The following is a 56846-nucleotide window of genomic DNA, read 5'->3' on the forward strand; positions in this document are numbered from 1 at the left end:
CCACACAACGCGCACGCAGCTAATTCGAATTGTTACCGCAGGGTCATCAACAGCCGTTGCAAGGCGGGCTCGAAGAGGGCGGAAGCAGACATTCCACTGGAGTCGCCTGCGGGTCTTATGCGCCGCTTAGTCCGGAAGTATCACGATAAGCAGGGCAGGCGCAGTGCACCGGTCCGCCGCCGAGCGATGTGTCGGCCATCACGCCGACAGTGACGTCAACTACCCGTAATCCGGGGTACTCGCAGCGAATAGCCAGGAATGACGTCCGGCGTTTTACGAATACCTGCGGAGAACGCTAGGGTGCCTCAGATGTTCCACGCTGCCTCGTCCCCCGCACGCGCAGCGAGGTCCCGGATCGTCTCCCCGAGCTCCTGGTGGGAGGGTCTGTGACGAACTCGCTGCGACCGAACGGCGACCGCAGGGCGCCACTTCCCCCGGCACATTCGCCGGCCGACGGAGTGCCGAGCCCCCGCTCGCCGCAGAGCACGCAGAAGAAGCAGAACGGCAAGCAACGCGACGCGTTCTTCGACAACGCCAAGTACCTTGCGATCGTGCTGGTGGCCATGGGCCACGCCTGGGAGCCGCTCAAGGGCGACAGCCGGATACTCGAGGCCGCCTACCAGGTCGTCTACGCGTTCCACATGCCGGCGTTCATCCTCATCTCCGGCTACTTCTCCCGCAGTTTCGACATGCGGCCCGACCGGCTGAAGCGCCTGATCACCGGCGTGGCCGTGCCGTACATCATCTTCGAGACGGCCTATCCGCTCTTCAAGCGGGTCATCGACAACGACCCGCATCAGGAGATCAGCCTCCTCGACCCCTGGTACCTGACCTGGTTCCTGGTCGCGCTGTTCGTCTGGCGGCTGACCACCCCCATCTGGAACCTGGTGCGCTGGCCGCTGCCGCTCGCGCTGGGTCTCGCCATGCTGGCGACCGTCACCCCGGAGATCGGTGACGACCTCGACCTGCAGCGCGTCCTGCAGTTCCTGCCGTTCTTCGTGCTGGGTCTGGTCATGAAGCCCGAGCACTTCCAGATGGTGCGCACGCGTTCGGTGCGTATCGCGTCGGTGCCCGTGTTCGCCGCCGCCCTGGCCTTCAGCTGGTGGGCGGTGCCGCGCATGAACACCGCGTGGTTCTACCACCGTGACGCCGCACAGGAGCTGGGCGCCCCGTGGTGGACCGGCCCGGTCATGGTGCTCGCGATGTTCGGCTGTTCCCTGGTGCTGACGGCCTGCTTCTTCGCCTGGGTGCCGCGCCGCCACATGTGGTTCACCGCCCTCGGCGCCGGCACGCTCTACGGCTACCTGCTGCACGGCTTCCTGGTGAAGGCCGGCGACTACCAGGGCTGGTTCGAGGCCTCCTGGCTGCACCGGCCGACCGGTGAGATCCTCGTGACCGTCCTCGCGGCCGCGGTCGTGACGGTGCTGTGCACCAAGCCGGTGCAGCGTGTCTTCCGGTTCGCGATGGAGCCGAAGATGGACTGGGCCTTCAAGCGGGACGCGGCCGAGCAGGCCCGCGAACGCCAGAGCGCCGAACGGCGCGAGCGGGAGCGCGAGCGCGAGAAGGTCAACGCCTGACCCGAACGGCGTTCATCCGACGAGACCGAGAAGTGCGCGCATCCGCGCGTACTTCTCGGTCAGTCGTTCACGGGTCGCCGCGTCCAGCACTCCGAGTCGCACCGGGTCCGCGTTGTGCGCCAGGTCCGCCTCCTTCACCAGCAGCGCGCCGGGCGTGGCGAGGATCCGCGCGGCGTACCCCTCCGGCGGCTCCCCCGCCCTCTTGGTGACCGCGAGGACGATGTCCTTCGTACGGCTGCTCAGAGCGGCCTGGCGCAGCCACTGTGCGGAGAGGGCGTCGTCCTCGACGGCGTCGTGCAGCCAGGCCGCCGCGATCTGCTCCTCGTCGCCACCCCGTGCCCGGACGCCCTCCGCCACGGCCTGGAGGTGTTCCGCGTAGGGCCGTCCCGCTTTGTCGGTCTGGCCGGTGTGCGCGGCGCGGGCGGTGGCCTCGACCTGGGCCAGGGTCATACGGGTTGTCTCGCTCACCGCTTCAGTGTCTCAGCGGTTCGCGGCGGCCGTCGGGCCCTCGCGGCAGATCAGCAGCAGCGCCCGGTCGTCGTTGACGTCCTTGGCCACGGCCTCGATGAGATGCCAGGCGGCGCCGTGGAAGCCGCCGGCCACATAGCGGTCGGCCTCCCCGGTGAGGCGGTCGATGCCCTCGACGATGTCGCGGTCGGCGGTTTCCACCAGACCGTCCGTGAACAGCATCAGCACGTCCCCGGGCCGCAGTGAGCCCTTCACCGGGTCGAACTGGGCACCGTCGTAGACCCCGAGGAGCGGGCCCTCGGCGGCCTTCTCCTCCCAGCGGCCGGTGCCGGCGCTGAGCTGGAGGCCCGGCGGGTGGCCCGCGGAGTAGAGCTCGTAGTCGCCGGAATCCAGGTCGAGGACCAGGTGGATGGAGGTGGCGAAGCCCTCGTCCCAGTCCTGGCGGAGCAGGTAGCCGTTCGCGGCGGGGAGGAAGGCGTGCGGCGGGAGGGAGCCGAGCAGGCCGCCGAACGCGCCGGACAGCAGCAGGGCGCGGGAGCCCGCGTCCATGCCCTTGCCGGAGACGTCGGTGAGGACGACCTCCAGCGTGCGGCCGCCGTTGGTGCGCGCCGCCACCACGAAGTCGCCCGAGAAGGACTGGCCGCCCGCCGGGCGCAGCGCCATCTCCCGGTGCCAGCCGTCCGGCAGGTCGGGCAGCTTGCTCTGCACCCGGATGCGTTCGCGCAGGTCGAAGAGCATGGTGCCGCCGCGCCGCCAGGGAACACCGACCCGGCTGCGGAACTGGGCCAGCAGCAGCCCGAAGAAGCCGCAGGCCGCGACCACGAGCACGACGCCCGGGGTGACCCTCGACGGGCCCTCCGTGTACGGGCCGAGCTGCACCGACTCCACGATCAGTGCCGTGGCCGCCGCCGCGTACAGGCCGAGCAGGCTGGCGGGCCGCAGAAGCAGCCCGCCCACGACGACGGGCAGCACCAGCGCGGCCGGTGAGAACCACACCGAGTTCGCCAGGGTGGCCGACGCGATCAGCGGGACGGTCAGGACCAGACCGGCCAGGGCGATCCAGTCCGAGCCGTTGCCGCGGAAGTAGTCCACTGCGGCCCGGCGCACGCCGACACGGACCCGGTGCCACTGCTTCTTCAACCGGGCCGTGAACGTCTCGGCTTCCGCGCGCCGCTCTCGTCCTGATGCCATTAGTTCGGGACCCTATCCATCGGACCAGCCCCTTGGCACGGGAGGTCCCACTTGTCCCCCGTCCGAGGGCCGACATCACAGTGAACTTCACCGTGCCCCGCCCCGCCGCCGCCCGGCAGAAATTGCCTCGCCCGCCCCGCATCGCCCTGGTAGGCAGGATTCATGACAACTGACGCGAACGGCCTTTCGCCCGGTCTGCGGGTTCTGCGGCAGGACGAGTGGGACAAGTGGTACGACACCCTGCTCCGGGGCTTCGGAGGGGTGCCGGAGGCCGCCGAGGAGCGGGAGTTGTGGCGCTCGCTGACCGAGTACGACCGTTCCCTGGGCATCTGGGACGGGGACGAGTGCGTGGGAACGGCCGGGGCGTTCAGCTTCCGGCTGACCGTGCCCGGCGGCGCGTCACTGCCGGTCGCGGGCGTCACGATGGTCAGCGTGGCCGCCACGCATCGCCGGCGCGGCCTGCTGACGTCGATGATGCGGCGGCAGCTGGACGATGTGCGGGCGTGGGGTGAGCCGTTGGCCGTGCTCACCGCGTCCGAGCCGGCGATCTACGGGCGGTTCGGATACGGCAACGCGACCCTGTCGTTGACCGCCGAGATCGACACGACCCGGGTGCGGCTGTCGGTGCCGGACGGTACGGATGACGTACGGGTGCGGTACGCGGTGCCGGCCGATGTGCTCGACGTGTGCGAGGCGTTGTACGCCAGGCTGGTTCCGGCGCGGCCCGGGATGCTGGCCCGGCGGCCCGGCTGGGAGCGGCTGGGGGTCCTCGATCCGGAGAGCCTGCGGGACGGGGCGTCGCCCCTGCAGTGCGTGCTCGCCGAGCGGGACGGGGAGACGGTCGGCTACGCACGGTTCCGCGTCAAGCCGGAGTGGGAACTCGCCGGGTTCAAGGGCACGGTGATCGTGACGGACTTGGCGGCGCTGGACCCTGCGGCGGACGCGGCGCTGTGGCGTTTTCTGCTCGGGATCGACCTGACCTCGAAGGTGACCATGCGAGCGCGTCCGGTGGACGACGCATGGCAGTACCTGGTGTCCGACCAGCGACGCTGTCACCCGTGGTTCCGGGACTCGCTGTACGTGCGGCCGGTGGAGGTGGGCGCCGCGCTGGAGGCGCGGACGTATCAGAGCCCGGTGGATGTGGTGTTCGAGGTGGAGGACGCGTTCTGCCCCTGGAACGCCGGGCGTTGGCGGCTGACCGGCGACCCGAAGGGAGCGTCCTGCGAGCGTACGACGGATGCGGCGGATGTCGCGCTGTCCGTAAGGGAGTTGGGAGCGGCGTACCTCGGGGGTGTGTCGCTGGCCTCGCTGGCGGCGGCGGGTCGGGTACGGGAGATCCGGCGGGGGGCGCTGGCGGAGGCGTCGCTCGGGTTCGGGACGACCGTGCCGCCGTGGCTGCCGCACGGGTTCTAGCGAACGCCCGCCTGTTTCAAGGACGTTGGCAGGCCGGGCACCAGAAGAGGTTGCGGGCGGCGAGGTCGGCGGTGCGGATCTCGCCGCCGCAGATGTGGCAGGGCAGGTTGGCCCTGCGGTAGACGTACACCTCGCCGCCGTGGTCGTCCACGCGCGGGGGGCGGCCCATCGCCTCCGGGGTGTGTTCCGGGCGGACGGTGTCGATGCGGTTGTTGCGGACGCCCTCGTGCATCAGGGCGACGAGGTCGGTCCATATCGCGTGCCACTCGGTGGGGGTGATGTCCTTGCCGGCGCGGTACGGGTCGATGCGGTGCCGGAAGAGGACCTCCGCACGGTAGACGTTTCCGACGCCGGCGATGACCTTCTGGTCCATGAGGAGGGCCGCGATCGTCGTACGGCTGCGGGTGATGCGGCGGTAGGCGGTGTCCGGGTCGGCGTCGTCGCGGAGGGGGTCGGGGCCCAGGCGGTCGTGTATCGCCTGCTTCTCCGGGGGCGTGATGAGGGCGCAGGTGGTGGGGCCCCGGAGGTCCACGTAGGTGGTGTCGTTCGCCACGCGAAGGCGGACGGTGTCGGTGGGGGGCGGTTCGGGGGCCGGGCCGAAGGTGACCTTGCCGAACAGGCCGAGGTGGATGTGGATCCAGTCGGTGTCGCGGAAGCCGAGGAAGAGGTGCTTGCCGTGGGCTTCCGTGTGGGTGAGTTCGGTGCCGGTGAGGAGGGTGGCGGCGGGGGCGAACTTGCCCTGGGGGCTGGTGGTGCGGGGTTTCGTGCCGAGGAAGGCGGCGGCGTAGTCCTGGGCGAGGCGGTGGATGGTGTGGCCTTCCGGCACGGGTGCTCCTTGTGATCGTCGCCCTTGCCCGTCGGGGCGACGCGGTTGCTCACGAGGCCGAGGCCGCGGGGCTCCGCCCCGGACCCCGGGTTCTGCCCACCCGCCGCCCGACACGGTTGCCCACGAGGCCGCGGCCACGGGGCTCCGCCCCGGATCCCGGCGGGGGCTGTGTCCCCTGCGCCCCTCCGGGACTTCGCCCCTGGGCCCCTTCAGGGGATCGCCCCAGCCTCTCCGGGCTTTGCCTCGGCTCCCCGTCTGAGGCACGGGGCCGGTGCGTTACTGCTGCGGGTGGTGCGGCGGGATCGGGGGCAGGTCGCCGGTCGTTTCGTAGGCCGACAGCATGTCGATCCGGCGGGTGTGACGTTCGTCACCGGAGAACGGGGTGCCGAGGAAGGTCTCCACGAACTTCGTCGCCTCGTCCTGCGAGTGCATGCGCGCGCCCACCGCGACGACGTTGGCGTTGTTGTGCTGGCGGCCCAGGGACGCCGTCTCCTCGCTCCAGGCGAGGGCCGCACGCACGCCCTTGACCTTGTTCGCGGCGATCTGCTCGCCGTTGCCCGAGCCGCCGATGACGACGCCGAGGGCGTCGTGGTCCGCGGCCGTGCGCTCCGCTGCGCGGAGGCAGAAGGGCGGGTAGTCGTCCTGGGCGTCGTAGATGTGCGGGCCGCAGTCCACGGGGTCGTGACCCGCCGCCTTCAGCCACTCGACGAGGTGGTTCTTGAGTTCGTAGCCCGCATGGTCCGAGCCGAGGTACACGCGCATGGGACGAGTGTGACACGGGCGTTTCGGGGAAGGCGCGCGGGGTGGCGCTCACAGAAACATGAGGCGAATGTGAGCCCCGTTACGGAACCTCAGGAAAACCTCAAGTAACAATCTGGATTCAAAGGTTCTCCTCATCGTTCGCCTCCGATTCACTGGACCGGCTCGTACACCGCTCGTACGGGCCCCTCGTGCAACGCCATGCCGCGAAACACCCCCTTCGTGCGGTTCGTGCGTTCGTACGGAAGTACAGCTCCCCGGCGCAAAGGAAATCCGTTCCATGACCTCGCAGCCGACTCTGAACAAGACCGGAAACGACCCCCAAGGGCCCGGAGAACCCGGAGCCGAGGGCTCCGGGCTGCAGGCCGGACTCAAGAACCGGCATCTTTCGATGATCGCCATCGGCGGTGTCATCGGCGCCGGCCTCTTCGTGGGGTCCAGCTCCGGTATCGCCACCGCCGGGCCCGGCATCCTGCTGTCGTACGCCCTCGTCGGCACGCTCGTGGTGCTGGTGATGCGGATGCTCGGTGAGATGTCGGCCGCCAACCCCACCTCGGGTTCCTTCTCCGCGCACGCCGACCGGGCCCTCGGGTCCTGGGCCGGTTTCTCCATCGGCTGGCTGTACTGGTTCTTCTGGGTCGTCGTGCTGGCGGTCGAGGCGACCGCCGGTGCGGTGATCCTGGAGGGCTGGATACCGGCCGTGCCCCAGTGGGGCTGGGCCCTGATCGTGATGGTGGTGCTGACCGCCACCAACCTGGTCTCCGTCAGCTCCTACGGCGAGTTCGAGTTCTGGTTCGCGGGCATCAAGGTCGTCGCCATCGCCGCGTTCATCGTCATCGGCGGACTGGCCGTGTTCGGGCTGCTGCCCGGCGTGGACAGTGAGCAGGCCGGCGTGAGCAACCTGACCGCGCACGGCGGCTTCCTGCCCAACGGGGCCGGCGCCATCCTCACCGGTGTACTCCTCGTCGTCTTCTCCTTCATGGGCAGCGAGATCGCCACCCTGGCCGCCGGTGAGTCCGAGAACCCGCGGCAGGCCGTCACCAAGGCCACCAACAGCATCATCTGGCGTGTCGCCGTCTTCTACCTCGGCTCGATCGCCGTGGTCGTGTGCCTGCTGCCGTGGGACAGCAAGTCCATCACCAAGGACGGCTCCTACGTCGCCGCGCTGGACTCCCTCGGCATCGCGCACGCCGGACAGATCATGAACTTCATCGTGCTGACCTCGGTGCTGTCCTGCCTCAACTCCGGCCTCTACACGGCCTCCCGCATGGCCTTCTCCCTCGGCCAGCGCGGTGACGCGCCGAAGGCCTTCGCCCGCACGACCTCCAACGGCGTGCCGCGCACGGCGATCCTCGCGTCGGTCGCCTTCGGCTTCGTGGCCGTGTTCTTCAACTACAAGTTCCCGGACTCCGTCTTCCTCTTCCTCGTGAACTCCAGCGGCGCGGTCGCCCTGTTCGTGTGGCTGGTGATCTGCTTCTCCCAGCTGCGCATGCGGAAGATCATCAAGGCCGAGGCGCCCGAGAAGCTCGTGGTGAAGATGTGGCTGTACCCGTATCTGACCTGGGCGACTGCCGCGCTGATCGTGTTCATCCTCGGCTACATGCTCACCGACACCGAGCACGACGGGCGTAAGACCGTCCTGCTGTCGCTGCTCGTCGCGGCGGTGGTGCTCGTCATCGCCTTCGCGAAGAAGGGGCTGCGCGGGGAGCGCACGGCCGCCGACGCCCCGCAGGTCCCGGGCGAGGAGCGGGACGAGGTGTCGGCCGGCTGATCCTGCGGCCGCTCGCCGTTCGTCGTGAACGGGGGCCTGTGGTGCGTGCTGCCGTGCGCGCCGCAGGCCCCTTCTCGTTCGCCCGCGCTTGCCCGAAGCTGCCTACAGCACCGTGAAACTGTCCCTGACCTTCTCGTAGGTGGCGAGTGCCTCCCGCTCGATCCCGGCCTGGTACCACGTGTTGACCTGGTACGACTTGCCGGTCACGTTGAAGCCGAGCAGGCGGGCGTGCCAGTGGACGCCCTTCAGCGTGAACGTGTACTCCCAGACCACCGCCGGGTGGCCGCGGAACGTCGTCTCCTCCAGGCGGATCTTGCGGTAGTCCTGGCCCTGGTGGGCGTTGCGCTCCGAGGTCTGCCAGGTCTCCAGCAGGTCGCCGCGGGCGAGGGAGGACCTGCCCACCAGCTCCTGGGAGCCGTCCGGGGAGGTGTAGTGCACCTCCGCGCCCGTCTTCACGTCCCGCCGCCAGCCGTCGGGCGTCGCCCAGGCGAACCCACCCGCCTCCCGGTGCGTGCCGGGCGGGAGGGTCCGCGGCCTGGTCGTGCCCTCGACGGTGGGTGAGGGGGTGGTGGCTCCGGTGGTGGCTCCGGCGGCGTCCCCCGTGGTGGCGCCGGTCGCGTCCCCGGTGGTGGCCGGAGCGGACGCCGAGGAACCCGCGCGGGGAGTCCCGTCGCTGTCGCCGGGTGAGCCGGACGACGTCGCCAGCAGGATCGCCGCGACGGTGCCGGCGGTGGCGAGGGTGGCCGCCGCGGCGGTGAGCGCCGTACGGCGACGGCGACGGGCGTGCGGGCGGGGAGTGGCCGGGACAGCCGGCCCGGGCAGTTCACCCGGCGGCAGCGGCAGGGGTGTGGGGCGGGGGCGGCACTCGGTCTCCGCCTGTGCGCGGGTGAGGGAGACAGGGGTCTGAGAACTCGCGGACGTCTTCGTGGGCGCGGTGTGTGGGCGGTGGTGCGGCTCCTGGGCGGGGGCGGGGCTGCCGGGGCCCTCGGGCGCGGGGCGGGCGGGAGTGGGTGATTCGGGAGCGGATGGGGATAGGTGGGCGGGGGTGGGTGATTCGGGAGCGGATGGGGATAGGTGGGCGGGAGTGGGTGATTCGGGAGCGGATGGGGAGAGATGGGCAGGAGGGGATGATTCATGAGCGGGTGGGGGGAAGTGGGCGAGGGTGGATGATTCGGTACGTGTCGGGGCCGGGAACGCCACCGGCTCCAGTGCGATCTGCAGGGCCTCCAGGTCCGGGCGGGCCGACGGGTCCTTGGCCAGCAGGGAGGTCAGGATGTCCCGCAACGGGCCCGACCCGGCGGGGAGTTCCGGCTCCTCGTACAGGACCGCGTGCAGGGTCGCCAGTGTGGTGCCGCGGGAGAACGGGGAGCGGCCGCCCAGCGCCGCGCAGAGGGTCGCGCCGAGGGACCAGATGTCGGACGGTGGGCCCTGGGGGCGGCCGGAGATGCGCTCGGGGGCCATGTAGTCGGGTGAGCCGACCAGCATGCCGACCATGGTGAGCGCCTTGGCGTCCTGGATCGCCGCGATGCCGAAGTCCGTGAGGACGACGCGCCGTCCGGGGCCGGAACCGTTGGCGTCGCCGCGTCCGGATCCGGCCACGCCGCCCGCGTGCTCCACGAGTACGTTTCCGGGCTTGATGTCGCGGTGCAGTACGCCTCGTTCGTGCACCTGCCGCAGCGCCGCGACCAGACCGAGTCCGATGCGGGCCGTCTCGCCGGGGCTCAGCGGGCCCGTCTCCGCGAGGATCCGTTCGAGGGAGCGGCCCGCCACCAACTCCATGACGATCCAGAGGCGTTCGCCCTCATCGACCACGTCGTAGACCCGTACGACGTTGGGGTGGTCGATCCGGGCCGTCGCCCTGGCTTCGCGCAGGGTGCGTTCACGGCGGGTCCTGCTGTCCTCCGCGTCGAGTCCGTCGATCCGCATTTCCTTGACGGCGACCTGCCGGTCGAGTATTTCGTCGGCGGCTTGCCACACCCGCCCCATTCCCCCCTGGCCGATACTCTCGACCAACCGATAGCGTCCCGTCACCAATACCCCTGGAACACCGCCGCTGTTCGCATTCCCCGGCAATTCGCTGCACCCCCTCCACGACGCCGTGACCGACTCCAGTGAAACACAACGGTCACACTTCGTGCCGTACCAGGATAGTGCGGGGAAATCTTGTGGTACCTCTTTCAGTGCTGCGAATTCAGGCGCAGCCCAGGGGGACGCAAGGGGGACGAACATGAGTTCTCGTCGTACGGCAGCGGTCGCCGGATCGCTGGTCATGGCATCTTTCTCGGCGGTGATGATCCTTTCCGGCACGGCCGGCGCGGAAGACGAAGGACCCGCAAGCGGCAAGGGGGGAAAGGCGGTTGACGCGGCACCGGCAGGGGTGAAGCTCAGCACGACACTGCCCGGGAAGATCTCGGTCGAAAACGATTCCGAAAAGACGTCGATTACCGCCACGGTGAAGAACGAGGGGAGCAAGGACAGCGGGAAGATCAGGCTGCTGGTCGTCGGTTTCGACGGGCTTGTCGTCAAGGGTGTCGAGGGGTGTTCGGCGATACCCGAGAAGGGACTTCCGGAGGGTTCGAACAGCGGATTCGCCTGCCCGATCGACAATCTCGCGGCCGGTAAGTCGAAGTCGTACGCCGTCGACGCGACGTTCGACCTCGGCAAGACCGGGAAGATCTGTCTGCCCGTGCAGACGACCGACGGGAAGAAGACGTTCTGGCAGCAGGGCCCGGTGCCGTTCGGCACGAGCAACCCGTCGCCGGACGCCCCCGCCACGCCCCTGCTGCTCGGCACCGACAACGAACCGGCGGGCCCGGGCGGCAAGGAACTGCCCAAGACCGGTCCGGCCCGTGATCTGCTGCCGCTGGGCACGGCCGGTGCGTCGCTGCTCGCGGCGGGCGTGGCCGGAATGTGGTGGTCGCAACGGCGGCGGCCGGAGGCCCAGGAGGGCTGAACCGGCCGCCTGTCGCGTCAGCGCATACGCCGAGAGGCCCGCCGGGGGCAACGTGCCCCCGGCGGGCCTCTCGGCAACGCCTACGGTGTCAGCGCTTGTTCGCGAACTTCCAGGCCGTCGGCAGGGCGCCCATGGCCAGCGCCGCCTTCAGCGCGTCACCGATGAGGAACGGCGTGAGGCCGGCCGCGATCGCGGCGGTGGCGGACATTCCGGTGGCGAGGGCCAGGTAGGGCACGCCGATGGCGTAGATGATGGCTTCGCCCACCAGCATCGTGCCGGCCGTGCGCAGCACCGAGCGGTCGGCGCCGCGGCGGGCCAGGGCGCCGACGACGGTGGAGGCGAGGATCATGCCGAGGATGTAGCCGAAGGAGGGGGCGACTCCGGAGGAGGCGCCGGCGAACCACGGCACACCGGCGATGCCGGCCAGGGCGTACAGCGCGAGCGCGAGGAAGCCGCGGCCGGCGCCGAGGGACGTGCCGACGAGCAGCGCGGCGAAGGTCTGGCCGGTCACCGGCACCGGGGAGCCCGGCACGGGCACGGAGATCTGGGCGGCGAGGCCGGTGAGCGCGGCGCCGCCGAGCACGAGGGCCGCGTCCCGGACTCGGGAGGCTGGGAGCAGGTCGGCGAGGACCTGTCCGGCGCGGGCGGGCGTGGCGGCAGCGGTGCTCATGGGGACTCCGCGGAGGTGAGGGCCGGTGGGACACGGTGACGCTATCCCAGCGTCCTCGCCCTGATCACCGTCAGCCGTCCACAAAGGCGTGGACCGGCGGTTGGTCGACTCCGAACAAAGGGTGCCGGTTACACCGAGGTCGGGGTGATGCCGGTCACGGTGATGAGATGGTGCGCGCCACGAGAGCCGGGCTGGGGGCGTCTGTAGGTTCCCCCCAAAGGAAGCCCTCGAAGAGGTGGGGCTGAAGGGCCGCGAGCGGGCCTGGCCGGGCCAGCTGTCCGGTGGCGAGGCCCAGCGCGCCGCCCTGGCCCGGTCACTGGTGCGCAAGCCGGAACTGCTCCTGGCCGACGAGCTGTTCGGGGCGCTGGACGCGCTCACCGGGATCCGGATGCACGGTCTGCTCAGGGAGCTGTGGGAGCGCCACCGGCCCTCGGTGCTGCTGGTCACCCACGACGTGGACGAGGCGATCGTGCTCGCCGACCGGGTGCTCGACCTGGACAAGGGCCGGATCGGCCTCGACCTCACGCTGTTGACGGCCCTGGCGACGGCCACCGAGCGCATCGGTCTGATCGCCACGGCCTCCACGTCGTACAACTCGCCGTGCAACCTGGCCCGCAAGTTCGCCACGCTGGACCATCTCAGCGGCGGCCGGGCGGGCTGGAACATCGTCACGACCGCCGGTGCCGAGGCCGTCCGGAACTTCGGTCTGGACGCCGAGCCGGCACACGCCGAGCGGTATGCGCGGGCCGCCGAGTTCCTCGACGTGGCGCTGAAGCCAGCGGGCTGTTCATCGGCGGTTTCGCCCAGCGGATCGTGGGCCTGCCGGCGGACGAGTCGCGCAAGATCCTCGACCTGCTCCAGGCGTACGTCACCCGGCCGGAGAACATCCTGCGCCACCACTGGTCGCCGAACCAGCTCGTCCTGTTCGACAACCGCATCACCCAGCACTACGCCGTCGACAACTACGACGGCCGGCCCCGGCACCTGCACCGGGTGACCGTCGCCGGGGACGTCCCCGTGGGCATCGAGGGCAAGGAGGGCCACTCCGTCGAGGGCGACGCCTCGCACTACACACCGGTCGCCGCGTAGCCACGCAGAGCGACGCGACCGTCCGCATGGTGGGATGCCTCGTCGTTGCGGCGGGGAGGCATCCGAGACTGGCGGCGTTTTTGCCCTCGTACGCCGATCACGCATAGGACGTGCCGCGCCCATGCCCAGCACCACCACGGGGACGCCGCCGAGCGCGGACGACGTCTCCCTCTCCCATGGCCTGAAGCAGCGCCACCTGTCGATGATCGCCCTCGGCGGGGTGATCGGGGCCGGTCTGTTCGTCGGTTCCGGTGCCGGTATCGCCGCGGCCGGTCCGTCGATCGTGGTCGCCTACGCCCTCTCCGGTGCCCTCGTGATGCTGGTGATGAGGATGCTCGGCGAGATGTCGGCCGCGTATCCGTCGTCGGGGTCGTTCTCGGCGCACGCCGAGCGGGCGATCGGGCCCTGGGCGGGATTCACGGCCGGCTGGTCCTTCTGGGTGCTGCTCTGCACGGCCGTCGGCCTGGAGGGCATCGGCGCCGCGAAGATCGTCAGCGGCTGGCTGCCGGGCACGCCGGAGTGGGCGTGGGTGGCGCTGTTCATGGTCGTCTTCTGCGGCACGAACCTGGCCGCCGTGAAGAACTTCGGCGAGTTCGAGTTCTGGTTCGCGGCGCTGAAGGTCGGTGCGATCACCCTGTTCCTGGTGCTCGGCGTCCTGGCGATCGCGGGCGTCCTGCCCGGCACGGACTCGCCGGGCGCGAGCCACCTCACGGACTTCCTGCCGAACGGCGGTGAGGGCCTGGTCATCGGCCTGCTGGCCTCGGTCTTCGCCTACGGCGGCCTGGAGACGGTCACCATCGCGGCCGCCGAGTCGGAGAACCCCGTCAAGGGCGTCGCGAGCGCGGTGCGCACGGCGATGTGGCGCATCGCGCTGTTCTACATCGGCTCGATGGCCGTCATCGTCACGCTCGTCCCCTGGGACTCCAAGGCGGTCGTCGAGAAGGGCCCGTACGTCGCCGCCCTCGACGAGCTCGGCATCCCGGGCGCCGGCCAGCTGATGAACGTGGTCGTCCTGGTGGCCCTGCTGTCCGCCATGAACGCCAACATCTACGGCGCCTCCCGCATCGCCTACTCGCTGGTGGAGCGCGGGCAGGGCCCGAAGGGGCTGGGCCGGGTCTCGGGCGGGGTGCCGCGCATCGCGGTCCTGGCGTCCTCCGTCTTCGGGTTCCTGTGCGTGCTGCTGAGCTACTGGCGTCCGAACGACGTCTTCGCCTGGCTGCTGAACATGATCGGCGCGGTGATCCTGGTCGTCTGGATCTTCATCGCCGTCTCGCAGCTGCGCCTGCGCCGCCGCCTGGAGCGCGAGGCACCCGAGAAGCTGGCCGTGCGCATGTGGGCGTTCCCGTGGCTGACCTGGATCGCCCTGGCCGGCATGGCCGCGGTCTTCGTCCTGATGGCCCGGGAGCCGGACACGCGGGTGCAGCTGTACTCGACGGGCGGGATGATCCTCGTCCTGGCGGCCATCGGATTCGCGTGGCAGAAGGCCCGCGCCAAGCAGTAGGAAGTCCACCGCCGAAGGCCCCCGCGACACACGCGGGGGCCTTTCGCATGCCCGGACCACCCACCAGCGCCCTCCTGCTGCTAGCGTGCAGTTGCAAGTTTATTGCAATAAGAGGTCCGGAGGGGATCCCGCCCATGCCCGTCTACACGTTGCCCGAACTGCCCTACGACTACTCCGCGCTCGCCCCCGTGATCAGCCCCGAGATCATCGAGCTGCATCACGACAAGCACCACGCCGCCTATGTGAAGGGCGCCAACGACACGCTGGAGCAGCTTGCCGAGGCGCGGGACAAGGAGACGTGGGGGTCGGTCAACGGGCTGGAGAAGAACCTGGCCTTCCACCTCTCCGGGCACATCCTGCACAGCATCTACTGGCAGAACATGACCGGTCCGAAGGACGGCGGCGGTGAGCCGCTGGCGCAGGACGGGGTGGGTGAGCTCGCGGACGCGATCACCGAGTCCTTCGGGTCGTTCGCGAAGTTCAAGGCCCAGTTGTCCAAGGCATCGGCCACCACGCAGGGGTCCGGCTGGGGCGTGCTCGCCTACGAGCCGCTGAGCGGGCGGCTGATCGTGGAGCAGGTCTACGACCACCAGGGCAACGTCGGCCAGGGCGCCACCCCGATCCTCGTCTTCGACGCCTGGGAGCACGCCTTCTACCTGCAGTACCGCAATCAGAAGGTCGACTTCATCGAGGCGATGTGGCAGGTCGTCAACTGGCAGGACGTGGCACGCCGTTACGAGGCCGCCAAGTCCCGGACGGATGTGCTGCTGCTGGCCCCCTGAGGCCGTGAGGCGTCCTGCCTCGTGATCGTCTTCTCACCCTTCACGCACGGCAGGCGGAAAGAAGGAAACCCCCGCGAGGACGTGACTCGCGGGGGTTTCCCATGGGCGCGCTACGGCTTGCGGCCCAGGCCGCCGTGCTGGCCGATCGGGTCCGTGGGGGCGCCCGGCTCGGGGTGCCACAGCGGCACCGAGACCACGCCCGGTTCCACCAGCTCCAGGCCCTCGAAGAACGCCTCGATCTGCTCGACCGGCCGTAGGAAGTACGGGACCGCGCCCGTCTCGTTGTAGGCGTCCTGGGCCCGCTCGTAGGCCGGATCCGTGCCGCGGGAGCCCTCGTTGAGGGAGAGGTGGCTGCCCGGGGGCAGCCCGGCCAGGAGGCGGCGGACCAGGTCGCGGGCCTGGTCGTAGTCGGCCACGTGGCCCAGGATGCCGCTGAGGATCAGGGCGGTGGGGCGGGTGAGGTCGAGGGTCTTGCCGGCGGCCGCGAGGATCTCCTCGGGCTCGAAGAGGCTGATGGGCTCGTAGGCCGTCGCTCCCTCGGGGGTGGAGGTGAGCAGGGCGCGGGCGTGCGCGAGGACCAGCGGGTCGTTGTCCACGTAGACGATCCGCGCGTCCGGGGCGAGCCGCTGGGCGACCTCGTGGGTGTTGTCGACGGTCGGCAGGCCGGTGCCGACGTCGAGGAACTGCCGTACGCCGGCCTCCTGGACGAGGTACCGGATGCTGCGTCCCAGGAAGGCGCGGCTGCTGCGGGCGATGGTGACGATGCCGGGGAAGACGGCGGTGTACGCGTCACCGGCCGCCTCGTCCACCGGGTAGTTGTCCTTGCCGCCCAGCCAGTAGTTCCAGATCCGGGCCGAGTGCGGCACCGATGTGTCGATCTGCGTCATGTGCCCATAGTGCTACGGCACATGAGCCTCGCACGGCACATTGAGTGAGAGGAGTGCGGCGGAACCGTCGGGGTTCATGCGCAGTTCGCTGATCGCCGCGTTCCGCAGCCGCGGGAGCACTCTGCGGTACTCGCTCACCGGGATCGACAGCAGGGTGCACAGCACCAGCCGCAGCAGGGTGTTGTGGGCGACGACCAGGACGCGTTCGCCGGGGTGGGCTGCGGCGATGTCCCGCAGGGCCCGCACGCCACGGGCCGCCGCGGCCAGCGGGTCCTCGGCGCCGGGGAAGGAGTGCTCCACCGGGTCGGCCCGGTAGGCCGCGGCCCACTCGGGGTCCTCGGCCTCGAACTCGGCGAGCGTGCGGCCTTCGAGGACTCCGAAGTCGCATTCGCGCAGGTGGGGTTCGCTCTGAGGGGTGAGGCCGAGGGCGCGGCAGGCGGGCTCGGCGGTGGCGACGGCCCGGGACAGCGGGGACGTCCAGATCGCGTCGACGGGGTGGGCGGCGGCCCAGCGGCCGAGCGCGTCGGCCTGGGTGCGGCCGGTGTCGGTGAGGTCGATGTCGCTGATGCCGGCGTAGCGGTTCTCGGCGTGCCAGACGGTCTGTCCGTGGCGGACCAGCAGGAGGGTCGTACTCATGAGGCGGAAGTATCCCGGTTCAGCCGGCTGTGCGCGTGCGCGGCGACCGGGCCGGGCAGCCAGCCGCGGTCCCGCAGGGCGTCGACGAGACGCGCGTACGGCTCGGCGAAGGCGGCCGTGCGCCCGGGGCGGGGTTCGACGACGGTCCGGACGCGGACCATGCGTTCGGTGACGTCCGCGAGTACGCCGGTCCCCGACGCCCCGTACACGGCCAGCGCCGCCATGCCCAGGGCCGGTTCGGTCTGTTCGGGGACGCGGGCGGGTCGGCCCAGGATGTCGGCGCGCAGCTGGTTCCAGTACCGGCTGCGGGCACCGCCGCCGGTGAAGGTGAGCGGGCCGTCCAACGGTGCGCCGAGGTGGTGCAGGTAGTCCAGGCACAGGCGTTCGGTGAACCCGACACCCTGGAGCAGCGCGGCCCACAGGTCGGCGTCCTCCGCGGGATCGCCCAGGACGAACGGGGTCGCCCGGGGGGCCCGGAACGGGAACCGCTCCCCCGGCGAGACGAGGGGGTAGGCGATCACGCTCGACGGCTCGAACGCCATGGCCGGTGCGTCCATCTCGGACGGGTCGGCCTGTGGGAAATGCGCCGCGAGCGCCCCGGCCCCGACGCTCGATGCCCCGCCCGGCAGCCAGGTGCCGTCCGGGGCACGGTGGTTGTAGACCACGCCGGTGGGGTCGCGGACCGGGTCGCGGGCGGCGCCCTTCAGTACGAGCGTGGTGCCGAGCACGGAGTTCCAGGAGCCGGGACGCAGGGCGCCGGACGCGATCTGGGCGGCGCAGCCGTCGGTCATCCCCGCGAACACCGGGGTGCCGGCGGGGATGCCGGTGGCGTCGGCGGCGCCCGGGCCGACCTCGCCGAGGCGCGTCCCCGGGCGTACGACGTCCGGCAACAGGTGCTCGGGCACGCCCAGTTCGGCCAGGGCGGCCTCCGGCCAGCTGTCGCGCTTCAGGTCGTAGCCCGTCTTCAGGGCGTGGCTGGAGTCGGCCGGGGGCGGCCCGCCCGTGAGCCGGGAGACGATCAGGTCGGGCTGGTGGGCCAGGCGCAGTGAGGTTCCGCCGTACTCGTCCAGCAGCCACAGCGCCTTCGGCAGCGCCCAGGTGTCCTGGACCGCGAGCCCCGCCTCACGGGCCCGCGCGGCCTGGGTCTTCGCCCGCCCGTCGTCGTACATCAGCGCGGGGCCGACCGGCCGGCCCGCGCCGTCCGTCAGCAGGACGGTGCCGGACGTGCCGCACACCGCGATTCCGCCGATCGGCAGGCCCGGGGGCGCGGAGCTCAGGGCCGCCCGCGACGCGTCGCACAGCGCCGCCCACCAGAGCAGCGGGTCCTGTTCGTGCCGCACGCCGTCCCGCCGGCCCGTCAGCGGGGCCGAGCCGCTGCCGAGGACCGTGCCGTCGACGGTGACGAGCAGCACACGGACGCTCTGCGTGCCCAGATCGACGCCCAGCCAGCCCGCGCCCTCGCCCTCGCCCTCACCCGCACCGTCGTTCACCATCCGGAACCTCCCACGCCGTCGCAGCCGGATCTGTGAACTTCTCACTGTGCCCCGATATTTTCCCGTGCGCGAGGGATTGACGCCCAACTTCAGCCGTTCCACCCTCTGTTAACGAGTCGACTCGACGTGTTAACCAGGCTCCACGCGGAGGTACGGATGGACACGCACGTGCACGACCGCCGACGCTTCCTCGCCCTCGCCGCCGGGGCGGCGGCGGCCCCGTTACTGACGGCCTGCGGCGCCGGCTTCGGCGGCGGCGAGGACAAGGGCGACGGCTCGGCGGCGGACGACGTCACCGGTTCCTTCGACTGGAAGCGGGAGAAGGGCACCACCGTCAAGGCCCTGCTCAACAAGCACCCGTACACGGACGCCCTCATCGCCGACCTCAAGTCGTTCACCGCGAAGACGGGCATCGAGGTCGAGTACGACGTCTTCCCCGAGGACAACTACTTCGACAAGCTCACCGTGGACCTGTCCAGCGGGCGTGCCTCCTACGACGTCTTCATGCTCGGCGCGTACATGGTGTGGCAGTACGGGCCGCCGGGCTGGCTGGAGGATCTCGGCCCCTGGATGCGCAACTCCTCCGCGACGGGCTCCGAATGGGACCAGGCGGACTTCTTCCCGAACCTGCTCCAGGCCGACCAGTGGTCGCTGAAGGCGGGCGCGCCGCTGGGCCAGGGCGGGCAGTACGCGCTGCCCTGGGGCTGGGAGACCAACGTCGTGGCCTACAACACCGAGCTGTTCAAGAAGCTCGGCGTGAAACCGGCCGAGTCCTTCGACGAGCTGACCGAACTCGCCGGGACCATCAAGCGGAAGGCGCCGGGCGCCGGTTTCGACGGGATGTACGGGATCGCCGTACGCGGTTCGAGGAGCTGGGCGACCATCCACCCGGGCTTCATGACGATGTACGCCCGCAACGGTCTGAAGGACTTCACGGTCGACGGCGGGAAGCTCACCCCCGTCATGAACAGCCCCGAGGCGGTCGCCTTCACGGAGGACTGGGCCCGCATGGTGAAGCAGGGCGGGCCGCCGTCCTGGACGTCGTACACCTGGTACCAGTGCTCCAGCGACCTGGGCGCGAAGAAGGCCGGGATGCTGTTCGACGCCGACACGGCCGCCTACTTCCAGGCGGTGAAGGGCGCGAGCCCCGCATCCGGGAAGATCGCCTTCCACCCGGGGCCGAAGGGGCCGGACGGGTCGCTCGCCACCAACATGTGGATCTGGTCGCTCGGCATGAACGCCAAGAGCAAGAAGAAGAGCGCCGGTTGGCTCTTCCTGCAGTGGGCGACCGGCAAGGAGCACCTGCGCAAGAGCGCGATCACGCACAACCACATCGACCCGGTGCGCAGATCGGTCGCCGAGGACGCCGCGTACAAGGACAAGATGCGGCACCTGCCGGGCTTCCTGGAGACCTTCGAGACGGTCGTCGACCAGACGAAGATCCAGTTCACCCCGCAGGCGCAGTTCTTCGACGCGACGACCAGCTGGGCGGCGGCCCTCCAGGAGATCTACGGCGGCAAGGGCGCGAAGTCGGTCCTGGACGAGCTGGCGGAAGACCTCGCCGGCAAGGTGGGCTAGCGCCATGGGGTGGCGGCTCACCCTGCGCCCGTACTTCCTGATCGTGCCCGCCCTGCTGCTGACCTGCGGGATCCTCTATCCGTTCGGTCTCGGGCTGTACTACACGCTGTTCGACTTCTCGGCGAGCAAACCGCAGCCGGACATGGTGCGGTTCGAGAACTACAGCGCCGTCTTCACCCAGGAGGCGTTCTGGAACTCGGCCTGGGTGACGGTGCTGTACGCGGTAGGGGCGGCCCTCACCGAGACCGTGCTGGGCGTGGCCGTCGCCCTGCTGCTGCACCGCTCGACCCTGATCGGCCGGATCCTGGAGAAGATCCTGATCCTGCCGCTGATGATCGCCCCGGTCATCGCGGCGATCATCTGGAAGCTGATACTCCAGCCGTCGGTCGGGGTGGTCAACCACCTGCTCCAGCCCGTGGGGCTGGGCGGGGTGCAGTGGACCGACACCCCGACGGGTGCGCTGCTGTCGTCGATCGCCGTCGACGTGTGGGTCTACACCCCGTTCGTGGCGATCCTCGCCCTGGCCGGTCTGCGGTCGCTGCCCACCTCCCCGTTCGAGGCGGCGGCCGTGGACGGCGCGGGGTGGTGGTACACCTTCCGGCGGCTCACCCTGCCGATGCTGTGGCCGTACGTCCTGGTCGCGGTGATCTTCCGGTTCATGGACTCGCTGAAGGTGTTCGACATCATCTACGCCCTGACCGAGGGCGGGCCGGGTGACTCGACCGTCGTCCTGCAGATCCGGGCATATCTGGAGGCCATCCGCTTCCAGCGCTACTCCTTCGGCATCAGCTACACGATCGTGCTGTGGGCGGTGGTGTACCTGGCCGCGATGGTGCTGGTGAAGCACCTGGGCAAGATCCAGCGGAAGGCCGCGGAGGTCACCACATGAACAGACGCGTCCTGGGGTGGCTGGGCGACGCCGCCCTGATCCTCTACTTCGTCTTCGCGCTGTTCCCGATCGCCTGGATGGTGATCCTTTCGCTGAAACCGGCCGACCAGCTCTTCTCCACCTACTTCTCCTTCTCCCCCACCCTCGACGGCTACCGGACGGTCCTCGGCGACAGCGAGGGCATCCCGTTCGTGCGGTTCTTCGTCAACAGCCTGGTGGTGTCGGTGGGGGCGGTCGTGCTGTCGCTGGTGGTGGGGCTGCCGGCGGCGTACGCCTCGGCGCGGTGGCGGTTCAAGGGCTCCGAGAACCTGATGTTCACGCTGCTGTCGTTCCGCTTCGCGCCTGAACTGACAGTGATCATCCCGCTGTTCGTGCTGTACCAGAAGCTCGGGTTGTTCGACACGTACGTCGGCATGGTGTGGGTGCTGCAACTCGTCACGTTGCCGCTGATCGTGTGGATCATGCGGTCCTACTTCGCCGATCTGACACCCGAGCTGGAGCAGGCGGCCCTGCTGGACGGCTACACCCGCAAGCAGGCGTTCTTCAAGGTGGCCCTGCCGCTGGTCAAGCCGGGCATCGCGGCCGTGTCGCTGCTGGCGTTCATCTTCGCCTGGAACAACTTCGTCTTCCCGCTGATCCTCACCTCCAACGAGGCCCAGACGGTGACCGTGGGCGCGCTGTCCTTCCTCGGCGGGGACCGGCCCAAGTACAACCTCACGGCCGCCGCCGCGCTGGTGTCGGTCGTTCCGCCCCTGCTGCTGGCGCTGACGATCCAGCGGTACCTGGTGCGGGGACTGTCGTTCGGGGCGGTGAAGTCTTGATCCGGCTGAGCGGGATACACAAGGCGTACGGGAAGACGCTCGCGCTCGACGGGCTCGAACTGGACGTGCGGGAAGGCGAGTTCTTCTGCCTGCTCGGACCGTCCGGCGCGGGCAAGACCACGACCCTGAAGACCGTCGCCGGACTCGAACAGCCCGACTCCGGGACCGTCCTGCTCGACGGCGAGGACATGCGCGGCGTGGAGCCCTACGACCGGGGCGTGGCGATGTGCTTCGAGAGCTACGCCCTCTACCCGCACCGCTCGGCCTACGACAACCTGGCCTCGCCGCTGCGCTCGCCCCGGCACCGGCTGCCCGCCGACGAGGCCCGGCAGCGGATCGGCGCCATCGCCGAACTGCTGGGCATCTCCGGGCTGCTGGACCGGCCCGTGGGCCGGCTGTCCAACGGCCAGCGGCAGCGGGTCGCCCTCGGCCGGGTGCTGGTCCGCCCCGCCCGGGCCTTCCTGCTCGACGAGCCGCTCTCCCACCTCGACGCCAAGCTCCGCCAGCAGATGCGGGCCGAGCTGAAGGCGATCGGGGCCGTGCAGCACACCACCACCCTCTACGTCACCCACGACTCGGTCGAGGCGCTCGCGCTCGGTGACCGGATCGGGGTCATCCGTCAGGGCCGGATCGTGCAGACGGGCACGCGGGAGGAGATCTGGTACCGGCCCCACGACACCGAGGTCGCGCGCGCCTTCGGCCGGCCCCGGATCAACCTGCTGCCGGGAGTGGTGACGCAGAGCGGCGTGCGCTCGGACGGCGGGGTGGAACTGCCGGTCCGGGCACAGGCCGCACCGGGCACCGACGTCCTGGTCGGTCTGCGGCCCCGGGACATCGCCCTGCACGGCGAGGGCCACGCGGTGACCGGGACCGTGTACGTCACCGAGGTGCTCGGCCGGTCCGTCGAGGTCACCGTCCGGCTCGGGACCGGGGAGCAGCGGGTGTCACTGGTGGCCCCCCGCGCGGACGCGGCGCGCCTTCGTGCCGACGATCCGGTACGGCTCGTGGTCCGGCCTGAGAACCTGCTGCTGTTCGAGGCCGACCGGCCGGAACGACCGGGACGACGGATAGAGACCGAGTCATGAGCAGCAACAGCAGTGGTGGTGGACAGCAGGGGCCCGCGGCACGCCAGGCCGCCATGGCCGAGCAGGTGCTCGCCGACGGCTCGGCGACGGCGGCGGAACTCGCCGAGCGGTTCGGGGTGAGCCTGATGACCATCCACCGGGACCTCGACGAGCTCGAACGGCAGGGCATCGTACGGAAGTTCCGGGGCGGGGTGACCGCGCAGCCGTCGGGGGTCTTCGAGTCGAACGTGCAGTACCGGCTGAAGTCCATGCGGGCCGAGAAGGCCGCCGTCGCCGAGCATGCGCTGCGCATGGTGGAGCCGGGGATGGCGATCCTGCTGGACGACTCCACGTCCACGCTGGAAATAGCCAGGCGGCTGCGCACGGCCGAGGTCACGCCGCTGACGGTCGTGACCAACTTCCTGGAGGCCATCAACCTCCTGTCCGACCAGCGGGGCATCCACCTGATGGCACTGGGCGGCGACTACGACCCGCTGCACTCCTCGTTCCTCGGGGTGTCGTGCGTGGAGGCCGTCGAGCAGCTGCGGGTGGACGTGTGCTTCGCGTCGACGTCGGCCGTGCACGGGGGCTACGCCTACCACCAGGAGCAGCACATCGTGTCCGTGAAGCGGGCGATGCTCGACGCCGCGGCACGCAACGTCCTGCTGATCGACCACACCAAGCTCGGCCGGGTCGCCCTGCACCGGGTCGTCCCGCTGTCCCGCTTCGACACGGTCCTCGTGGACGACGGGGCGACGCCGGAGGCACTGCGGGATCTGGACGAGCACAAGGTCCGTTACGAGGTTTGCGCGATGAAGGGCGGCCATGACGGGACTGGAGCTACGTGAGCTGCGCAAGACGTACCGGTCGCGCGGGCGGCCGTCGGTGGACGCCGTCCGCGGGATCGACCTGAGCCTGCGGTCCGGGGAACTGCTCGGACTGCTCGGGCCGTCCGGCTGCGGCAAGTCGACCACACTGCGGATGATCGCCGGTCTGGAAGGCGTCACCGGCGGGGACATCCTCGTCGGCGGTGCGTCGGTGGTGGAACGGCCCGCTCAGGAGCGGAACATCGGGGTCGCGTTCGAGAACTACGCGCTGTATCCGCCGCTGTCGGTGGCGGAGAACCTGGCGTTCGGGCTCAGGGCCCGGCGCAGAGCCGCCCGCGGCGACGTCGAGCGCAAGGTGAAGGACATCGCCGAGCGGGTCGGTCTGACCGACCTCCTCGGCGCCCGCCCTGCCGGTCTCTCCAGCGGCCAGAAGCAGCGTGTGTCGCTGGCCCGGGCCCTGATCCGCGAACCGGACGTGCTGCTCCTCGACGAGCCGCTCTCCCACCTGGACGCGGCCCAGCGCGACACCACCCGCCGTGAACTCAAGCGCATCCAGAAGGATCTGGGCCACACCACCATCCTGGTCACCCACGACCAGGAGGAGGCCCTCTCCCTGGCCGACCGGATCGCCGTGATGAAGGACGGTGTCATCCAGCAGCTCGGCACCCCCTACGAGATCTACGACAGCCCGGCCAACGTGTTCGTCGCGGACTTCGTGGGCGAGCCCGCGATCACCCTGCTGCCCGGAATCTCCGGTGGTGACGGCCACGCGCGCCTCTCCGACTCGGTGCGGATCGCCCTGCCCGTGCCGGTGGACCGGGGGCGGGAGGTGGTGGTCGGGATCCGCCCCGAGGACGTCCGGCTCACGGCCGAAGGCGGCCTGCCCGCCCGGGTCGTCGCCCACGAGCCGCTTCTGGAGTCGGGCCTGGCGACCCTCGCCCTGGACGGGGTCGAACGGCATCTGGTCGTCCTCACCGACCCCGAGGTACGGCTCGCCCACGACGAACGGGTCAGGGTCGCCGCCGAACCCCAGCACACCCATGTCTTCGACGCCGAGACAGGAGAGGCCCTGCGATGACTGACGGAAACAGCGTGCGTGTCGTGGCCGCCGGCGACCACTTCGTCCTGCCGTCGCTGATCGCACGGGCGGTGGAGCACGAGGTGGAGCGGGCCGACGTCCACGAAGTGCGGCTCGGCTGGCCGCTGGAGCCGTTCGGGCCGGTCGCCGAGGTGCAGGAGGCCAGTGACGCCGAGGACGAGATGATCGAGGCGCTGGCCGGGGCGGAGGTGCTGGTCACGCAGATGGGGCCGGTCACCGACAGGGTCCTCGCCGCCTGCCCGGATCTGAGGCTGGTCGTGGTCTGCCGGGGCGGGCCGGTCAACGTCAACCTGGACGCGGCGAAGAACCGTGACGTGCGGGTGTGCTTCGCGCCGGGCCGCAACGCCGCCGCCACCGCCGAGTTCACCGTCGCCATGATGCTGTCGGCCCTGCGCCGCATCCCCCAGGCCCACGAACCGCTCGCCCGGCGGGGCAGCTGGGAGGGGGCGACGTACTACACGTACGAGCAGAGCGGACTGGAACTGGAGGACCTGCCCGTGGGGCTGGTCGGGTACGGGGCGGTCGGCAGCCGGGTCGCGCGCGTGCTGTGCGCGTTCGGGGCACGGGTGATGGTCTACGACCCGTACGTGCACGGCGAGATCCACGGTCTGCGGGTGACCTCGCTCGACGACCTCCTGCGCCGCTCCCGGGTGATCACCCTGCACGCCCGGCTCACCCCCGAGACGCGGGGGCTGATCGGCGCCCGGGAGCTGGGGCTGCTGCCGTCCGGCGCGGTCGTGGTGAACGTGGCCCGGGGCCCGCTGCTCGACGAGGGCGCGCTGTGCGACGCGCTGGAGAGCGGCAGGGTGTCGGCGGCGGCGCTGGACACCTACGAGCGGGAGCCGCTGCCCGCGGAGTCCCGGCTGCCGGGTCTGGCCGACCGCGTGGTCCTCACCCCCCACCTGGGCGGGGCGTCGCGCGCGGTCGCGGAGAAGGCCGCCCGGATCGCCGCCGAAGAGGTGGGCCGCTGGGTGCGCGGGGAGCCGCTCGCGCACTGTCTGACCTGAGGACCGGGAGGAGCCGCATGTACGTCGGTATCGATGTGGGGACGTCCATGGTCAAGGCGGCGGCCTTCGACGCCTCGGGCCGCCAACTGGTCGTGGAATCCCGGCCGGTGGGCCTGGACCTGCGCGGCGGGGTAGTCGAGCAGGACATGGAGGAGGTGTACGGGGCGGTCCTCGCGGTGCTCGAAGCGCTGACCGCCGCCGTGGACGAGCCCGTCGAGCTGGCCGGGCTCACCGGGCAGGGCGACGGGGTGTGGCTGGTCGACGGCGAGGGCCGCCCGGTGCGGCCCGCGGCCTCCTGGATGGACGGGCGGGCGCACGAACTGGTCGACGGCTGGCTGGCGGACGGCACGTTCGAGACGGTGTTCCGGCGGACGGGCGGCGCGATGTTCCCGGGCTCCCCGGGCCCGCTGCTGGCGTGGCTGCAGCGGCACGAACCGGAGGCGCTGGATGCCGCGAAGGCCGCCTTGTACTGCAAGGACATGGTGTTCCAGCGGCTGACGGGCGCCGGACCGACGACGGATGTGTCGGACGCGTCGATGCCGTTCCTGGACCCGCGGACCCGGACCTACGACAACCGGGTCGTCGAGCTGCTGGGGCTGGCGCACCGCAAGGATCTGCTCGCCCCGGTCAGCGACCCGGTCGCGACCGCCGAGACGCGGGGCGAGGGCCTGCCGCCCGGGACCCGGATCGCGAACGGGCCGTACGATCTGCCGGCCTGCGCGCTGGGCGCCGGGGTGACGTCCCCGGGGGACGGTCTGCTGATCGTCGGCACCTGTCTGGCCAGTCTGGTCGCGACCACCGAGCTCGACCTGACCGGCGAGCCGGCCGGCCTGTACATCTCCACCGACCGGCCCGGGCACTGGCTGCGCGCCATGCCCGCCATGGTCGGCACGGCGGCGCTGGACTGGGTGCTGTCGACGACCGGGGTACGGCACGAGGAGGTGGACGGCCTGCTGGCCGGGACCCCGCCGGGCGCGCACGGCGTCCGGGTGCTGCCGTACTTCGCGCCCTCCGGCGAACGCGCCCCCTTCGTCGAGCCGCGGCTGCGCGCCGAACTCACGGGCGTCTCCCTGGAGTCGACCCGGGGCGATCTGGTCCGCGCCACCTGCGAGGGCATCGGGTACGCGGCCCGGCACTGCCTGGAGGCGGCGGGCCTCACCGGGACCCTGGCCGTGTGCGGCGGCGGCACCCGCAGCTCCGCCTGGATGCGGATGCTGGCCGATGTGCTGGGACGTCCGCTGCGGGTCGTCGAGGGCGAGGTGGGCGCGCGGGGCGCGGTCCTGGCGTCCGCCGAACGGTACGGGGTGCCGCTGGACACGGAGGCGTGGACGAGACCGACGGCGGTCGTCGAGCCGGACCCGGAGCGGGCCGTGTTCTACACGAGGGGTTACGAGGAGCACCTGGGCCGGCTGGCCACAGCACGGGCCCGGGCGCGTCAGTGAACCCGCCTTCGAAGAAGGGGACTTGTATGAGGCTCGGACGGAGATCCCTCCTGCTGGCGGCGGCCGGGACCGCCACGGCCGCGACGGCCACCGCGGCGGCGGCCGGACCCCGCAAGGGGAGCGGCCCGGTCGTCATCGGGCACCGCGGCGCGGCCGGCTGGCGCCCGGAACACACGGCGCCCTCGTACACGTACGCGGTGCAGACGGGCGCCGACTGGATCGAACCGGATCTGGTGCCGACGAAGGACCACGTGCTGGTGGTCCGGCACGAGAACGAGATCTCCCAGACGACCGACGTGGCCCGGCATCCGGAGTTCGCGGACCGCCGTACGACGAAAACGGTCGACGGGCGGCCGGTCACCGGCTGGTTCACGGAGGACTTCACGCTGGCCGAGCTGAAGACGCTGCGGGCGGTGGAGCGGCTGCCCGCGGTCCGCAACCGCAACACCGTCTTCGACGGCCGCGCGGAGGTCATGACCTTTCAGGAGGTCGTGGATCTGGCGCGGCGGCTGTCACGGGAGCACGGCCGGACCGTCGCGGTGTTCCCGGAGACCAAGCATCCGACGTACTTCCGGTCCATCGGGCTGCCGTTGGAGCCGAAGCTGGCGGCCGCGATCCGGCGCAACCGGCTCGGCCGGCGCGAGTGCGTGGTGCAGTCCTTCGAGCCGACGAGCCTGCAGCGGATGACGGGCCTGGGTGTGCCGCTGTGGCAGGCGCTGGGGACGACGGGCGGTCCGTACGACCTGCCCGGGCGGGCCTACAAGGAGATGATGACGCCGACGGGCCTGGCGGAGATCGCCGCGTACGCGGACTGGATCGGGCCGGACAAGGCGTCGCTCGTCGGCACCTCGCTCGTCGCGGACGCGCACGCCGCGGGGCTGCGGATCGGGCCCTACACCTTCCGCGCGGAGAACCAGTTCCTGCCGGAGCGGTTCCGGCGCGGGAGCGGAGCGAACGATTTCGGGGACGCGTTCGCGGAATACGCGCTGTACTACCGCATGGGGGTCGATGCGGTCGTAACCGACTTCCCGGACTTGGCGGTGATCGCGAGGAGGAGCTGATGACGGTGAGCCGGGCGTGCCGGACCTGCGGCACCATGCAGGAGTTCCGGATGTTCAACGCCGCGGAGCGGGCGGCGGTCCGGGCGGAGAAGGGGGCCGGGCACTTCGTGGACGACTACTGGCGCTGCACCGCCGTCGGCTGCCGGTGGTACCAGCGCTACCTCAACCGCGGCGAGGACGGCCTGCTCCCCGAGGAGCTGAAGATCCAGGCCGTCCCCGCGAAGTGAGGCCTACAGGTTGGAGAAGTCCGGGCCCTTGGTGCGGGTGCGCTTGATCTCGTAGAAGCCGGGGACCGAGGCCACGGCGAGGGTGCCGTCCCAGAGGCGGCCGGCCTCCTCGCCCTGCGGGGCCGGGGTGACGACCGGGCCGAAGAAGGCGATCTGCTCGCCGTCGGGGCCGGGCACGGCGATGACCGGGGTCCCGACGTCCTGGCCGACCTTGTCGATGCCCTCCTGGTGGGAGGCCCGCAGCTGAGGCTCGTACGGGGTGGAGTCCCAGTGCTCCAGGAGGGACTCGGGCAGGCCCACGTCCTTCAGGGCGGCGGCGACCGTCTCCTTGCCGGGGCCCTCGGCCTGGTTGTGGATGCGGGTGCCGAGCGCGGTGTAGAAGTCGCCGAGGATCTCGGGGCCGTGCTCCTGCTGCGCCGCTATGACGACCCGGACGGGGCCCCACGCCTTGGTCTCCAGCAGCTCGCGGTACTCCTCGGGCAGCTCGTCCAGCCGGTTCTCGTTCAGGACGGCGAGGCTCATGAGATGCCAGCGGACCTCGATGTCCCTGACCTTCTCCACCTCCAGCGCCCAGCGGGAGGTCATCCAGGCCCAGGGGCACAGCGGGTCGAACCAGAAGTCGACGGGGGTCTTGTCCGACATGTCTCTCCTCGAAAGGCAACCGTTTCTCCGGCAACGCCGGTTCGCGCTCGCCTCATTCCCGGCTGCCCCGTGTCAGGTGCACGTGGCAGGATCGGTCCTGTTCAGCCGTACCCCACGACATCTGAGGAGTGCCGCCCGTGCCCGGTGAGAATCTGTCCCGCGACGAGGCCCGGGAGCGGGCCGCCCTGCTGAGCGTCGACGGGTACGAGGTGTCCCTCGACCTGCGGTCCGCGGTCGGGGAGGACCGGGGGGACGGGCCCCGCACCTTCCGCTCCGTCACGGTGGTCCGCTTCCGCTGCAACGAGCCCGGGGCGAGCACCTTCGCGGACCTGATCGCGCCGAGCGTGACGGCCGTCTCGCTCAACGGCCGTGATCTGGATCCCGGAGAGGTCTTCGACGGCTCCCGGATCACGCTGGAGGACCTCGCCGCGGACAACGAGCTGGTGGTCGACGCCCAGTGCGCCTACTCCCGCACCGGCGAGGGCCTGCACCGCTTCGTCGACCCCGAGGACGGCGAGGTGTATCTGTACACGCAGTACGAGCCGGCCGACTCCCGCCGGGTCTTCGCGAACTTCGAGCAGCCCGACCTGAAGGCCCCCTACCGCTTCGAGGTGCGGGCCCCCGAGGGCTGGACGGTGTGGAGCAACGGGGCCGGTGAGCAGGCCGACGGGGTGTGGCGGTTCGCCGAGACCAAGCCGATCTCGACGTACATCACCTGCGTGGTGGCGGGCCCGTACCACTACGTGACGGACTCCTACACGCGCACCTTCGCGGACGGCACGACGCTGGAGATCCCCCTCGGCGCCCTGTGCCGCAAGGGCCTCGCCCCCCACTTCGACGCCGACGACGTCTTCCTGGTCACCAAGCAGGGCCTGGACTTCTTCCACGACCACTTCGACTTCCCGTACCCGTTCGGGAAGTACGACCAGGCGTTCGTGCCCGAGTACAACCTGGGCGCGATGGAGAACCCGGGCCTGGTGACGTTCCGCGAGGAGTTCATCTTCCGCGGGAAGGTGACACAGGCGTCCTACGAGGGCCGGGCCAACGTCATCCTGCACGAGATGGCGCACATGTGGTTCGGCGACCTGGTCACCATGGAGTGGTGGGACGACCTGTGGCTGAAGGAGTCCTTCGCCGACTTCATGGGCGCGTTCTCCCTGGTCGGCGCGACCCGCTTCACCAACGGCTGGATCACCTTCGCCAACCGCCGCAAGGCCTGGGCCTACCGGGCCGACCAGCTGCCCTCCACGCACCCGGTCACGGCGGACATCCGCGACCTGCAGGACGCCAAGCTCAACTTCGACGGCATCACGTACGCCAAGGGCGCGTCGGTGCTGAAGCAGCTCGTGGCGTACGTCGGCGAGGAGGCGTTCCTGGAGGGCGCCCGGCGCTACTTCAAGCGCAACGCGTACGGCAACACGCGCCTCGGTGACCTGCTGTCGGTGCTGGAGGAGACCAGCGGCCGGGACATGAGCGCCTGGTCGCGGTCCTGGCTCCAGACGGCCGGGGTGAACTCGCTGACGCCGCAGGTACTGCTGGACGCGGACGGCCGCGTCGAGGAACTGGCAGTGGTGCAGGAGGCGGCCGAGTCGCACCCGGAGCTGCGTCCGCACCGGGTGGCCGTGGGCCTGTACCGGGTGACGGACGGCGGCACGCTGGAGCGCTACGCACGCGTGGAGACGGACGTCGACGGCGCCCGGACGGTCGTCGCGGAACTGGCAGGCGCCGGGGCTCCCGACCTGATCCTCGTCAACGACGACGACCTGACCTACTGCAAGATCCGCTTCGACGCGACGTCGCTGGCGACCCTGCGCGAGCACCTGGGCGCGGTCACCGACCCGCTGGCACGCGCCCTGTGCTGGTCGGCGCTGTGGAACATGACGCGTGACGCGCTGCTCCCGGCGCGGGACTTCGTGGACCTGGTGCTGCGGTTCGGCGGGCGCGAGTCCGAGATCGGCGTCGTGCAGATGCTGCACGCCTGGGCGGAGTCGGCGGTCACGCACTACACGGCGCCCGCCCGGCGTGAGACGGCCGCCGCGCTGCTCGCCGAGGGGGCTCGGCGCGAGCTGTACGCGGCCGGGCCGGGCAGCGAGCACCAGCTCGCCTGGGCGCGCTTCTTCGCCCGGACGGCCACCACCGAGGCCGACTTCGAGCTGCTGCGGGACCTGCTCGCGGGCACGATGACGGTCGAGGGCCTGGACCTGGACCAGGAGCTGCGCTGGGTGTTCCTGGAGCCGCTGGCCGCGCACGGGGCGGTGGACGAGAAGGCGCTGGCCGAGGAGCTGGCCCGGGACGACACGGCCTCCGGCAAGCGCCACCAGGTGCGCTGTCTGGCCGCCCGCCCGTCCGAGGCGGTCAAGGCGCAGGCGTGGGCGCAGGTCGTGGAGTCGGACGCGCTGTCCAACGCCATGGTCGAGGCGACCATCGCGGGCTTCTCCCAGGGCTCGCAGCGGGAACTGATCGCACCGTACGCCGGGAAGTACTTCGCGGCGATCGAGCGGGTGTGGGCCGAGCGGTCCATCCAGATCGGCATGCACGTGGTGCAGGGCCTGTTCCCGTCGCTCCAGCAGTCGCAGGAGACGCTTCACGCCGCGGACGCGTGGCTGGACGCCCACAAGGAGGCGGCCCCGGCGCTGCGCCGGCTGGTGCTGGAGTCCCGTGACGATCTGGCACGGGCGTTGCGTGGACAGGCGTGCGACGAGGCTGCTGACCAGTAGCTTTGGCCTGAGATCGGGGTGTTCCGCCTTCGTTACGAGACGAGTGCCCCCTGAGCCGTAACCCCTGGCCCGCACCCGAACGGACCAGGGGCTTTCGGCATCCGAACATCCGTCCTTTAGTGATGGGTTGTCCGCATTTGTCGACGGACCTGTAACAGCGGTTCAAGGAGGGTCGGAACGCGGGAAATTGCGGGTCATGACCCACGACACCCCGCTCTCCTCCAGCCCCCTGCACGAGCTGTCGGGCGGTGCCCGCCCCCGCGTGCTGACGACGTCCCAGCTCCGCGCGCACGGTGTCTCCACGGCCGAGACGAACGAGCAGTGCCGTGCGGGCGGCCCCTGGCAGCAGCTCCTGCCGGGCGTCGTCCTGCTCCACCCGGGCCCGCCGACCAGCGAGGAGCGGCTGCACGCGGTGCTCATGTACGCGGCGCGGGAGCGCGGCACCGGGGTGCCGGCCCAGCCCGGCGCGAGCCGGCCGCACGCCCCCGCCCACCCCGAGGTGATGATCACCGGTCTGGCCGCGCTGACGCTGCACGGGTTCTCCTCCACTCCCCCGCTGCCGTCCCTGGACGCGATCGACGTCCTGGTCCCGCGGCTGCGGCGGCTGCGTTCCACGGGCTGCGCGCGCATCGTCCGCGCGCCCGTCCTGCCCGACCCGGAACAGGTCACGGGGGTGCCGGTGGCACCGGTGGCCCGCGCGCTGGCCGACGCGGTGGCCGAACTCGCCGACGCCGTCACCGTGCGCCGGCTGCTCACGGAGGCGGTCCGCGGCGCCCACTGCGACCCGGCGGCGGTGGTCCGCGAGCTGAACGAGGCCCGGCTGCTGAGCCGTCCGCACGTCGTGGACGCGGTGGAGTCCCTGCTCGCCGAGGGTCGGGCCCGCGCGGAGGACCGCCTGTACCGCTTGATCGGCGAGTACGGCCTGCCCGACCCCGTCTGGAACGTCGACCTGCGGCTGCCCGGCGGCCCCTATCTCGGCGGGCTCGACGCGTACTGGCCCGACCACGCGGTGGCGGTGGAGCTCGATACCCGGGCGCCCCGGCAGAACGACGACGCCCAGTGGTCCGAGTACGCCCGCAAGCGCGAGCACCTGGAGCGACTGGGCATCACGGTCGTCCACATCACGCCGAGGAAGCTCCGCGACGCCCCGGAGCAGCAGGCGACGGTCATCCGCACGGCCCTGATGGCCTCGGCCGACCGGGAACCGGCCGCGTATGTCGCGGTGCTGCCCCGGTAGTGGCGCACCGGGCAGAACCAGGAGGGGAGAGGAGGGGCCGCCGACCGTTGCCCGGCGGCCCCTCCTCGGCGGCTTTCCACCCACCGACTATGCGGCGGCGTCGCCGTAATCGGTAGAAGCGGGCTGTCTAGGACGGGACTTCCTCATAGACCACCCAGTATTCATCGTCTTCCTCGCTGGTCGCGCAGATTCGCTTCCCGTCCAGGGACAACGCAATGAACTCGAGCGATCCATTACCCTCAAGCAGCCGGGCAGGAAGGTCACGGCCTACAGAGTCCTTCACGCAGAGCCAACCCCTTCCGCTCGCACCCGGCCCAGTCAGCAAGATCAGAAACCTGCCGTCCTCCGCTGCCAGCCGCTGCCGTGCGGCCACTCTGTGCCACTGCCGCCCCAATTCCTCCACCGGGTTCGGGGCGTCCATCGGAACCGCCACCACCGGCTCCGCGTAGGCACTGGACATCTGTTGCACGATGCCCAAAGGAGCAGGGGTTTCATCACCGTTGGCCACACAACACAATTCCAGGCCGCAAGAAGCGAGAAGCAGGCGAGCTTCGTCCGAGTCAGGAACCATTTCCCCTTCACCTTTCCGAATCGGCTCTCACGCCATCACCACGTACTCCGGCCTTCTTGATGCCCGTTGTTCAGCGGTCGCCGCAGAACTCCGCCTCGATGATCGCGTCGGTGCTCCCCGACCAGTCACCGTTGAAGTTGACGGCGAGGGAGTGCCGGCCGTCCGCGGTCGTCACCATGTCCGACTTGGAGCCGCTGATGCCGCCGTCGTGGCCCCAGACGTGGACGCCGCAGCTGAGCTTGCGGTCGACCAGCCCCAGGCCGTAGCGACTGGTCTCCCGGCTGGACTCGACCGTGGTCCTCATCTCCTTCAACTGCTCGCGCGGGAGCAGCCTGCCGCCGAGCAGGGCCGAGTAGAAGCGGGTCAGGTCGGCCGAGCTGGAGACCATCTGGCCGGAGCCGTAGGCCAGGCGCGGGTTCAGTTCCGTGACGTCGTACGTCGGGCCCGTATCCGTCCTGGCCAGCTTGGAGTAGGCGCGGCTGCTGGGCCGCGGCAGGGTGACCCGGGTGGTGGGGACCGACGTGGAGGTCAGGTGCAGGGGGGCGATGATCCGGCGGTCGATCTCGTCGCCGTAGCCGTTACCGGTGGCCTTCTCGATCACCAGCGCGGCCAGGACGTAGTTGGTGTTGGAGTACGTGAACGACTCACCCGGCTTGGAATACGGCTCGTTCCTCATGGCGATGGCGAGCAGGTTCCTGGGGTCCGCCCGGTCGAAGCGGTGCGTCATGAAGCCGTCCGCCGTCATGTACTTCTGCTGGAAACCGGAGTCACGCAGGTAGTCGAAGATGCCGCTGGTGTGGTTCAGGAGTCGGCGCAGGGTGATGCGCCGGCCGTCGTGGCCGTTGCCGCGGACCAAGCCCGGCAGCCATTCCTCCACCGTGTCGTCGAGCGACAGCCGTCCCTCCGCCTCCAGTTGGAGGACGACCGTGGCGACGAAGGTCTTGGTGATGCTGGCGATGCGGTAGTGGTCCCGGGCCGACCGCGGCTTGCCCGTCTTCAGGTTGCCGACGCCGACCGTGGCCGCCCAGGTGCCGTGGCCCCGCCGTACCGTCACCGTCACGCCCGGGACGCCGTCGGCGACCGCGGCCCGGACGGCCCGCTTCGTCACGTCATGGCCGCCGGGTGCGGCGACCGGGCCCGCCGCCGTCGCCGGAACCGCGAGGGCCGCCGACAGCGCCATCGCCGTCGCCGCCGTCAGGGCCGCCGTACGCACGCGTCTGTTCATGTCCCCGTTTTCCCCTGTCGCGTGTCGCGTCATATCGAGTTGTGTCGGGAGAGGGGACTCCGGTCGCATTGCAGGGGGTTGACCGGCGCCGGGCGGTTGAGCGGTTTTCAGCCCTTCTTGAGCACCAGTTCGGTGTTGCGGTCCTCCGGGTCGCCGCCAAGGGTCGTGCTCGCGCCGGGGGCGTTGAGGGACAGCTCGCGGTAGAGCGCCGCGAGGCCGGTCTGGGAGAGGTCGGAGAAGTCCGTGCCGTGCGGGGCCGAGGATTCCACCAGCGTCGTGAACAGGGAGATCGTGCCGTCCTTGTTGTCGGTCAGCTCGATGATCCGGGCGAGCTGCGGGAAGTCGACGTGGGAGGCCGTGGAGATCTCCCAGAAGGAGCCACCGCTCGCCAGGGCGTGCGGGGTGATGACGTTCTTGTGGATGTGCCCGTTCACCCAGGCGAGCACCCTGGGGTGGCCGCCGAGCAGGGCGAGCACCTCCTGGCCGTTGTGCCGGCGCTCGTCGGGGCGGGCCGGGTCGCTGCGCAGGTTCGTCATCGTCTTGCTGGTGTGATGACTGAAGATCACCGCGTAGGAGTCCTTGTTGTCCCGCAGCGTCTTGTCCAGCCACTTCAGCTGCGCCGTGCCGATGGACCCCTCGTAGTGGCCGCCGGAGTCGGTGGTGTCCAGGCTGATGCCGATCACGTCGTCGGAGATGCGGAAGGCGTAGTACTGGGTGCCCGCGTCCAGGTTGGCGGAGGAGTAACCGTGGCCGGCCGGGCCGAGGCCGCGGTAAGCCGGGTCCAGGTGCGCCTCGACGTACTCGGCCGGTGTGAAGGGGGCGCGCCTCTCGTCGGGGGTGACCGAACGCATGGAGCGGGCGTGGGACTTCAGGAAGTCGTGGTAGCGGACGCCCTGAGGGTCCCGGGCCTTCTTGATCTGCGCCTGCAGCCGCTGCGCCTCGGCCGCGGTCACGTCCATCAGCTTCTTGCCGCCGACGGCGAGTTCGGTGAGATAGGAGTCGCCGTGCGAGGCGTAGCAGCCCATCGGCAGGGAGTCGTGGTTGCCGACGGTCGAGTACCAGGGCAGGTTGAGGCCGGGGCTGCGCACCTCGCGGATCGCGGCCTTCAGGAAGCCGTCGAGGTGGGGGAAGCCGGCCTGCTTGTCGCTGTCGCGGACGGCGGCGTCCGGCTGCCAGTACTGCTTGAGGCCGCTGTTCTGGACGCCCTCGTAGCGGCGCGGGTCCCCGGTGTTGGGTGTGATGCGCCCGCCGCTCATGATCTTCAGGAACCAGTCCAGCTCGGACTTGGCGTTGTTGTCCGTGTTGTCGCCGGTGGTCATGGCGAAGTGCAGCGGGGCGCCGGTGACGGGGGCGCCGCGCAGCGCGTTGATCCGTTCCACGAGCGCGATCGCGCCCTGCACGGTCAGCGCCTCGTGCGGCCGCCAGGCATGGATGTCGGCCGAGCGCAGGTACTCCAGGCGCAGCGGGTGCTGGGCGTCGATGATGTGCAGGTCGGTGAGCTGAACGAACGCGGCGAGCGCGGTACGGCGAGCGGCGCGGCCGGGCTTGGGGGCGGTCAGGTCGGAGCGGACGACCCGCTGCCAGCCGGGTCCGTCGCCCAGTCGCCGGTAGCCGGAGCCGCCGCGCGGGGCGGCGACGGACGCCACGGTGGTGCCCTTGGTGTACGGGGCCAGCGGGGCGGCCGGTGCCCGGCGCGAGGAGGCCGCCACGGCGGCGTCGGTGCTCCCCTTGACCGTGGCGGCCTGGCTGTCGCTGGGCCGCAGGGCGTAGCCGACGCCCCCGGAGAGGGCGACCGCGCCGGTGGCGGCGAGGACGGAACGACGGTGGATGCCCTGGCCGGAGCCGGCGACTGAGCGTGTGCGCGACATGCGCTTCTCTCCCCGAGTGCGAACGCGTCGGCAGTGGTCGCGGGGCGTTCACGACGTGAACACCCCGCTCGTACTGGATCGTTGGCAGCGGGAATGACCTGCGCGTAAACGAGGCGGCAACGCGCAACGCCGATCACCGTACGTGGATCTTGGACTGCCCTGCGCGTCGCCGCCTGCTCCGGATACGGCCCGGAGCCGGTCACGCGGCGTTCATCTTCCGGGGTACCGCACCTGATTCCGGGTCATGACCGCAGCAGGCGGTACGGGTCTGCGGGTCACTGCACCTGGTTCGGGGCGTCGGCCAGCCGTCCGGTGGCCGGGCGTTCGCGCCACAGCCGCAGCGCGATGTCGACCATCGAGATCCGCACCAGCCCGGGGACCGCGTCCAGGTCGTGCCAGGCGGCGAGGTCGGTGGAGCCGTTCACCTCGTTGCGCAGTTCGCCGCCGATGATCCGGCCCTCGTAGACGAGCCGGACGCCGTGGTGGTCGACGGCGGGCCCGAAGCCGTTGCGGAAGACGTGTTGCGAGGAGTTCACGCCGAGCAGCCCGGTCACCTCGATGCGGTACCCGGTCTCCTCCTCCACCTCCCGCCGGACGGTGTCGTAGGGATCCTCACCGTGCTCCATGCCGCCGCCCGGCACGACCCACTCGAGCGTGCCGTCCCAGGCGGGCGAGCGGGCTAGGAGGATCTGTCCGTCCCGGACGCATATGGCGTAGGCCGCCACCCTCAACTTCTGTCGCGCTCCGGGACGTTAACCGATTTCTTCGTCACCTTCAGGACTGATGTCCACAAATCGCATCGCGGGTTTTCCCCATACATCCATTTCGTTTGGGTCAACTCTCCCCAAAGGACTTCACCTTGCGTAAGGCTGTGCGATCGTCCGGGCCTGCCGTTCGGACCCTGTGCGACCAGGGCCGATCGACCCCGGTCGTTTCCCGCTCGTTCCTTTACCTACAAGGGATGCCGATGACCCCTCCCACCCCGCGCGATCAGATATCGGGCCCGAGACGTGTGGCACGCATCGCCGTGGCCGCCGGTCTCGTCGCCGCGCTCTGTGCGGCCGGGCCGATCCCGATGGCCTTCTCCGCCGACGGGCCGGGCACGGACGCCCCGGCCGACCCGGGTGTCAAGTCCGCGCAGGCCAAGCTCGGTTCGGACGACGCCGGTCTGCTCGCGGAGGCCAAGGCCGACGGTGACAAGACCGTCACGATGATGATCGCCACCGCGCCCGGGAAGACCGAGCAGGTCGCCGGGCAGCTGGACGCGGTGGGTGGTTCGCTGGTCGGCAAGACCGACGACCGGCTCGGTTACGTCCGCGTCACCGTCCCCACCGGCAAGGCCGACAAGACCATCGAGTCGGCGCAGAAGCTCTCCTCCGTGCAGGCGATCGACCTCAAGGAAGAGATCGAGCTGGACGACCCGGTACCGGGGGGAGCGAAGTCCGGCGGGACCACGGCTGCGGGGGCGGGGTACGCGGCACCTGACAAGAACACGCCGGCCGCCAACCCGTACAACCCGTCGTTCGAGACCGGTGCCGTCTCCTTCGTCCAGGACCACCCGAAGTACGACGGACGCGGGGTGACCATCGGCATCCTGGACTCCGGTGTCGACATCGCCCACCCCGCACTGCAGAAGACCACCACCGGCGAAAGAAAGATCGTCGACTGGGTCACGGCCACCGACCCGGTCTCCGACCGGGACGGAACGTGGCTTCAGATGACCGGCTCGGTGACCGGTCCGGTGTTCACCGCCGCCGGCCGCACCTGGAAGGCGCCCGCGGGCTCCTTCCAGTTCCGGACCTTCGCGGAGTCGGCGGCCGCGGGCGGTGACGTGGCCGGTGACCTGAACCGGGACGGCGACAAGACGGACGTCTGGGGCGTGCTCTACGACCAGGCCGCGGGCACGGTCCGGGTCGACCTCGACAACGACGGTGACTTCACCGACGACGAGGCGATGAAGCCGTACAAGGACGGCTTCCAGATCGGCTACTTCGGCACGGATGACCCGAACACGGCGATCGCCGAACGCATCCCCTTCGTGATCGAGATCCGCAAGGACGTCACCTACAACCCGGCCGGCGACAAGGCGGACTACGTCAGCATCGGCGTCATCACCGGCCGGCACGGCACCCACGTCGCCGGTATCACCGCTGCCCGCAGCCTGTTCGGCGGGAAGATGAACGGCGCCGCACCCGGCGCGAAGCTCGTCTCCTCCCGTGCCTGCAACTGGACCGGTGGCTGCACCAACATCGCCCTCACCGAGGGCATGATCGACCTCGTCACCAAGCGTGGCGTCGACATCGTCAACATGTCCATCGGCGGCCTGCCGCCACTGAACGACGGCAACAACGCCCGTGCCCGCCTCTACACGCGGCTCATCGACGAGTACGGCGTCCAGCTGGTGATCTCCGCCGGCAACTCCGGGCCGGGCACCAACACCATCGGCGACCCCGCCCTCGCCGACAAGGTCATCTCCGTCGGTGCCTCCGCCTCGAAGGAGACCTGGGCCGCCAACTACGGCTCGGTGGTGGAGAAGAAGTACGCGATGATGCCGTTCTCCTCGCGCGGCCCCCGCGAGGACGGCGGCTTCGCGCCGACCCTCACGGCGCCGGGTGCGGCCGTCAACACCATTCAGACGTGGGCGCCCGGCGCCCCGGTCGCTGAGGCCGGCTACTCCCTGCCGCCCGGCTACGGCATGCTCCAGGGCACCTCGATGTCCTCCCCGCAGGCCGCCGGCGCCGGCGCGCTGCTCCTGTCCGCCGCCAAGCAGCGGAAGATCAATCTGTCCCCGCTCGCCCTGCGCACCGCGCTGACCAGCACGGCCCGTCAGATCAAGGGCGAGCAGGCCCATGAGCAGGGTGCCGGTCTGATCCGCATCGTGCAGGCCTGGGACGCCATCAAGGACGGCGCCACCGCCCACAGCTACACGGTGAAGGCCCCGGTCGACACCGCGCTCGACCAGTCCCTGAAGGAGCCCGGCTTCGGCACCGGACTCTACGACCGTGAGGGCGGCCTCAAGGCCGGTCAGAAGAAGACGTACGAGGTGACCGTCACCCGTACCACCGGTCCCGACCGCCCGCTGCGGCACGAGCTGGAGTGGGAGAACAACGACGGCACCTTCCGGCTTCTCGGCGACGACGACGTCGTGCTGCCGCTGAACGAGCCGGTCACCGTCAAGGTCCAGGCCCGGGCGAAGACCGCGGGCCTGCACAGCGCCATCCTGCAGGTGGATGACGAGCGTACCGAGGGCGTGGACCACCAGATGCTCGCCACCGTCGTCGCGGCACACCCCCTGGCGAAGCCTTCGTACTCCTTCAGCGCCGCCTCCTCGGTGCAGCGCAACAACAGCGTGTCCTACTTCATCACGGTCCCCCAGGGTGCGAAGACACTGGAGGTGGCGCTGAGCGGTCTGAAGGAGAAGAGCCAGACGCGCTTCATCTCCCTGCACCCGGCGGGGCTCCCCGTCGAGGACTCGGCGACGATCTACTGCTACCCGCACTACTCGCTGCCTTCCGACCCCAACACCTGCCGTCCCGACCTGCGGACCTACACCGACCCGCAGCCCGGCGTCTGGGAGGTCGAGATCGAGTCGCGGCGCACCTCCCCCGACCTCGACAACCCCTTCAAGCTGGACGTGTCGGTGCTCGGTACCGCCTTCGATCCGACGGTGACCAGGATCGCCGAGGTGAAGCCCGGCACGCCGGTCGCCGCCACGTGGACCGTGCGCAACGACTTCGCGGCTCTGGAGGGCAAGCTGGAGGGCGGCTCGCTGGGTTCCGCCGTGCTCGACACGCCGAGCATCGGTCACCAGCAGGTGCGGACGACGACCGTCGAGGTGCCCGCGGGCGCGGAGCGACTGGACGTCTCCATCGGCAAGGTCTCCGACCAGGGAGCGGACCTCGACCTGGCGGTGGTCAAGGACGGCGTGACGGTCGGTCAGTCCGCCGACGGTGACTCGGAGGAGTCCGTCCGTCTGGACAAGCCCGCCGCCGGTACGTACACGATCCGGGTGGAGGGCTACAGCGTGCCGTCCGGTTCGACGACGTACGCCTACCAGGACGTCTACTTCACCTCAGCCCTGGGCTCGGTGAACGTCGCCCCCGGCAGCAAGGTCTCGCTGCCCGCCGGCGCCTCCGCCAAGGTCACCGCCGACGTGCTGGTCAAGGCGGCCGGTCCGGCGGGCCGTCAGTTCTTCGGCGAGGTCAAGCTGGTCAACGCCCGCGGCAGCGCGGCGGGCCTGGGCACGGTCGTCATCGAGAAGGTGACCGGCTGACGCCTGTCCCCGCCACATGGTGAGGGGCGGGTGCTCCCCTGCGGCACCCGCCCCTCACCTGTGCCCCGCCCCACCGCCGGCGCGGGGCCTCTTCTCGGGGCGGGTGCTCCCCTGCGGCACCCGCCCCACATCTGTGCCCGCCCCACCGCCGGCGCGGGGCCTCTTCTCGCCGGCGCCACGCTCACTGCCCGACGGACAGCGCCCAACGGACCCCGGAGCCGGCGGTCACCTGAAGCACGGCGTCTTCGCGCGCTTTCGTCAGGGCGATCCGGTTGTAGGTGCTGCTCACCTCACTCCGCGTGGGCGGTCGCCGGCCCGACGGCGGCCAGTGCGGTGGCCGCGGCGACCGTCACGGCGATCTGACCGGCCTTGCGCCAGGCGGATCTGTGCGAGCGCTGAGACATGCGTGAACTCCTCCGGGAAAGGGGGACGGTGCGAGCCGGAGACGAAGCGAAACCGTGTTCGCTTTCCGGCGCCTTTGACACTAGGCCCGCCGAACGGGCTCCGGAGCCCCCGTCGCCTGGCACACGGGGGCCATGGCACAGGGATGCCAACGCTCCGCATCCCAGAGGTTCGTACACCTGATCGGGTAGCGTCAGCCCACTGACCTGACCAGTCAACGACCTTGCCAGAGGGGAACCGTGCTGGAGACCATCGGCATCGACACCGCCGCCCACGACGTCTACCGCGCCCTGCTGCTCCATCCGTCCTGGACGCTGAAGGACATCTCCCAGGACACCGGCCTCACCGACGAAGAGGTCCGCTCGGCCCTCGATCGGCTCGCCCAGCTGTCCCTGCTGCATGAAGCCGCCGATCATCAGTTCGTTCCCGTCAGCCCCGATGTCGCCCTCTCTCCCCTGCTGCTGCGCAAGGAGGCCGAACTGGACGAGCGGCGTGCGCGGCTTTCCCGGGAACGAGCCGCACTGGCCGCTCTCACCTCCGAGTACGCCGCCTGCGCCACGGGCCGCACCGACAGTGGGGTGGAGAGACTCGAAGGAGTCGAGGCCGTGCGGGTGCGGCTGATGGAACTGGCACACCGGGCCCACACCGAGGTACTCACCTTCGTGCCCGGCGGGGCGCTCAGCGCCGCGGCTCTCCAGGCCGGCAGGCCGCTCGACGAGCAGCACCTCGCTCGCGGGGTCCGGATGCGGACCGTCTATCTGGACAGCGTCCGCAACGACTCGGCGACCGTCGAGTACGCCACGTGGCTCGCCTCCGTCGGCGGTGAGACCCGCACCGTGCCGACGCTGCCCATGCGCATGATCCTCTGCGACCACGAGGCGGCCGTGATCCCCATAGACGCCGACGACAGCAAGAAGGGCGCCCTGCTGATCCGCTACCCCAGCATGGTGCGCGCGTTGGAGGAACTGTTCGATCTGGTGTGGGAGAGCGCGCGGCCGCTCGGCACCACGCCACAGGACGTTTCCGAGAGCGCCCCGACCGACCGGGAGGCGGCCCTGCTCAGGATGCTCGCGGCAGGGCTGACCGATGAGGGAATCGCCCGCAAGATGGGGGTCTCGCTGCGCACGGTCCGCCGCAACACCGCGGACCTGCAGAGGCGTCTTGGGGTGCAGAGCCGGTTTCAGGCAGGCGCCGAGGCCGTCCGGCGCGGCTGGATGTGACCTGCCGGGGCCGGCCTCATGACGTCGTCCGCGCTGGCCGCTCTCTGCCATGACCGGGGGCTGACAGATTCCGGGTGGCCGCCCGGCTGTGTCTCGTTCCTAAGGTCGGACGGGTGTACGCAGTCAAGGTCCTTCTCCGGCCCTCGCCCTGGCCCGCCGCTCCCGAGATTCCCGGCCTGCCCGTGGTGATGCCCGGTGACCGCGAGCTCAGCGAACTCGCCGACCGGCGCCGCACCGACCCGCAGCCGGGCATCGTCCATGTGGCGCTGGCCCCTTGGGGGGCACGCCTGGTCGGCATGACCTTCGTCGAGGCCACGGATCTCGACGAGGCCCTGTTCCTGGCCCGGCACGCCTGGGGCCGGTGGCTGAGGCGGCCCGGGGTGTTGCCCGGCTGGGTGATGGAGGGCTGTGAGGCCGACCGCTACCTCAACGCGCGCCGCCGGGAACCTCCCCCGCCGCGTGGCATGACGGTGCCAAGTCCCCCTGAGGCCAGCGAGACCTGCTGACACCGGCAGCCGCACTCTGCATGATCGTGCTCAGACAAACGCGCTGCGCCACACGAAGCAGGGAAGACAGAGGCACAGATGAGACACATCACCGGGCGAGCCGTCCGACTTGCCGTGGGCACCACGGCGGCCATCGCCGCTGTGGGACTGCCCCTGGTATCCGGAGGCGTTCACGCAGCCGCTTCCGAGCCGGCCGCGGGAGCATCCGTCGTCCAGGCCGGGGAGGCGGTGGGCGCCGGCGCCGACGGAACCGAGGAGCCGGTCGAGCTCACGTTGCCGAAGCCGAAGGATCCCGGCGACGGCAAGGGCAGCTGGGTGTGGGACAAGGAGAAGCCGTAAGGGTCTGCTTCCCCGTCGCGGGAGAGGGGGAAGGGGCAGGGCCTCGGAGTTCCCACGACGGAGAACAGGTGGGGGCGGGCGTCCGTACGGGCGCCCGCCCTTCTCACTGAGCCCGCGGGCAGGGGATCGTGCGGGACTGCGGCAGGGCGGCGGTGATCCACGCCCGGTCGCGGGCGATCTCCTTCTCTCCCGTGGTCCACAGATCCGGCTCGGCCTGCCCTCGTGTGATGCCGACGAGGACGTGGTCGCCGGGACGCGGCCGGGGGGTGATGTCCTCGGCCAGGGCGAAGACGACCTGGTCCCGCACCCCGGCGGGCTTGTAGGAGCGGAGCACGTCCAGGGTGACGCGGTCCTGCCCGGTGCCGGAGACCGGCTCGACCTCGGCGACGGTGCCCTCGACGACCAGCCGGGCACAGGCGAGGTAACCGGCGTGGCCGAGCTTGCCGCCCTCGTGGCCGTGCTGCGGCTCGGCGGCGCTGTCGGCGGCGGAGTCGGCCCCGTTGTCGGCACCCGCCCCCGTACCGCTCTGCGCGACGAGCCAGCCCATCCCTATGACCGCGCCGGCCGCCGCGGCGGCGGCGAGGCCGCGCAGGGCCACGGTCAGCGGCCGGGGGCTGCCGCGCCGCGGCCCAGCGCCCGCCGCACCCACCGCCCGAGCCGCCCCGCGCCGCCGGCGCAGGTACGGCAGCGAGGTCACGGCCGGGCCGGTACCGGCGCCCGGCCGCGGGGACGGCTCGGCGTCCAGCGCCAGCCTGTCTCCGATCAGCCCCAGCTGTTCCCGCAGCAACGCCACATCGGCCTCAGCCGCACTGTGGGCCGCCATGAAGCCGGCGTCCCGCCGGACGTCCTCCGGCAGGGGGTCTCCGACGAGCACCGCCATCAGCGGATCCGTGTGGTCGGTGTGGTCCGTGCCTTCGTACACGCCACCGGCGCCACCACGGTGGTCATCGTTCCGGGCGGTCATGTCACACCACCTCGTCCTCGTGCAGGCGGACACGCAGGGCCCGCACCGCCGTGTGCAGCCGGCTCTTGACCGTGCCCTCCGGGACGCCGAGCTGCTCGGCGATGGAGCGGACCGGCAGATCGGCGTAGAAGCGCAGGACGACGACCTGGCGCTGGGCGTCGGGCAACTCGTCCAGACCCTGGGCGACCGCGACGGAGAGCACGCTGGTGTCCTCGCCGGAGGGGTGCGCCGGCTGCCGCAGAGCGGCCAGCCGCTCCCCGAGCCGCTCCTGGCGGCGCTTGGCCCGGTGCCAGTCCATGGCGAGGTTGGAGGCGACGACCGCCGCCCACGCCGAGACGTCCCGCGGCGCCTCCCGGCCGCTCGCCGCCCGCTCCAGCAGCCGCAGGCGGACCTGCTGTACCCCGTCCAGCAGGTCCGCCTGCGGCACACCGCCCAGCGCCAGCACCGCCCGCACCCGGCGCTCCTGCGCCGCATCCAGCGGATCAGCCACCGCCGGCCGGTCAACCACATCCGGCCGGTCAACCACATCCGGCCGATCAGCCACATCCAGCTGATCAGCCCCCTCCGGCGGTTCAGCCGCGTCCGGAGCACGGGCAGCGCTCCGGACGACCGCGACCGGAGCATCAGCCGCTCTCCCCCCATCAGCGGCTCTCCGCCCATCAGCGGCCGTCTGCCCATCAGCGGTCCTCAGCCCATCAGCGGCCGCCTGCCCATCAGCCGCAGCCGGCGGACCGTCGCCGGCGTCGGGCCGCGGTGCCTCCCGGGCGCGCCGGGCCCTTCCGCGCAGCAGCACAAGCCACCCCCCTCACCGTGTTTCTCCTACGACGCCGGCACCGCCCGGAACGTTCGGTCCTTTTCCGGCCGGTCTCCTGCGGAGAGACAGAGGTATACGTCACACTCCCGTGTGGCCGAGACCAACATGGGCAGGCGACCTTGCGGCCCATGTCCCCCGCGGAGCGAATTTCTCCAGCTCAGCAGGGTCGGACACCGGACGTCCGCAACCATGGAGCGAGACACACCGTCCCACTCTCCGGGCAGACCGGGGAAAGAAGTGGACAGACCGGCCGTGGTCGGCCGCATGATGGAAAAGCCTCGGCCAAGCAACGAGTACGTGAAGACGCAGGAGAGGGAGTCACCGTGAGGGTCGGAATCGTCGGAGCCACCGGACAGGTGGGCACGGTCATGCGCAGGATCCTCGCGGAGCGGAACTTCCCGGTCACCGAGCTGCGCCTGTTCGCCTCGGCCCGTTCCGCGGGGTCGGAGCTGGACGGCGTGACGGTGGAGGACGCGGCGACCGCCGACTACGCCGGCCTGGACATCGTGCTGTTCTCCGCGGGCGGTGCCACGTCCAAGGCGCTGGCCGAAAAGGTCGCCTCCCAGGGCGCGGTCGTGATCGACAACTCCTCCGCGTGGCGCAAGCACCCGGAGGTGCCCCTGGTCGTCTCCGAGGTCAACCCGCACGCGATCAAGGACCGCCCCAAGGGCATCATCGCGAACCCGAACTGCACGACGATGGCCGCCATGCCGGTCCTGCGTCCGCTGCACGACGAGGCGGGCCTGGAAGCCCTCGTCGTCGCCACGTACCAGGCGGTCTCCGGTTCCGGCCTCGCGGGCGTGGCCGAGCTGCACGGCCAGACGCAGAAGGTCGTCGCCGACGCCGAGAAGCTCACCCATGACGGCGAGGCGGTCGACTTCCCCGAGCCGGACGTCTACAAGCGCCCCATCGCCTTCAACGTGCTGCCGCTCGCGGGCAACATCGTCGACGACGGACTGAACGAGACCGACGAGGAGCAGAAGCTCCGCAACGAGTCCCGCAAGATCCTGGAGATCCCCGAGCTGAGGGTCTCCGGCACCTGCGTGCGCGTCCCGGTCTTCTCCGGCCACTCCCTCCAGATCAACGCCCGTTTCGCCCGCCCGATCTCCCCGGAGCGCGCCGCGGAGCTGCTGAAGGATGCCCCGGGCGTCGAGCTCTCCGACATCCCGACCCCCCTCCAGGCCGCCGGCAAGGACCCGTCCTACGTCGGCCGCATCCGCCGCGACGAGACGGTGGACAACGGTCTGGCCCTCTTCGTCTCCAACGACAACCTCCGCAAGGGCGCTGCGCTGAACGCGGTCCAGATCGCGGAGCTGGTGGCGGCGGAGCTGAAGGGCTAGTTCCCGCCCTCCTCGAACCCCCTGCGCACCTCGTAGAGGAAACAGCCGTACTCGACGGCCCGGACGTGGATCAGTGCCACGGCCGGGTCGTCGCATGCTTCCCGGAGGGCCTGGCGGAACGCGCCGGGCTCCCCGACCAGTCGGCCGCCCAGGATCCGTCCGTCGGCCGAGTAGCGGCGGACCGTGCGGTGGGAGCCGGTGAAGGGGAGGGTGTCGCCGGCCGGGCCCGCGCACTCTTCGGCGTGGATGAAGACCGGGCCCTGTTCGTCGTAGGCACCCGGAGTGGCGCCCGTTTCCGAGGCCCAGCGGCGCAGCGGGGCGTAGGACACGAGGGCGAGGCGTTCGCCCGGCTCGCTGTGGCGCAGGCAGCAGCGCAGTGGGCTGCCGCCCTCGGTGTCGGTGAAGCCGGCGGCCGGGCGGCCCGCGTCGTCGGTCGTCCGCAGTTCCTTCAGGGCCCGCGGGGCGATGGGGCGAACGGTGTACGGGGTTGTCGTCATGCCATCAGCCTCACTCCTCGCAAGGCCTTCTCACCGGCGGGATCCGGACGTCGCGTTCCCCCTCGGCACGGCCGACGGGGCAGGCGGGGCCTGTCCGCCGCAGTGCGGTGTTCGCCCGGGTCCTCACCGCCCGAGGGGTATCCCTAGGAGACGTCCGGGTCGTCGCCCGACGCCGAGCCGCCGTGGAAAGATGACGCAACCCACCCATAACGAGGAGATGACCGCGTGCCTGGCACAAACCTGACCCGCGAAGAGGCGCAGCAGCGGGCGCAGCTGCTCGCCGTTGACTCGTACGAGATCGAACTCGATCTCTCCGGCGCGCAGGAGGGCGGCACCTACCGGTCCGTGACCACGGTGCGCTTCGATGTGAACGCCGGGAACGGCGCGGAGTCGTTCATCGACCTGGTGGCACCGGCCGTACACGAGGTGACCCTGAACGGGGACTCCCTCGACCCGGCCGAGGTCTTCGCGGACTCCCGGATCGCCCTGCCCGGACTGCTCCAGGGTCGCAACATCCTCCGGGTCGTCGCCGACTGCGCGTACACCAACACCGGCGAGGGTCTGCACCGGTTCGTCGACCCGGTCGACGACCAGGCCTACCTCTACACCCAGTTCGAGGTGCCGGACGCCCGCCGGGTGTTCGCGAGCTTCGAGCAGCCCGACCTGAAGGCGACCTTCCAGTTCACCGTGAAGGCCCCCGAGGGCTGGACCGTCATCTCCAACTCGCCCACGCCCGAACCCCAGGACAACGTCTGGGTCTTCGAGCCGACCCCGCGCATCTCGACGTACATCACGGCGCTGATCGTCGGCCCGTACCACTCGGTGCACAGCGTGTACGAGAAGGACGGCCAGTCCGTCCCGCTCGGCATCTACTGCCGTCCCTCGCTCGCCGAGTACCTCGACTCGGACGCGATCTTCGAGGTGACCCGGCAGGGCTTCGACTGGTTCCAGGAGAAGTTCGACTACGCGTACCCGTTCGAGAAGTACGACCAGCTGTTCGTGCCGGAGTTCAACGCGGGCGCGATGGAGAACGCGGGCGCGGTGACCATCCGGGACCAGTACGTGTTCCGCTCGAAGGTGACGGACGCGGCGTACGAGGTGCGCGCCGAGACCATCCTGCACGAGCTGGCCCACATGTGGTTCGGCGACCTCGTGACCATGGAGTGGTGGAACGACCTGTGGCTGAACGAGTCGTTCGCCACGTACACCTCCATCGCCTGCCAGGCGCACGCGCCCGGGTCGCGCTGGCCGCACGCGTGGACGACCTTCGCCAACTCCATGAAGACGTGGGCGTACCGGCAGGACCAGCTGCCGTCCACCCACCCGATCATGGCCGAGATCGGCGACCTGGACGACGTCCTGGTCAACTTCGACGGCATCACCTACGCCAAGGGCGCCAGCGTCCTGAAGCAGCTCGTCGCCTACGTCGGCATGGACGAGTTCTTCCGGGGCGTGCAGGCGTACTTCAAGCGTCACGCCTTCGGCAACACGCGCCTGTCGGACCTGCTGGGCGCGCTGGAGGAGACCTCCGGCCGCGACCTGAAGACCTGGTCGGAGAAGTGGCTCCAGGCGGCCGGCATCAACGTGCTGCGCCCGGAGATCGAGACCGACGCCGACGGGGTCGTCACGTCGTTCGCCATCCGCCAGGAGGCCCCGGCCCTGCCCGCCGGTGCCAAGGGCGAGCCGACGCTGCGCCCGCACCGGATCGCCGTCGGCCTGTACGACCTCGACGAGGCGAGCGGCAAGCTGGTCCGCCGGGAGCGGATCGAGCTGGACGTGGACGGCGAGCTGACCGCCGTGCCGCAGCTGGTGGGCGAGCGCCGCCCGGCCGTGATCCTGCTCAACGACGACGACCTGTCGTACGCGAAGGTCCGCCTGGACGAGCAGTCGCTGGCCTTCGTCACGGAGCACCTCGGCGACTTCGAGTCCTCCCTGCCGCGCGCGCTGTGCTGGGCGTCGGCCTGGGACATGACGCGGGACGGCGAGCTCGCGGCCCGTGACTACCTGTCGCTGGTGCTGTCCGGCATCGGCAAGGAGTCCGACATCGGTGTCGTGCAGTCGCTGCACCGCCAGGTGAAGCTGGCGATCGACCTGTACGCCGACCCGGCCGCCCGCGAGGCGCTGCTGGCCCGCTGGACCGACGCGACGCTGGCCCACCTGCGGGCGGCGGCGCCGGGCAGCGACCACCAGCTGGCGTGGGCGCGCGCGTTCGCCGCGACGGCCCGCACGCCGGAGCAGCTGGATGTGCTGGACGCGCTGCTGGACGGCTCGCAGACCGTCGAGGGCCTGGTCGTCGACACGGAGCTGCGGTGGGCGTTCGTGCAGCGGCTCGCGGCGGTCGGCCGGTTCGACGAGGCGGAGATCGCGGGCGAGTACGAGCGGGACCGGACGGCCGCCGGTGAGCGTCACGCGGCCACGGCCCGCGCGGCCCGGCCGACCGAGGAGGCCAAGGCGGAGGCGTGGGCGTCGGTCGTGGACTCCGACAAGCTGCCGAACGCCGTGCAGGAGGCGGTCATCGGCGGCTTCGTCCAGACCGACCAGCGTGAGGTGCTGGCCCCGTACGCGGACCGGTACTTCGAGGTGGTCAAGGACATCTGGGAGTCCCGCTCCCACGAGATGGCCCAGCAGATCGCGGTGGGCCTCTACCCGACGGTCCAGGTGTCGCAGGAGACCCTGGACAAGACGGACGCGTGGCTGGCCTCCGCCGAGCCGAGCGCGGCCCTGCGCCGCCTGGTCTCGGAGTCCCGCGCGGGCGTCGAGCGCGCCCTGCGGGCCCAGCGGGCGGACGCGGCGGCCGGGGAGTAACCCCAGCGGCTCTTCCCTCGGCGACAGAAGGGGCGTCCGGTGCACCGGACGCCCCTTCGTCCGTCCCCCTTCGGCCGCGGACGGACAGCGGACACCCCCTCGCCTGCCCTCTCCCCGCCCCGGACGGACAGCGGACACCCCCTCGACCGCCCCCTCCCCGCCCCGGACGGACAGCGGACACCCCCTCGACCGCCCCCTCCCCGCCCCGGACGGACAGCGGACACCCCTTGTCTGTCCCCCGCCGGCCCGCGGGCGGACGAGCTCGGCCGTGACCTCCCCCGGCCAAGCGCCCCCTACCGCCGCAGCGCCCCGTCCCGCAGATCCGTCGGCTCCGTACGAACGTTCCGCCGCGTGTGGTCCAGGGCCCGTGACGGCCGGGTCGCGAACTGCCCCGCCACCGTCGCCCCGAACGCCAGCCCCATACCCACCAGTTGCACCGGCGTCAGCGCCTGCCCGAGCGCCGCCCAGCCGACGACGGCGGCGGTCAGCGGGGAGAGCGGGCCGAGGAAGGTGACCTGGGTGGCGGTCATGCGGCCGATGCCGCGGAACCACAGCCAGTACGCGACCGCCGTGTTCGCGAGGGCGAGGTAGAGGTAGCCGCCGACCGCCCGGCCGTCCAGCGCCGGCGGGGCGCCCTCGGCCAGGAAGGCGAGCGGCGCGATGAGCAGGCCGCCCGCGGTCAGCTGCCAGCCGGTCAGCGCCAGCGGTCCGACGCCCTCGGGGCGGCCCCACCGCTTCGTGAGCACGGTGCCGGTCGACATCGACGCGGTGGAGGCGACGGCCGCCAGCAGGCCGAGCGGGTCCAGCGCACCGGCCGCCCGCAGGACGACGAGGCTGACCCCGAAGGCGGCCACGGTCCCGGTCACCAGCGTCCGCGCCGACGGCCGCTGCCCGAGCAGCAGCGCCGAGAGGCCGGCCACGAACAGCGGACCGGCGGAGCCGACGACCGCCGCCAGACCGCCGGGCAGCCGGTACGCGGAGAGGAACAGCAGCGGGAAGAAGGCGCCGATGTTCAGCGCGCCCAGCACCCCCGCCTTCCACCACCAGGCGCCGCGCGGCAGCACCCGGGCGAGGGCGAGCAGCAGCAGACCTGCGGGCAGGGCGCGCACCAGGGCGGTGAACAGGGGCCGGTCGGGCGGGAGGAACTCGGTGGTGACCGCGTAGGTCGTGCCCCAGGAGACGGGCGCGAGGGCGGTGAGGGTGATGAGGGCCGGTCGGGAGAGGGCCATGGGAGACACCCTTCGGAGTAGGTCAGCGGAAAGTAGCTTAGCGCTAAGCAACTTTCAGTCAAGCTACTTTCTTGCGGGTGACCGAGAGGCGGCCGATACTCATGCCATGAGCGAACGCCCCGAGCAGCGCAAGGACCCCGTGGACGCGATCATCGACCAGTGGGCGACGGTCCGGCCCGACCTCGACACCGCCGCCATGGAGGTCTTCGGCCGGATCAGCCGGCTCTCCCACGCGATCGGCGAGCGGGTGGGGCAGGCGTACGCGGCGTTCGGCATCTCCCGCGGGGAGTTCGACGTCCTGGCGACCCTGCGCCGCTCCGGCGAGCCCTACACGCTCTCGCCCCGGCAGCTGTCCGCGACGCTGATGCTCACCACCGGCGGCATGACGGGGCGTCTGGACAAGCTGGAACGGGCGGGGCTGCTGCGCCGCTCCCCCGACCCGCACGACCGGCGCGGGCTGCACGTCACGCTCACCGACGAGGGCCTCGCACTCGTCGACGAGGCGGTCGGGGCGGGGCTGGCGGTCCAGACGGAGGCACTGTCCGCCCTGGGGCCGCGGCGGGCCGGGCAGCTCGCCGAGCTGCTGCGGGACCTGCTGGCGGGGACGGACAGGTCCTGACCCGGGGCCTGACGCGACGAGGGCGCCGCCGCGGTCCTCGCGACGACGCCCTCGAAGAGAACGCGGATCAAGCCTTGGCTTCGCTCTTCGCCTCGGCCTTGGTGGTGATGTTGGAGCTGGTCGGGTCCTTCTTCTGGTGCGTCTTGTCCGCGATCGTCACCAGACCGTGGATGACCAGGTAGAGCACGATGGGGGCCGCGACGAAGAGGCCCAGCGTCTCGATGACGCTCAGGCCCGGGCCGGGGTCGTCACCGTCGTCGCGGGTCAGCGCGCTCGCGGGGGACGACATGAGCAGCATCATCAGCGTCGTACCGGCTGCCAGGGCGCCGGCGCGCAGGGCGTTCTTCTTGTCCACGGTGTCAAAATATCCAACGCCGACCGGGCACGCGCGCCCGGGGTGCCGTAAGAGGCCGGCGCCTCATGAGCCGCCCTCCCTGAGCACCTGCATCAGCGCGTGCAGCCGGGGCGAGGCCGCGAGGTCCTCCAGCGTCACGGGCCGCCCCCGCGCGTCCGCGATCGGCAGGCGCCAGTTCGGGTACTGGTCCCATGTTCCCGGGAGATTCTGCGGGCGGCGGTCACCCACGCCGTCGGGGAGCCAGACGCCGACCATGCGGGCCGGGGTGCGCAGCAGAAAGCGGTGGACGGCCTGGATCTGCGCCTCCTCCGAGGAGGCGTCGCTTGCGCCGCCCGTGCCCTGCAGCAGGCCGAGCCGGGACAGCAGGGACAGCCACTCCCCCGCGTCGGCGGCGGCCTCGGCGCGTTCCTCCTCCACAGGGCGGGTCAGCAGACCCAGGCTGTCGCGGAGCTCGACGTGCTCGCCGGTGAGGCGGGCGGCCGTGGAGGGCAGGTCGTGGGTGGTGGCGGTGGCCAGGCAGTCGGCGCGCCAGCCGTCGGGAGGCAGGGGATGGCCGTCGCCCTCCCAGTCACGCTCGAACCACAGCACGGACGTGCCGAGCACGCCGCGCTCGCGCAGCGCCTCGCGGACGCCGGGCTCGACGGTGCCGAGGTCCTCCCCGATCACCAGCGCCCCGGCCCGGGAGGCCTCCAGGACCAGGACGGCGAGCATGGCCTCGGCGTCGTAGCGGACGTAGGTGCCCTCGGTCGGCGGGTGGCCCTGGGGGACCCACCAGAGGCGGAACAGGCCCATGACGTGGTCGATGCGCAGTGCTCCCGCGTAGCGGAACAGGGCGCGCAGCAGCTCGCGGAAGGGGGCGTAGCCGGAGGCGGCCAGCCGGTCGGGCCGCCAGGGCGGCAGGCCCCAGTCCTGGCCGCGGGCGTTGAAGGCGTCCGGCGGGGCGCCCACCGACATGCCGGCGGCGAAGTACTCCTGCTGCGCCCAGGCGTCGGCACCGCCGGGGTGCACGCCGACCGCGAGGTCGTGCACGATCCCGACCGGCATCCCGGCCTCACGCCCGGCGCGCTGGGCGGCGGTCAGCTGGGTGTCGGTGAGCCAGGCGAGCCGGGACCAGAAGTCGACCCGGTCCATGAGGCCGTTGCGGGCCTGGGCGGTCTCGGCCGAACGCGGGTCGCGCAGGCCCGTCGGCCAGCGGTGCCAGTCGGAGCCGTGCACCTCGGCGAGCGCGCACCAGGTGGCATGGTCCTCCAGGGCCTGGCCCTGCCCGGCGAGGAAGTCGCAGTAGGCGGCGCGCCGGCCGGGTCCGAGGGGGACCTCGGCGAGCAGCTCCAGCGCCTCCCGCTTGAGCTCCCACACGGCGTCCCGGTCGATCAACGCGCCCTGCTGCAGCACCGCTTCGCGCAGCCGGCCGGATCTCTCCAGCAGGGTGCGCAGGCGTTCGGGGTCCTGGACGTAGGCGGCCTCGGGGACGTCCTCGACGCGCAGGTGCACGGGGTCGGGGAAGCGGCGCGAGGAGGGGCGGTAGGGGGAGGGATCGGTGGGGGCTCCGGGTACGGCCGCGTGCAGCGGGTTGACCTGGATGAATCCGGCGCCGAGCGACCGCCCGGCCCAGCCGGCCAGTTCGGCGAGGTCACCGAGGTCGCCCATGCCCCAGGAGCGGCGGGACAGCAGGGAGTAGAGCTGGACGAGAAGTCCGTAGGAGCGCCCGGGCGGGGCGGGCAGGCGGGGCGGGGCGACGATCAGGTGGGCGGTGGCGGTGCGGCCGTCGGGGGTGGCGGCGGTCAGCCGGTGGACGCCGGGTGGGAGGCCGTCCGCCGCGGTGCGGCTCTCGCCCTGCTCGGTGTCGATGTGCAGGCGGGTCCCCTCGGGGAGCGCCGCCAGGGCGGCCGGGGGGCTGCCGCCCCAGCCGACCACCGTCGGCGGCAGCAGCCGTTCGCCCAGTTCCCCCTCGCGGGCCGCGAGCGCGGCGCGGACGGCGCCGGGCGTGCTCGCGTCCACGCCGAGGGCGGCCAGGGTCAGGGTGACCGCGGTGGCCGAGGCCGCGACCGAGCGGTCCGGGGAGGGACTGTACGAAGTGGCGACGCCGTGCAGGACGGCGAGGCGGGACAGGTCCTCGGAGGGCTGGTCGGCCGGCCTGGGTGCGGTCATCTACATCCTCGTGAAGTCCGGGACGAAGGCCGGGGGCTCGCTGGTCAGCGGGGCGGCTTCGGCGAGCGGCGGCTCACTGGTGAGGGGCTCGGCGTCGGGCAGCGGGGGCTCGCTGGTCAGCGGCAGTTCGGTGTGGGTGCTCTCGGAGCTGAAAACGCAGTAGCGCGGGTCGTCGTGGTGGGTGTCGTCGAGGTCGGCGGACGGGTCCGCCACGGGTTTGGACGGGGCCGGGAGCGGAAGGAAAGTCATCGCAGCCACGGGGGCCTCCTTGTCGGGTGAGACTTCAACTGGTCATCGCAGCCCTACCCAGTCGACGCGAAGGCAGACACCCTGGACCCGACATCGTGCTTCTGCTCACATTCCACTCCCCTCCACACAGTCAAGATTCCGGCATTTCGGTCACAATGGCCACTCTCGTTGACACCCTCGCCGGACGGGTGGTGGGCTCGTTCCGCCGGTCGAACGCATCTGGAGGGGCCTGTGGGACTGCGGCGTGGGAAGCGGACCGTGGCCCTCGCGGTCGCCGTCGTCGCCGGGAGCCTCGTCGCCCCGCCCGCCGCCATGGCGGCTCCGTCTCCGCCGGGCCCGGCCGCGACGCCCGCCCCCGACACCGCCGGACCGGACCTCTCCGTGTGGCCGCGCCCTCAGTCCCTGCGTGCGAACGGCGCCCCGGTCGCGGTGCCGGACGAGGTCGCTCTGGTCACCGACGCGCAGGCGGACCCCCACGCGGTCGCAACCCTGCGCGAACTGCTGCAGCAGGCCGGGGCCCGCCGGATCACGGACACGGCACGGCCGGGCGCACTGGTCGTGCACGCGCGCACGGAGCCCGTCCGCCGGAGCGACCGCCACGCCCTCCCCTCCGGGGGTTACGAGCTGTCCGTGGGCCGGGGCGGCATCTCCCTCACCGGCACCGGCGAGGACGGTCTCTTCCACGCCGCGCAGACGCTGCGGCAGCTCCTGCGCCCCTGGGGGTCCCCCCTGTTCGAGCGCAGCCGAGAACTTGGGGGACGCACGATCGCGTCGGCCGTCGTCCGCGACTGGCCCGGCACCGCCGTACGCGGCGTCACCGAGGGCTTCTACGGCACCGCCTGGACGCACGGGCAGCGGCTGGCGCAGCTCGACTTCATGGGGCGCACCAAGCAGAACCGCTATCTGTACGCCCCCGGGGAGGACCTGTACCGGCAGGCCCGCTGGCGTGAGCCCTACCCGGCGCAGCAGCGGGCCCGGTTCCGGGAGCTGGCCGAGCGGGCGCGCCGCAACCACGTCTCGCTCGGCTGGGCGGTGGCCCCGGGCCAGGCGATGTGCTTCGCCTCGGACGCCGACGTGCGGGCGCTGACGCGCAAGCTGGACGCGATGTGGGCGCTGGGTTTCCGGGCGTTCCAGCTCCAGTTCCAGGACGTCAGCTACAGCGAGTGGCACTGCGGGGAGGACGCCGACCGGTTCGGCTCGGGCCCCGAGGCGGCGGCGCGGGCTCAGGCCCGGGTGGCGAACGCGGTGGCCCGGCACCTGGCGCAGCGGCACCCCGGAGCAGCGGGTCTGTCCCTGATGCCGACCGAGTACTACGAGGACGGCACGACCGACTACCGGCGCGCACTGGCGAGCGAGCTGGCCGCGCGCGTGGAGGTGGCGTGGACGGGCGTCGGGGTGGTGCCCCGCACCATCACCGGCGGCGAACTGGCCGACGCGCGCAAGGCGTTCGGGCATCCGCTGGTCACCATGGACAACTACCCGGTCAACGACTACGACCCCGGCCGTCTCTTCCTCGGCCCGTACCAGGGCCGTGAGCCGGCCGTCGCGGCCGGTTCGGCCGCCCTGCTCGCCAACGCGATGCAGCAGCCGGAGGCGTCCCGCATCCCGCTGTTCACCGCCGCCGACTACGCCTGGAACCCGCGCGCCTACCGGCCCGGCGAGTCCTGGCGCGCCGCGATCGCCGACCTCGCGGGCGGGGACCCGGGCCGCGAGCGGGCCCTGGCCGCGCTCGCCGGCAACGACGCCTCGTCGGTCCTGGACGACGGGGAGTCGGCGTATCTGCGCCCGCTGACCGAGGCGTACTGGGCGTCCCGCACGGCGGGCGGGTCCGGAACCGGCCGCGAGGCCACGCGGCGGCTGCGCGAGGCGTTCACCGTGCTGCGCGAGCTGCCCCGGCGGCTGTCGGGAACCGGCCTCGGCTCCGAGGTCGCCCCGTGGGCGCGGCAGCTGGCTTCGTACGGCGAGGCGGGCACGGCCGCGCTCGGCATGCTGGACGCGCAGCGCGCCGGGGACGCGGCGGCGGCCTGGAGCGCGTACCGCAGGCTGGGCGCGCTGCGGGCCGGGCTGGAGTCGGCGCCGGTCGAGGTCGGCACGGCCGTGCTGGACCCCTTCCTGCGACGGGCGCAGAAGTCGTACGCGGCCTGGTCGGGCATCCACCACGAGCCGCCCCGGAATCCCGGCGACGGCCGTACCCTGCGCTTTCCGCAGGCGCGGGCGCTGACCGCCGTGACGGCCCTGACGGAGCCGGGCACGGAGGGAGTCGTCGAGGTGCACGTGCCGGGGCAGGGCTGGCGTGAGGCGGGCCGGCTGGACGGCTCCGGGGCGACCGAAGTGCGGCCGGCGGCCCGCGCCGACGCCCTGCGGGTCACCGGCCCCGCACCTTCCCGCGTCCACCACCTCATCCCCTGGTTCGGCGAATCCCCCGCCACCTCGCTCGCTCTGCCCCGCGACCGGGCGGACGTCGAGACCGGCCGGACCGAGCGGCTGACCGCACGGCTCGGGTCGCTGCGCCCCGCCGACGCCCGGGGCAGGCTCACCGCCGAGGCGCCCGAGGGCGTCCGGGTCCGGGTGCCGAAGGGCGAGCTGACCGTGCGGCGCGGCACGACGGTGGAGGTTCCGGTCGAGGTGACCGTGGAGGGCGGCGCCCCCCTGCGGTCGTACGAGGTCCGGCTGGGGTTCGCGGGAGCGGACCGCACGCTCACCGTCCGTGCCGTCCCGCCCACCGGCGGCCCCGACCTGGCCCGCTCCGGCACCGCCCGTTCCTCGGGCGACGAGACGCCCGACTTCCCCGCGTC

At 71.4% G+C, this 56846-nt stretch carries 47 protein-coding genes and 3 pseudogenes (1 of these 50 running past the window's edge); 29 read left to right on the forward strand and 21 right to left on the reverse strand.

Going from position 1 to position 56846, the window contains the following annotated elements; translation table 11 throughout:
- Window positions 1-458: 458 nt before the first annotated feature.
- The gene (locus ACZ7EG_RS02910; RefSeq protein ID WP_471071285.1) at window positions 459-1577 is read left to right on the forward strand and encodes an acyltransferase family protein; all 1119 of its coding nucleotides are present in this window, start codon (window positions 459-461) and stop codon (window positions 1575-1577) included.
- Window positions 1578-1589: 12 nt separating this feature from the next.
- On the opposite strand, the gene ACZ7EG_RS02915 is transcribed toward ACZ7EG_RS02910, so the two are convergent.
- Together ACZ7EG_RS02915 and ACZ7EG_RS02920 are read right to left on the reverse strand one after the other, a co-directional pair.
- On the reverse strand, window positions 1590-2027 hold the full coding sequence (locus tag ACZ7EG_RS02915) for an HD domain-containing protein (RefSeq protein ID WP_471072445.1): 438 nt from the start codon (window positions 2025-2027) through the stop codon (window positions 1590-1592).
- A gap of 30 nt (window positions 2028-2057) precedes the next feature.
- Window positions 2058-3236 carry a SpoIIE family protein phosphatase gene (locus tag ACZ7EG_RS02920; protein ID WP_471071288.1) on the reverse strand — a complete coding sequence of 393 codons (1179 nt, stop codon included), beginning with the start codon at window positions 3234-3236 and terminating at the stop codon, window positions 2058-2060.
- Window positions 3237-3398: 162 nt separating this feature from the next.
- On the opposite strand from ACZ7EG_RS02920, the gene ACZ7EG_RS02925 reads away from it, so the two are divergent.
- Window positions 3399-4649, forward strand: coding sequence for a GNAT family N-acetyltransferase (locus tag ACZ7EG_RS02925; protein ID WP_471071291.1), 1251 nt, complete (start codon window positions 3399-3401; stop codon window positions 4647-4649).
- Between the two features lie 16 nt (window positions 4650-4665).
- Here the strand turns inward: ACZ7EG_RS02925 and ACZ7EG_RS02930 are convergent, their stop codons facing one another.
- Window positions 4666-5475, reverse strand: coding sequence for an Fpg/Nei family DNA glycosylase (locus tag ACZ7EG_RS02930; RefSeq protein ID WP_471071294.1), 810 nt, complete (start codon window positions 5473-5475; stop codon window positions 4666-4668).
- A 276-nt stretch (window positions 5476-5751) separates the two neighbouring features.
- Window positions 5752-6237 (reverse strand): ribose-5-phosphate isomerase, encoded by a 486-nt coding sequence (locus ACZ7EG_RS02935; RefSeq protein ID WP_471071298.1) that lies wholly within the window; start codon window positions 6235-6237, stop codon window positions 5752-5754.
- A gap of 277 nt (window positions 6238-6514) precedes the next feature.
- Between ACZ7EG_RS02935 and ACZ7EG_RS02940 the strand changes: the two genes are divergently transcribed.
- Window positions 6515-8005: an amino acid permease gene (locus ACZ7EG_RS02940; protein ID WP_471071301.1), complete on the forward strand. Its 1491-nt coding sequence runs from the start codon at window positions 6515-6517 to the stop codon at window positions 8003-8005.
- A gap of 102 nt (window positions 8006-8107) precedes the next feature.
- Here the strand turns inward: ACZ7EG_RS02940 and ACZ7EG_RS02945 are convergent, their stop codons facing one another.
- A complete protein-coding gene (locus tag ACZ7EG_RS02945) occupies window positions 8108-10036 on the reverse strand; it encodes a serine/threonine-protein kinase (protein ID WP_471071304.1) in 1929 nt (642 codons plus the stop codon).
- Between the two features lie 196 nt (window positions 10037-10232).
- Between ACZ7EG_RS02945 and ACZ7EG_RS02950 the strand changes: the two genes are divergently transcribed.
- Complete coding sequence (locus ACZ7EG_RS02950; RefSeq protein WP_471072448.1) at window positions 10233-10958, forward strand: hypothetical protein; 726 nt, start codon at window positions 10233-10235, stop codon at window positions 10956-10958.
- An 88-nt stretch (window positions 10959-11046) separates the two neighbouring features.
- On the opposite strand, the gene ACZ7EG_RS02955 is transcribed toward ACZ7EG_RS02950, so the two are convergent.
- Window positions 11047-11628 carry a biotin transporter BioY gene (locus ACZ7EG_RS02955; protein ID WP_471071307.1) on the reverse strand — a complete coding sequence of 194 codons (582 nt, stop codon included), beginning with the start codon at window positions 11626-11628 and terminating at the stop codon, window positions 11047-11049.
- 217 nt (window positions 11629-11845) lie between these two features.
- Between ACZ7EG_RS02955 and ACZ7EG_RS02960 the strand changes: the two are divergent.
- The 5 genes and pseudogenes from ACZ7EG_RS02960 to ACZ7EG_RS02980 all read left to right on the forward strand — a co-directional run.
- Window positions 11846-12157, forward strand: a pseudogene (locus ACZ7EG_RS02960) (ATP-binding cassette domain-containing protein); the annotation flags it as partial.
- Window positions 12149-12403 (forward strand): annotated as a pseudogene (locus tag ACZ7EG_RS02965) (LLM class flavin-dependent oxidoreductase); the annotation flags it as partial. The pseudogenes ACZ7EG_RS02960 and ACZ7EG_RS02965, both read left to right, overlap by 9 nt.
- A gap of 5 nt (window positions 12404-12408) precedes the next feature.
- Window positions 12409-12717 (forward strand): annotated as a pseudogene (locus ACZ7EG_RS02970) (TauD/TfdA dioxygenase family protein); the annotation flags it as partial.
- A 121-nt stretch (window positions 12718-12838) separates the two neighbouring features.
- Window positions 12839-14218, forward strand: a complete 1380-nt coding sequence (locus tag ACZ7EG_RS02975; protein ID WP_471071310.1) for an amino acid permease — start codon at window positions 12839-12841, stop codon at window positions 14216-14218.
- 134 nt (window positions 14219-14352) lie between these two features.
- Window positions 14353-15000, forward strand: a complete 648-nt coding sequence (locus ACZ7EG_RS02980) for a superoxide dismutase (RefSeq protein WP_471071314.1) — start codon at window positions 14353-14355, stop codon at window positions 14998-15000.
- Between the two features lie 110 nt (window positions 15001-15110).
- Here the strand turns inward: ACZ7EG_RS02980 and ACZ7EG_RS02985 are convergent, their stop codons facing one another.
- From ACZ7EG_RS02985 to ACZ7EG_RS02995, 3 genes are read right to left on the reverse strand one after another with little or no spacing between them, the layout of a single operon-like run.
- Window positions 15111-15887: an SAM-dependent methyltransferase gene (locus ACZ7EG_RS02985; RefSeq protein WP_471071317.1), complete on the reverse strand. Its 777-nt coding sequence runs from the start codon at window positions 15885-15887 to the stop codon at window positions 15111-15113.
- Between the two features lie 12 nt (window positions 15888-15899).
- Window positions 15900-16523 carry a histidine phosphatase family protein gene (locus ACZ7EG_RS02990; protein WP_351629233.1) on the reverse strand — a complete coding sequence of 208 codons (624 nt, stop codon included), beginning with the start codon at window positions 16521-16523 and terminating at the stop codon, window positions 15900-15902.
- Window positions 16520-18016, reverse strand: coding sequence for an FGGY-family carbohydrate kinase (locus tag ACZ7EG_RS02995; RefSeq protein WP_471071320.1), 1497 nt, complete (start codon window positions 18014-18016; stop codon window positions 16520-16522). Before ACZ7EG_RS02995 ends, ACZ7EG_RS02990 begins: the two co-directional genes overlap by 4 nt.
- A 156-nt stretch (window positions 18017-18172) precedes the next feature.
- Between ACZ7EG_RS02995 and ACZ7EG_RS03000 the strand changes: the two genes are divergently transcribed.
- From ACZ7EG_RS03000 to ACZ7EG_RS03045, 10 genes are read left to right on the forward strand one after another with little or no spacing between them, the layout of a single operon-like run.
- Window positions 18173-19594 carry an ABC transporter substrate-binding protein gene (locus ACZ7EG_RS03000; RefSeq protein ID WP_471071322.1) on the forward strand — a complete coding sequence of 474 codons (1422 nt, stop codon included), beginning with the start codon at window positions 18173-18175 and terminating at the stop codon, window positions 19592-19594.
- A gap of 4 nt (window positions 19595-19598) precedes the next feature.
- Window positions 19599-20483: a carbohydrate ABC transporter permease gene (locus ACZ7EG_RS03005; protein WP_471071325.1), complete on the forward strand. Its 885-nt coding sequence runs from the start codon at window positions 19599-19601 to the stop codon at window positions 20481-20483.
- Window positions 20480-21304: a carbohydrate ABC transporter permease gene (locus tag ACZ7EG_RS03010; protein ID WP_471071328.1), complete on the forward strand. Its 825-nt coding sequence runs from the start codon at window positions 20480-20482 to the stop codon at window positions 21302-21304. The genes ACZ7EG_RS03005 and ACZ7EG_RS03010 overlap by 4 nt, the downstream gene beginning before the upstream one ends.
- Entirely contained in the window at window positions 21301-22389 is a 1089-nt protein-coding gene (locus ACZ7EG_RS03015) for an ABC transporter ATP-binding protein (RefSeq protein WP_471071331.1), read from the forward strand. The genes ACZ7EG_RS03010 and ACZ7EG_RS03015 overlap by 4 nt, the downstream gene beginning before the upstream one ends.
- Window positions 22386-23216, forward strand: a complete 831-nt coding sequence (locus ACZ7EG_RS03020; RefSeq protein WP_471071334.1) for a DeoR/GlpR family DNA-binding transcription regulator — start codon at window positions 22386-22388, stop codon at window positions 23214-23216. The genes ACZ7EG_RS03015 and ACZ7EG_RS03020 overlap by 4 nt, the downstream gene beginning before the upstream one ends.
- Window positions 23194-24273, forward strand: a complete 1080-nt coding sequence (locus tag ACZ7EG_RS03025) for an ABC transporter ATP-binding protein (protein ID WP_471071337.1) — start codon at window positions 23194-23196, stop codon at window positions 24271-24273. The genes ACZ7EG_RS03020 and ACZ7EG_RS03025 overlap by 23 nt, the downstream gene beginning before the upstream one ends.
- Entirely contained in the window at window positions 24270-25301 is a 1032-nt protein-coding gene (locus ACZ7EG_RS03030) for a 2-hydroxyacid dehydrogenase (RefSeq protein WP_471071339.1), read from the forward strand. Before ACZ7EG_RS03025 ends, ACZ7EG_RS03030 begins: the two co-directional genes overlap by 4 nt.
- Before the next feature lie 17 nt (window positions 25302-25318).
- Window positions 25319-26743: an FGGY family carbohydrate kinase gene (locus ACZ7EG_RS03035; RefSeq protein ID WP_471071342.1), complete on the forward strand. Its 1425-nt coding sequence runs from the start codon at window positions 25319-25321 to the stop codon at window positions 26741-26743.
- Between the two features lie 26 nt (window positions 26744-26769).
- Entirely contained in the window at window positions 26770-27804 is a 1035-nt protein-coding gene (locus ACZ7EG_RS03040; RefSeq protein ID WP_471071345.1) for a glycerophosphodiester phosphodiesterase family protein, read from the forward strand.
- Window positions 27804-28031, forward strand: a complete 228-nt coding sequence (locus tag ACZ7EG_RS03045) for a hypothetical protein (RefSeq protein ID WP_471071349.1) — start codon at window positions 27804-27806, stop codon at window positions 28029-28031. Before ACZ7EG_RS03040 ends, ACZ7EG_RS03045 begins: the two co-directional genes overlap by 1 nt.
- A 3-nt stretch (window positions 28032-28034) precedes the next feature.
- On the opposite strand, the gene ACZ7EG_RS03050 is transcribed toward ACZ7EG_RS03045, so the two are convergent.
- Window positions 28035-28673 (reverse strand): mycothiol-dependent nitroreductase Rv2466c family protein, encoded by a 639-nt coding sequence (locus ACZ7EG_RS03050; RefSeq protein ID WP_471071352.1) that lies wholly within the window; start codon window positions 28671-28673, stop codon window positions 28035-28037.
- A 137-nt stretch (window positions 28674-28810) separates the two neighbouring features.
- On the opposite strand from ACZ7EG_RS03050, the gene pepN (ACZ7EG_RS03055) reads away from it, so the two are divergent.
- Complete coding sequence (gene pepN, locus ACZ7EG_RS03055; RefSeq protein WP_471071355.1) at window positions 28811-31390, forward strand: aminopeptidase N; 2580 nt, start codon at window positions 28811-28813, stop codon at window positions 31388-31390.
- A gap of 196 nt (window positions 31391-31586) precedes the next feature.
- Complete coding sequence (locus tag ACZ7EG_RS03060; RefSeq protein ID WP_471071358.1) at window positions 31587-32627, forward strand: hypothetical protein; 1041 nt, start codon at window positions 31587-31589, stop codon at window positions 32625-32627.
- 127 nt (window positions 32628-32754) lie between these two features.
- On the opposite strand, the gene ACZ7EG_RS03065 is transcribed toward ACZ7EG_RS03060, so the two are convergent.
- The 4 genes from ACZ7EG_RS03065 to ACZ7EG_RS03080 form a co-directional block, all read right to left on the reverse strand.
- Window positions 32755-33198 carry a hypothetical protein gene (locus ACZ7EG_RS03065; protein WP_471071361.1) on the reverse strand — a complete coding sequence of 148 codons (444 nt, stop codon included), beginning with the start codon at window positions 33196-33198 and terminating at the stop codon, window positions 32755-32757.
- Between the two features lie 70 nt (window positions 33199-33268).
- A complete protein-coding gene (locus ACZ7EG_RS03070; RefSeq protein ID WP_471071364.1) occupies window positions 33269-34423 on the reverse strand; it encodes a serine hydrolase domain-containing protein in 1155 nt (384 codons plus the stop codon).
- 107 nt (window positions 34424-34530) lie between these two features.
- Entirely contained in the window at window positions 34531-36291 is a 1761-nt protein-coding gene (locus tag ACZ7EG_RS03075) for a TIGR03767 family metallophosphoesterase (protein WP_471071367.1), read from the reverse strand.
- Window positions 36292-36566: 275 nt separating this feature from the next.
- Entirely contained in the window at window positions 36567-37016 is a 450-nt protein-coding gene (locus tag ACZ7EG_RS03080) for an NUDIX hydrolase (protein WP_471071370.1), read from the reverse strand.
- A gap of 242 nt (window positions 37017-37258) precedes the next feature.
- Here ACZ7EG_RS03080 and ACZ7EG_RS03085 point away from each other — a divergent pair, with 242 nt between their 5' ends.
- From ACZ7EG_RS03085 to ACZ7EG_RS03100, 4 genes are all read left to right on the forward strand, one after another.
- Window positions 37259-40564, forward strand: coding sequence for a S8 family serine peptidase (locus tag ACZ7EG_RS03085; protein ID WP_471071373.1), 3306 nt, complete (start codon window positions 37259-37261; stop codon window positions 40562-40564).
- Window positions 40565-41205: 641 nt separating this feature from the next.
- On the forward strand, window positions 41206-42186 hold the full coding sequence (locus ACZ7EG_RS03090; protein ID WP_471071376.1) for a LuxR C-terminal-related transcriptional regulator: 981 nt from the start codon (window positions 41206-41208) through the stop codon (window positions 42184-42186).
- Between the two features lie 113 nt (window positions 42187-42299).
- Window positions 42300-42692, forward strand: a complete 393-nt coding sequence (locus tag ACZ7EG_RS03095; protein ID WP_471071379.1) for a hypothetical protein — start codon at window positions 42300-42302, stop codon at window positions 42690-42692.
- A gap of 78 nt (window positions 42693-42770) precedes the next feature.
- Window positions 42771-43031, forward strand: coding sequence for a hypothetical protein (locus tag ACZ7EG_RS03100; protein ID WP_471071382.1), 261 nt, complete (start codon window positions 42771-42773; stop codon window positions 43029-43031).
- A gap of 103 nt (window positions 43032-43134) precedes the next feature.
- Here ACZ7EG_RS03100 and ACZ7EG_RS03105 read toward each other — a convergent pair whose 3' ends face one another.
- A complete protein-coding gene (locus tag ACZ7EG_RS03105) occupies window positions 43135-43995 on the reverse strand; it encodes a hypothetical protein (protein WP_471071385.1) in 861 nt (286 codons plus the stop codon).
- A 1-nt stretch (window position 43996) separates the two neighbouring features.
- Entirely contained in the window at window positions 43997-44521 is a 525-nt protein-coding gene (locus ACZ7EG_RS03110; protein ID WP_471071388.1) for a sigma-70 family RNA polymerase sigma factor, read from the reverse strand.
- 611 nt (window positions 44522-45132) lie between these two features.
- Here ACZ7EG_RS03110 and ACZ7EG_RS03115 point away from each other — a divergent pair.
- A complete protein-coding gene (locus ACZ7EG_RS03115) occupies window positions 45133-46149 on the forward strand; it encodes an aspartate-semialdehyde dehydrogenase (RefSeq protein ID WP_471071391.1) in 1017 nt (338 codons plus the stop codon).
- On the opposite strand, the gene ACZ7EG_RS03120 is transcribed toward ACZ7EG_RS03115, so the two are convergent.
- Window positions 46146-46646 (reverse strand): DUF1203 domain-containing protein, encoded by a 501-nt coding sequence (locus tag ACZ7EG_RS03120; protein ID WP_471071395.1) that lies wholly within the window; start codon window positions 46644-46646, stop codon window positions 46146-46148. The genes ACZ7EG_RS03115 and ACZ7EG_RS03120 overlap by 4 nt on opposite strands.
- Window positions 46647-46871: 225 nt before the next feature.
- Between ACZ7EG_RS03120 and pepN (ACZ7EG_RS03125) the strand changes: the two genes are divergently transcribed.
- On the forward strand, window positions 46872-49451 hold the full coding sequence (gene pepN, locus ACZ7EG_RS03125) for an aminopeptidase N (RefSeq protein WP_471071398.1): 2580 nt from the start codon (window positions 46872-46874) through the stop codon (window positions 49449-49451).
- 293 nt (window positions 49452-49744) lie between these two features.
- Here pepN (ACZ7EG_RS03125) and ACZ7EG_RS03130 read toward each other — a convergent pair whose 3' ends face one another.
- Window positions 49745-50680, reverse strand: coding sequence for an EamA family transporter (locus tag ACZ7EG_RS03130; RefSeq protein WP_471071401.1), 936 nt, complete (start codon window positions 50678-50680; stop codon window positions 49745-49747).
- A gap of 106 nt (window positions 50681-50786) precedes the next feature.
- On the opposite strand from ACZ7EG_RS03130, the gene ACZ7EG_RS03135 reads away from it, so the two are divergent.
- Window positions 50787-51299 carry a MarR family winged helix-turn-helix transcriptional regulator gene (locus ACZ7EG_RS03135; protein WP_471071404.1) on the forward strand — a complete coding sequence of 171 codons (513 nt, stop codon included), beginning with the start codon at window positions 50787-50789 and terminating at the stop codon, window positions 51297-51299.
- A gap of 67 nt (window positions 51300-51366) precedes the next feature.
- On the opposite strand, the gene ACZ7EG_RS03140 is transcribed toward ACZ7EG_RS03135, so the two are convergent.
- The 3 genes from ACZ7EG_RS03140 to ACZ7EG_RS03150 all read right to left on the reverse strand — a co-directional run bounded on the left by ACZ7EG_RS03140 (window position 51367) and on the right by ACZ7EG_RS03150 (window position 54060).
- Window positions 51367-51654 carry a hypothetical protein gene (locus tag ACZ7EG_RS03140; protein WP_471071407.1) on the reverse strand — a complete coding sequence of 96 codons (288 nt, stop codon included), beginning with the start codon at window positions 51652-51654 and terminating at the stop codon, window positions 51367-51369.
- Window positions 51655-51717: 63 nt separating this feature from the next.
- A complete protein-coding gene (malQ, locus tag ACZ7EG_RS03145) occupies window positions 51718-53802 on the reverse strand; it encodes a 4-alpha-glucanotransferase (RefSeq protein WP_471071410.1) in 2085 nt (694 codons plus the stop codon).
- Window positions 53803-54060, reverse strand: a complete 258-nt coding sequence (locus ACZ7EG_RS03150; RefSeq protein ID WP_184846438.1) for a hypothetical protein — start codon at window positions 54058-54060, stop codon at window positions 53803-53805.
- Window positions 54061-54282: 222 nt separating this feature from the next.
- Between ACZ7EG_RS03150 and ACZ7EG_RS03155 the strand changes: the two genes are divergently transcribed.
- On the forward strand, window positions 54283-56846 hold the 5' portion of the coding sequence (locus ACZ7EG_RS03155; protein WP_471071413.1) for a beta-N-acetylglucosaminidase domain-containing protein. It continues 328 nt past the right edge of the window; the window shows 2564 of its 2892 coding nt (coding positions 1-2564); its start codon is at window positions 54283-54285; the stop codon falls past the right edge of the window.

It is taken from the genome of Streptomyces sp. NPDC037100, assembly GCF_055606225.1.

Bases quoted from the DNA above. Each gene is read 5' to 3' on its own strand.
- ACZ7EG_RS02915 (WP_471072445.1), bottom strand. From the start codon at position 2,027: ATGACCCTGGCCCAGGTCGAGGCCACCGCCCGCGCCGCGCACACCGGC.
- ACZ7EG_RS02920 (WP_471071288.1), bottom strand. From the start codon at position 3,236: ATGGCATCAGGACGAGAGCGGCGCGCGGAAGCCGAGACGTTCACGGCC.
- ACZ7EG_RS02925 (WP_471071291.1), top strand. From the start codon at position 3,399: ATGACAACTGACGCGAACGGCCTTTCGCCCGGTCTGCGGGTTCTGCGG.
- ACZ7EG_RS02935 (WP_471071298.1), bottom strand. From the start codon at position 6,237: ATGCGCGTGTACCTCGGCTCGGACCATGCGGGCTACGAACTCAAGAAC.
- ACZ7EG_RS02940 (WP_471071301.1), top strand. From the start codon at position 6,515: ATGACCTCGCAGCCGACTCTGAACAAGACCGGAAACGACCCCCAAGGG.
- ACZ7EG_RS02950 (WP_471072448.1), top strand. From the start codon at position 10,233: ATGAGTTCTCGTCGTACGGCAGCGGTCGCCGGATCGCTGGTCATGGCA.
- ACZ7EG_RS02955 (WP_471071307.1), bottom strand. From the start codon at position 11,628: ATGAGCACCGCTGCCGCCACGCCCGCCCGCGCCGGACAGGTCCTCGCC.
- ACZ7EG_RS02975 (WP_471071310.1), top strand. From the start codon at position 12,839: ATGCCCAGCACCACCACGGGGACGCCGCCGAGCGCGGACGACGTCTCC.
- ACZ7EG_RS02980 (WP_471071314.1), top strand. From the start codon at position 14,353: ATGCCCGTCTACACGTTGCCCGAACTGCCCTACGACTACTCCGCGCTC.
- ACZ7EG_RS02985 (WP_471071317.1), bottom strand. From the start codon at position 15,887: ATGACGCAGATCGACACATCGGTGCCGCACTCGGCCCGGATCTGGAAC.
- ACZ7EG_RS02990 (WP_351629233.1), bottom strand. From the start codon at position 16,523: ATGAGTACGACCCTCCTGCTGGTCCGCCACGGACAGACCGTCTGGCAC.
- ACZ7EG_RS02995 (WP_471071320.1), bottom strand. From the start codon at position 18,016: ATGGTGAACGACGGTGCGGGTGAGGGCGAGGGCGAGGGCGCGGGCTGG.
- ACZ7EG_RS03000 (WP_471071322.1), top strand. From the start codon at position 18,173: ATGGACACGCACGTGCACGACCGCCGACGCTTCCTCGCCCTCGCCGCC.
- ACZ7EG_RS03005 (WP_471071325.1), top strand. From the start codon at position 19,599: ATGGGGTGGCGGCTCACCCTGCGCCCGTACTTCCTGATCGTGCCCGCC.
- ACZ7EG_RS03010 (WP_471071328.1), top strand. From the start codon at position 20,480: ATGAACAGACGCGTCCTGGGGTGGCTGGGCGACGCCGCCCTGATCCTC.
- ACZ7EG_RS03020 (WP_471071334.1), top strand. From the start codon at position 22,386: ATGAGCAGCAACAGCAGTGGTGGTGGACAGCAGGGGCCCGCGGCACGC.
- ACZ7EG_RS03025 (WP_471071337.1), top strand. From the start codon at position 23,194: ATGACGGGACTGGAGCTACGTGAGCTGCGCAAGACGTACCGGTCGCGC.
- ACZ7EG_RS03030 (WP_471071339.1), top strand. From the start codon at position 24,270: ATGACTGACGGAAACAGCGTGCGTGTCGTGGCCGCCGGCGACCACTTC.
- ACZ7EG_RS03035 (WP_471071342.1), top strand. From the start codon at position 25,319: ATGTACGTCGGTATCGATGTGGGGACGTCCATGGTCAAGGCGGCGGCC.
- ACZ7EG_RS03040 (WP_471071345.1), top strand. From the start codon at position 26,770: ATGAGGCTCGGACGGAGATCCCTCCTGCTGGCGGCGGCCGGGACCGCC.
- ACZ7EG_RS03045 (WP_471071349.1), top strand. From the start codon at position 27,804: ATGACGGTGAGCCGGGCGTGCCGGACCTGCGGCACCATGCAGGAGTTC.
- ACZ7EG_RS03050 (WP_471071352.1), bottom strand. From the start codon at position 28,673: ATGTCGGACAAGACCCCCGTCGACTTCTGGTTCGACCCGCTGTGCCCC.
- ACZ7EG_RS03060 (WP_471071358.1), top strand. From the start codon at position 31,587: ATGACCCACGACACCCCGCTCTCCTCCAGCCCCCTGCACGAGCTGTCG.
- ACZ7EG_RS03065 (WP_471071361.1), bottom strand. From the start codon at position 33,198: ATGGTTCCTGACTCGGACGAAGCTCGCCTGCTTCTCGCTTCTTGCGGC.
- ACZ7EG_RS03070 (WP_471071364.1), bottom strand. From the start codon at position 34,423: ATGAACAGACGCGTGCGTACGGCGGCCCTGACGGCGGCGACGGCGATG.
- ACZ7EG_RS03075 (WP_471071367.1), bottom strand. From the start codon at position 36,291: ATGTCGCGCACACGCTCAGTCGCCGGCTCCGGCCAGGGCATCCACCGT.
- ACZ7EG_RS03085 (WP_471071373.1), top strand. From the start codon at position 37,259: ATGACCCCTCCCACCCCGCGCGATCAGATATCGGGCCCGAGACGTGTG.
- ACZ7EG_RS03100 (WP_471071382.1), top strand. From the start codon at position 42,771: ATGAGACACATCACCGGGCGAGCCGTCCGACTTGCCGTGGGCACCACG.
- ACZ7EG_RS03105 (WP_471071385.1), bottom strand. From the start codon at position 43,995: ATGACCGCCCGGAACGATGACCACCGTGGTGGCGCCGGTGGCGTGTAC.
- ACZ7EG_RS03120 (WP_471071395.1), bottom strand. From the start codon at position 46,646: ATGACGACAACCCCGTACACCGTTCGCCCCATCGCCCCGCGGGCCCTG.
- ACZ7EG_RS03130 (WP_471071401.1), bottom strand. From the start codon at position 50,680: ATGGCCCTCTCCCGACCGGCCCTCATCACCCTCACCGCCCTCGCGCCC.
- ACZ7EG_RS03135 (WP_471071404.1), top strand. From the start codon at position 50,787: ATGAGCGAACGCCCCGAGCAGCGCAAGGACCCCGTGGACGCGATCATC.
- malQ (WP_471071410.1), bottom strand. From the start codon at position 53,802: ATGACCGCACCCAGGCCGGCCGACCAGCCCTCCGAGGACCTGTCCCGC.